General features: G+C 68.6%; 53 protein-coding genes and 1 pseudogene (1 of these 54 only partly in view). 33 read left to right on the top strand and 21 right to left on the bottom strand.

The annotated features are described in order from the left end of the window. From JF781_RS02860 to JF781_RS02850, 3 genes are all read left to right on the top strand, one after another. On the top strand, positions 1 to 405 hold the 3' portion of the coding sequence (locus tag JF781_RS02860; RefSeq protein ID WP_225330349.1) for a hypothetical protein. It extends 696 nt beyond the left edge of the window; 405 of the gene's 1,101 nt are visible here — the last part of the coding sequence; its start codon lies off the left edge, out of view; the stop codon is at positions 403 to 405. Then, positions 399 to 1,964: a hypothetical protein gene (locus JF781_RS02855; RefSeq protein WP_255640908.1), complete on the top strand. Its 1,566-nt coding sequence runs from the start codon at positions 399 to 401 to the stop codon at positions 1,962 to 1,964. Before JF781_RS02860 ends, JF781_RS02855 begins: the two co-directional genes overlap by 7 nt. A gap of 138 nt (positions 1,965 to 2,102) precedes the next feature. Beyond that, a complete protein-coding gene (locus tag JF781_RS02850) occupies positions 2,103 to 3,929 on the top strand; it encodes a phosphoenolpyruvate carboxykinase (GTP) (protein WP_225330348.1) in 1,827 nt (608 codons plus the stop codon). Here the strand turns inward: JF781_RS02850 and JF781_RS02845 are convergent, their stop codons facing one another. Beyond that, positions 3,930 to 5,015: a sensor domain-containing diguanylate cyclase gene (locus tag JF781_RS02845; RefSeq protein WP_225330347.1), complete on the bottom strand. Its 1,086-nt coding sequence runs from the start codon at positions 5,013 to 5,015 to the stop codon at positions 3,930 to 3,932. Positions 5,016 to 5,203: 188 nt separating this feature from the next. On the opposite strand from JF781_RS02845, the gene fadD4 reads away from it, so the two are divergent. Continuing rightward, the gene (fadD4, locus tag JF781_RS02840; RefSeq protein ID WP_225330346.1) at positions 5,204 to 6,733 is read left to right on the top strand and encodes a fatty-acid--CoA ligase FadD4; all 1,530 of its coding nucleotides are present in this window, start codon (positions 5,204 to 5,206) and stop codon (positions 6,731 to 6,733) included. Positions 6,734 to 6,736: 3 nt separating this feature from the next. Then, complete coding sequence (locus tag JF781_RS02835; protein ID WP_225330345.1) at positions 6,737 to 7,678, top strand: enoyl-CoA hydratase/isomerase family protein; 942 nt, start codon at positions 6,737 to 6,739, stop codon at positions 7,676 to 7,678. Positions 7,679 to 7,703: 25 nt separating this feature from the next. Here JF781_RS02835 and JF781_RS02830 read toward each other — a convergent pair whose 3' ends face one another. Next, positions 7,704 to 8,153, bottom strand: a complete 450-nt coding sequence (locus JF781_RS02830) for a CD225/dispanin family protein (RefSeq protein WP_225330344.1) — start codon at positions 8,151 to 8,153, stop codon at positions 7,704 to 7,706. Between the two features lie 83 nt (positions 8,154 to 8,236). Next, entirely contained in the window at positions 8,237 to 9,382 is a 1,146-nt protein-coding gene (locus JF781_RS02825; RefSeq protein WP_225330343.1) for an acyl-CoA dehydrogenase family protein, read from the bottom strand. A 132-nt stretch (positions 9,383 to 9,514) separates the two neighbouring features. Here JF781_RS02825 and JF781_RS02820 point away from each other — a divergent pair, with 132 nt between their 5' ends. Genes JF781_RS02820 through JF781_RS02810 form a run of 3 tightly spaced genes read left to right on the top strand, consistent with a single transcriptional unit; the run spans position 9,515 to position 13,052 of the window. Next, on the top strand, positions 9,515 to 10,531 hold the full coding sequence (locus JF781_RS02820; protein WP_225330342.1) for a MaoC family dehydratase: 1,017 nt from the start codon (positions 9,515 to 9,517) through the stop codon (positions 10,529 to 10,531). Between the two features lie 23 nt (positions 10,532 to 10,554). Beyond that, positions 10,555 to 11,745 (top strand): CoA transferase, encoded by a 1,191-nt coding sequence (locus tag JF781_RS02815; RefSeq protein ID WP_225341138.1) that lies wholly within the window; start codon positions 10,555 to 10,557, stop codon positions 11,743 to 11,745. After that, positions 11,739 to 13,052: an amidohydrolase family protein gene (locus JF781_RS02810; RefSeq protein ID WP_225330254.1), complete on the top strand. Its 1,314-nt coding sequence runs from the start codon at positions 11,739 to 11,741 to the stop codon at positions 13,050 to 13,052. Before JF781_RS02815 ends, JF781_RS02810 begins: the two co-directional genes overlap by 7 nt. Before the next feature lie 7 nt (positions 13,053 to 13,059). On the opposite strand, the gene JF781_RS02805 is transcribed toward JF781_RS02810, so the two are convergent. Next, positions 13,060 to 13,959, bottom strand: coding sequence for an alpha/beta hydrolase (locus JF781_RS02805; RefSeq protein WP_225330255.1), 900 nt, complete (start codon positions 13,957 to 13,959; stop codon positions 13,060 to 13,062). A 153-nt stretch (positions 13,960 to 14,112) separates the two neighbouring features. Here JF781_RS02805 and JF781_RS02800 point away from each other — a divergent pair, with 153 nt between their 5' ends. The 5 genes from JF781_RS02800 (at position 14,113) to JF781_RS02780 (ending at position 19,461) form a co-directional block, all read left to right on the top strand. Next, positions 14,113 to 14,841: an alpha/beta fold hydrolase gene (locus tag JF781_RS02800; RefSeq protein ID WP_225330268.1), complete on the top strand. Its 729-nt coding sequence runs from the start codon at positions 14,113 to 14,115 to the stop codon at positions 14,839 to 14,841. 227 nt (positions 14,842 to 15,068) lie between these two features. Beyond that, a complete protein-coding gene (locus JF781_RS02795; protein WP_225330256.1) occupies positions 15,069 to 15,731 on the top strand; it encodes a class I SAM-dependent methyltransferase in 663 nt (220 codons plus the stop codon). 168 nt (positions 15,732 to 15,899) lie between these two features. Beyond that, positions 15,900 to 17,105, top strand: coding sequence for an alpha/beta hydrolase (locus tag JF781_RS02790; RefSeq protein ID WP_225330257.1), 1,206 nt, complete (start codon positions 15,900 to 15,902; stop codon positions 17,103 to 17,105). Positions 17,106 to 17,149: 44 nt separating this feature from the next. After that, positions 17,150 to 18,559 carry a wax ester/triacylglycerol synthase family O-acyltransferase gene (locus JF781_RS02785; protein WP_225330258.1) on the top strand — a complete coding sequence of 470 codons (1,410 nt, stop codon included), beginning with the start codon at positions 17,150 to 17,152 and terminating at the stop codon, positions 18,557 to 18,559. A gap of 83 nt (positions 18,560 to 18,642) precedes the next feature. Next, a complete protein-coding gene (locus JF781_RS02780) occupies positions 18,643 to 19,461 on the top strand; it encodes a crotonase/enoyl-CoA hydratase family protein (RefSeq protein ID WP_225330269.1) in 819 nt (272 codons plus the stop codon). On the opposite strand, the gene JF781_RS02775 is transcribed toward JF781_RS02780, so the two are convergent. Further along, on the bottom strand, positions 19,458 to 20,048 hold the full coding sequence (locus tag JF781_RS02775) for a TetR/AcrR family transcriptional regulator (RefSeq protein WP_225330259.1): 591 nt from the start codon (positions 20,046 to 20,048) through the stop codon (positions 19,458 to 19,460). The genes JF781_RS02780 and JF781_RS02775 overlap by 4 nt on opposite strands. Before the next feature lie 98 nt (positions 20,049 to 20,146). Here JF781_RS02775 and JF781_RS02770 point away from each other — a divergent pair, with 98 nt between their 5' ends. From JF781_RS02770 to JF781_RS02760, 3 genes are all read left to right on the top strand, one after another. Beyond that, positions 20,147 to 20,689: an isoprenylcysteine carboxylmethyltransferase family protein gene (locus JF781_RS02770; protein ID WP_225330260.1), complete on the top strand. Its 543-nt coding sequence runs from the start codon at positions 20,147 to 20,149 to the stop codon at positions 20,687 to 20,689. Between the two features lie 210 nt (positions 20,690 to 20,899). Continuing rightward, entirely contained in the window at positions 20,900 to 22,414 is a 1,515-nt protein-coding gene (locus JF781_RS02765; RefSeq protein ID WP_225330261.1) for a class I adenylate-forming enzyme family protein, read from the top strand. 20 nt (positions 22,415 to 22,434) lie between these two features. After that, a complete protein-coding gene (locus tag JF781_RS02760) occupies positions 22,435 to 22,731 on the top strand; it encodes a hypothetical protein (protein WP_225330262.1) in 297 nt (98 codons plus the stop codon). A 5-nt stretch (positions 22,732 to 22,736) separates the two neighbouring features. Here the strand turns inward: JF781_RS02760 and JF781_RS02755 are convergent, their stop codons facing one another. The 4 genes from JF781_RS02755 to JF781_RS02745 form a co-directional block, all read right to left on the bottom strand. Then, positions 22,737 to 23,324, bottom strand: a complete 588-nt coding sequence (locus JF781_RS02755; RefSeq protein WP_225330270.1) for a TetR/AcrR family transcriptional regulator — start codon at positions 23,322 to 23,324, stop codon at positions 22,737 to 22,739. 89 nt (positions 23,325 to 23,413) lie between these two features. Beyond that, positions 23,414 to 23,545, bottom strand: coding sequence for a hypothetical protein (locus tag JF781_RS28390; protein WP_014381414.1), 132 nt, complete (start codon positions 23,543 to 23,545; stop codon positions 23,414 to 23,416). A 293-nt stretch (positions 23,546 to 23,838) separates the two neighbouring features. Beyond that, on the bottom strand, positions 23,839 to 25,308 hold the full coding sequence (locus tag JF781_RS02750; RefSeq protein WP_225330263.1) for an aldehyde dehydrogenase: 1,470 nt from the start codon (positions 25,306 to 25,308) through the stop codon (positions 23,839 to 23,841). 106 nt (positions 25,309 to 25,414) lie between these two features. Beyond that, positions 25,415 to 26,179 carry a class I SAM-dependent methyltransferase gene (locus JF781_RS02745; protein ID WP_225330264.1) on the bottom strand — a complete coding sequence of 255 codons (765 nt, stop codon included), beginning with the start codon at positions 26,177 to 26,179 and terminating at the stop codon, positions 25,415 to 25,417. A gap of 115 nt (positions 26,180 to 26,294) precedes the next feature. On the opposite strand from JF781_RS02745, the gene JF781_RS02740 reads away from it, so the two are divergent. From JF781_RS02740 to JF781_RS02730, 3 genes are read left to right on the top strand one after another with little or no spacing between them, the layout of a single operon-like run. After that, the gene (locus tag JF781_RS02740) at positions 26,295 to 27,524 is read left to right on the top strand and encodes a TerC family protein (RefSeq protein ID WP_225330265.1); all 1,230 of its coding nucleotides are present in this window, start codon (positions 26,295 to 26,297) and stop codon (positions 27,522 to 27,524) included. Positions 27,525 to 27,565: 41 nt separating this feature from the next. After that, positions 27,566 to 28,177, top strand: a complete 612-nt coding sequence (locus tag JF781_RS02735; RefSeq protein WP_225330266.1) for a DedA family protein — start codon at positions 27,566 to 27,568, stop codon at positions 28,175 to 28,177. Between the two features lie 47 nt (positions 28,178 to 28,224). Beyond that, on the top strand, positions 28,225 to 29,391 hold the full coding sequence (locus JF781_RS02730) for a glycosyltransferase family 4 protein (RefSeq protein WP_225330267.1): 1,167 nt from the start codon (positions 28,225 to 28,227) through the stop codon (positions 29,389 to 29,391). On the opposite strand, the gene JF781_RS02725 is transcribed toward JF781_RS02730, so the two are convergent. Together JF781_RS02725 and JF781_RS02720 are read right to left on the bottom strand one after the other, a co-directional pair. Continuing rightward, positions 29,371 to 31,080, bottom strand: a complete 1,710-nt coding sequence (locus JF781_RS02725) for a hypothetical protein (protein ID WP_225341141.1) — start codon at positions 31,078 to 31,080, stop codon at positions 29,371 to 29,373. The genes JF781_RS02730 and JF781_RS02725 overlap by 21 nt on opposite strands. A gap of 21 nt (positions 31,081 to 31,101) precedes the next feature. Then, complete coding sequence (locus tag JF781_RS02720) at positions 31,102 to 32,409, bottom strand: DUF3068 domain-containing protein (protein ID WP_225330644.1); 1,308 nt, start codon at positions 32,407 to 32,409, stop codon at positions 31,102 to 31,104. Between the two features lie 181 nt (positions 32,410 to 32,590). Here JF781_RS02720 and JF781_RS02715 point away from each other — a divergent pair, with 181 nt between their 5' ends. Then, positions 32,591 to 33,763: an acyltransferase gene (locus tag JF781_RS02715; protein WP_225329832.1), complete on the top strand. Its 1,173-nt coding sequence runs from the start codon at positions 32,591 to 32,593 to the stop codon at positions 33,761 to 33,763. A 112-nt stretch (positions 33,764 to 33,875) separates the two neighbouring features. Beyond that, entirely contained in the window at positions 33,876 to 34,319 is a 444-nt protein-coding gene (locus tag JF781_RS02710) for a hypothetical protein (protein WP_225329830.1), read from the top strand. A gap of 95 nt (positions 34,320 to 34,414) precedes the next feature. Here the strand turns inward: JF781_RS02710 and JF781_RS02705 are convergent, their stop codons facing one another. Beyond that, positions 34,415 to 35,437, bottom strand: coding sequence for an acetylserotonin O-methyltransferase (locus JF781_RS02705; protein ID WP_225329829.1), 1,023 nt, complete (start codon positions 35,435 to 35,437; stop codon positions 34,415 to 34,417). 334 nt (positions 35,438 to 35,771) lie between these two features. Continuing rightward, complete coding sequence (locus tag JF781_RS02700) at positions 35,772 to 36,962, bottom strand: Lrp/AsnC family transcriptional regulator (RefSeq protein WP_225341137.1); 1,191 nt, start codon at positions 36,960 to 36,962, stop codon at positions 35,772 to 35,774. Here JF781_RS02700 and JF781_RS02695 point away from each other — a divergent pair. Beyond that, positions 36,882 to 37,627, top strand: a pseudogene (locus JF781_RS02695) (SDR family oxidoreductase). The gene JF781_RS02700 and the pseudogene JF781_RS02695 overlap by 81 nt on opposite strands. A 13-nt stretch (positions 37,628 to 37,640) precedes the next feature. Next, a complete protein-coding gene (locus JF781_RS02690; protein ID WP_225329827.1) occupies positions 37,641 to 38,501 on the top strand; it encodes an LLM class flavin-dependent oxidoreductase in 861 nt (286 codons plus the stop codon). A gap of 199 nt (positions 38,502 to 38,700) precedes the next feature. Here JF781_RS02690 and JF781_RS02685 read toward each other — a convergent pair whose 3' ends face one another. Genes JF781_RS02685 through JF781_RS02675 form a run of 3 tightly spaced genes read right to left on the bottom strand, consistent with a single transcriptional unit; the run spans position 38,701 to position 41,688 of the window. Then, on the bottom strand, positions 38,701 to 39,177 hold the full coding sequence (locus JF781_RS02685; RefSeq protein ID WP_225329826.1) for a YbjN domain-containing protein: 477 nt from the start codon (positions 39,175 to 39,177) through the stop codon (positions 38,701 to 38,703). Positions 39,178 to 39,233: 56 nt separating this feature from the next. Next, entirely contained in the window at positions 39,234 to 40,715 is a 1,482-nt protein-coding gene (locus tag JF781_RS02680; protein ID WP_225329825.1) for an AMP-binding protein, read from the bottom strand. Next, positions 40,708 to 41,688 carry a phosphotriesterase-related protein gene (locus JF781_RS02675; protein ID WP_225329824.1) on the bottom strand — a complete coding sequence of 327 codons (981 nt, stop codon included), beginning with the start codon at positions 41,686 to 41,688 and terminating at the stop codon, positions 40,708 to 40,710. The genes JF781_RS02680 and JF781_RS02675 overlap by 8 nt, the downstream gene beginning before the upstream one ends. Before the next feature lie 171 nt (positions 41,689 to 41,859). On the opposite strand from JF781_RS02675, the gene JF781_RS02670 reads away from it, so the two are divergent. The 5 genes from JF781_RS02670 to JF781_RS02650 all read left to right on the top strand — a co-directional run bounded on the left by JF781_RS02670 (position 41,860) and on the right by JF781_RS02650 (position 48,157). Then, positions 41,860 to 42,795: a DUF5996 family protein gene (locus JF781_RS02670; RefSeq protein WP_225329823.1), complete on the top strand. Its 936-nt coding sequence runs from the start codon at positions 41,860 to 41,862 to the stop codon at positions 42,793 to 42,795. Then, positions 42,792 to 44,651, top strand: coding sequence for a glycoside hydrolase family 15 protein (locus JF781_RS02665; protein WP_225329822.1), 1,860 nt, complete (start codon positions 42,792 to 42,794; stop codon positions 44,649 to 44,651). Before JF781_RS02670 ends, JF781_RS02665 begins: the two co-directional genes overlap by 4 nt. 104 nt (positions 44,652 to 44,755) lie before the next feature. Beyond that, on the top strand, positions 44,756 to 46,465 hold the full coding sequence (locus tag JF781_RS02660) for an acyl-CoA dehydrogenase (protein WP_225329821.1): 1,710 nt from the start codon (positions 44,756 to 44,758) through the stop codon (positions 46,463 to 46,465). A gap of 64 nt (positions 46,466 to 46,529) precedes the next feature. Beyond that, positions 46,530 to 47,225: a TetR/AcrR family transcriptional regulator gene (locus tag JF781_RS02655; protein ID WP_225329831.1), complete on the top strand. Its 696-nt coding sequence runs from the start codon at positions 46,530 to 46,532 to the stop codon at positions 47,223 to 47,225. Continuing rightward, complete coding sequence (locus JF781_RS02650) at positions 47,222 to 48,157, top strand: R2-like ligand-binding oxidase (protein WP_225329820.1); 936 nt, start codon at positions 47,222 to 47,224, stop codon at positions 48,155 to 48,157. The genes JF781_RS02655 and JF781_RS02650 overlap by 4 nt, the downstream gene beginning before the upstream one ends. Positions 48,158 to 48,253: 96 nt before the next feature. Here the strand turns inward: JF781_RS02650 and JF781_RS02645 are convergent, their stop codons facing one another. Then, the gene (locus JF781_RS02645) at positions 48,254 to 49,630 is read right to left on the bottom strand and encodes an NADP-dependent succinic semialdehyde dehydrogenase (RefSeq protein WP_225329819.1); all 1,377 of its coding nucleotides are present in this window, start codon (positions 49,628 to 49,630) and stop codon (positions 48,254 to 48,256) included. Between the two features lie 81 nt (positions 49,631 to 49,711). Between JF781_RS02645 and JF781_RS02640 the strand changes: the two genes are divergently transcribed. Continuing rightward, a complete protein-coding gene (locus JF781_RS02640; protein ID WP_225329818.1) occupies positions 49,712 to 51,358 on the top strand; it encodes an acetolactate synthase large subunit in 1,647 nt (548 codons plus the stop codon). A 53-nt stretch (positions 51,359 to 51,411) separates the two neighbouring features. Continuing rightward, complete coding sequence (locus JF781_RS02635; protein WP_225329817.1) at positions 51,412 to 51,885, top strand: DUF309 domain-containing protein; 474 nt, start codon at positions 51,412 to 51,414, stop codon at positions 51,883 to 51,885. Between the two features lie 49 nt (positions 51,886 to 51,934). Here the strand turns inward: JF781_RS02635 and JF781_RS02630 are convergent, their stop codons facing one another. Both JF781_RS02630 and JF781_RS02625 read right to left on the bottom strand, forming a co-directional pair. Beyond that, complete coding sequence (locus tag JF781_RS02630; RefSeq protein WP_225329816.1) at positions 51,935 to 52,210, bottom strand: UsfY protein; 276 nt, start codon at positions 52,208 to 52,210, stop codon at positions 51,935 to 51,937. Between the two features lie 16 nt (positions 52,211 to 52,226). Next, positions 52,227 to 52,631 (bottom strand): hypothetical protein, encoded by a 405-nt coding sequence (locus tag JF781_RS02625; RefSeq protein ID WP_225329815.1) that lies wholly within the window; start codon positions 52,629 to 52,631, stop codon positions 52,227 to 52,229. Positions 52,632 to 52,831: 200 nt separating this feature from the next. On the opposite strand from JF781_RS02625, the gene JF781_RS02620 reads away from it, so the two are divergent. Further along, positions 52,832 to 53,536 (top strand): metalloregulator ArsR/SmtB family transcription factor, encoded by a 705-nt coding sequence (locus JF781_RS02620; protein WP_225329814.1) that lies wholly within the window; start codon positions 52,832 to 52,834, stop codon positions 53,534 to 53,536. A gap of 45 nt (positions 53,537 to 53,581) precedes the next feature. On the opposite strand, the gene JF781_RS02615 is transcribed toward JF781_RS02620, so the two are convergent. Together JF781_RS02615 and JF781_RS02610 are read right to left on the bottom strand one after the other, a co-directional pair. Beyond that, positions 53,582 to 54,139, bottom strand: coding sequence for a DUF488 family protein (locus JF781_RS02615; protein WP_225329813.1), 558 nt, complete (start codon positions 54,137 to 54,139; stop codon positions 53,582 to 53,584). A gap of 18 nt (positions 54,140 to 54,157) precedes the next feature. Further along, positions 54,158 to 54,370, bottom strand: coding sequence for a DUF2945 domain-containing protein (locus JF781_RS02610; RefSeq protein ID WP_225329812.1), 213 nt, complete (start codon positions 54,368 to 54,370; stop codon positions 54,158 to 54,160). Between the two features lie 88 nt (positions 54,371 to 54,458). Between JF781_RS02610 and JF781_RS02605 the strand changes: the two genes are divergently transcribed. Both JF781_RS02605 and JF781_RS02600 read left to right on the top strand, forming a co-directional pair. After that, positions 54,459 to 55,370 (top strand): LysR family transcriptional regulator, encoded by a 912-nt coding sequence (locus tag JF781_RS02605; RefSeq protein WP_225329811.1) that lies wholly within the window; start codon positions 54,459 to 54,461, stop codon positions 55,368 to 55,370. Between the two features lie 109 nt (positions 55,371 to 55,479). Continuing rightward, positions 55,480 to 56,634 carry an NAD-dependent formate dehydrogenase gene (locus JF781_RS02600; protein WP_225329810.1) on the top strand — a complete coding sequence of 385 codons (1,155 nt, stop codon included), beginning with the start codon at positions 55,480 to 55,482 and terminating at the stop codon, positions 56,632 to 56,634. Positions 56,635 to 56,715: the final 81 nt, after the last annotated feature.

Raw genomic sequence — 56,715 nt, 5'->3', positions numbered from 1 at the left:
CGGATGAGCGGCGTCGACGCCGTCCTGGCCAAGGTCGGCGCGCTCGGCGCCGAGGTGCGCTACCAGCGGGTGCTCGGGGCCGTCGCGGAATTGGAGGCGCTGGCCGCCGGCGGGGGCGAGCTCGGCGAGCGGATCGGCGGGTTCCTGTCCCGCGACGACACGGTGGTCGCCCGGATGGCGGCCGCGGTGGATCTGGCCGAGGCGGCCGGGCTGGACCCGGGCGGCCCCGAGTCGGCCGGCGTGGACCGCGACCCGTCCGCGCACCTGCCGCGCGCCGTGCGGTGGCAGCGCTACAGCCGCGCCTCGGCGAGTGAGCTGCACCGCGCCTGCGGCGCGGACATCGCCCGCGGATCGCTGCGGCTGTGGTCGCAGGCCTGCGCGTCACTGCCGGGGGAATCCTGGTGAGCGGCGAGGGCAACGATCCCGTCGCACGGGTGGACGCGTTGGTGGCCGCGGCGGCGCCGGATCTGGATCCGCCGGCCGTTCAGCGCTGTGACGTGGTGCTGGTGACCGGCCCGTGGATGGCCGGGGTGAGCGCGGTGGCCACGGCGCTGCAAGGGCGCCTTCCGCAGCACAAGTTCGTGGAGTCGACCGACCTGGGGCCCGGCGAGGTGCCGATGGCGGTGGTGTTCGTCGTGTCCGCGGCGGCCCATCTGACGGCCTCCGACTGCGCACTGCTGGACGCCGCGACCGAGCACACCGACGCGGTGGTCGGGGTGGTGTCCAAGATCGACGTGCATCGCAACTGGCGTGAGGTCGTCGCCGCCAACCGCGACGCGCTGGCCGCGCACGCGCCGCGCTTCGGCCGGGTGACGTGGGTGGGCGCGGCGGCCCTGCCCGACGTCGGTGAGCCGGACGTCGACGACCTGGTCGGCGCCGTCGCGGCGCAACTCGACGACCCCGACCTCGCCCGGCGAAACAGGTTGCGGGCGTGGGAATCTCGCCTACAAACGGTCAAGCGGCGGTTCGACCGCGACGTCGAGGGATCGGGTCGCCGCGCGCGGGTCGAGGCGCTGCGCGAAGAACGCAGCACGGCGTTGCAGCAGCGGCGGCAGGCGAAGAGCGAACGCACCATCACGCTGCGCGGTCAGATCCAGCAGGCTCGGGTGCAGTTGTCGCACTCCGCGCGTAACCAGTGCGCGACGGCGCGCACCGAGCTGCAGGAGCACGCGGCGGGATTGTCGCGGGGCGACATGTCCGGGTTCGAGGCGCACACGCGCGCCCGCCTCGACGAGGTGGTGGCCGAGGTCAACGACGGCACGGACGCGCAGCTGGCCGACGTCGCGCAGGTGGTGGGCGTGCCGATGGACCTGCCGTCGGTCGAGAAGCTCCCGCAGGTGGATGTCGCGGCGCCGCCGCTGAAGTCGCGGCGGCAGGAAACCTGGCTGATGATCCTGCTGGGTGTCGGCTTCGGGCTGGGGGTGGCGCTCACGCTGAGCCGGCTGATGAGCGGCGTGGTCTCGCGGCTCAACCCCGGGCTCGCCGTCGTCGCGGCCGTGGCGTGCGTGGCGATCTCGGTGGCGCTCACCTTTCTGGTGATCAACCTGCGCGGGCTGCTGCACGACCGGGCGCTGCTGGACCGCTGGGCGGGCGACGCGACGTCGTCGCTGCGGTCGGTGGTCGAGGAACTGGTCGCCACCCGGGTGCTGGTCGCCGAGTCGGTGCTGAGCAAAGCGTTGCTGGCCCACGACGAGGCCGAGAACGCGCAGGCGTCGGCCGCCGTCGGCGTCATCGACACCGAACTGCGCGAGCACGCGCTGGCCGCCGCGCGGGCTGCGGCCGCGCGGGATCGGGAGATGCCGGCGGTCGCCGCGGCGCTGCGGGCGGTGCGTGCAGAACTCGGAGAACCGGGTATACAACCGGCTGAAAGTCCTGCCGAAGATGCCGGTGGTGACGAAACCGAAAAACCCGCTTCGAGGAGCGAAGATGGCGACCCGTCGGGAGCTTCTGAATCGTTGTTGTGAGAAGGCTTATACCTGCCCGAGACTTCCCCGACAAGTTCCTCACGATAACCTGTAGTTAACGCCACCAAGTCCTTAATTATGTGGGCGACGGCATACCGAGCACACGAGCCCGATACGCAACGAATCCAGGAGAGTTCGATGACCTCAGCGACCATTCCCGGTTTGGACACAGCACCCACGAATCACCAGGGCCTGCTGTCATGGGTGCAGGAGGTTGCCGAGCTCACCCAGCCCGACCGGGTGGTGTTCGCTGACGGCTCCGACGAGGAGTTCAACCGGCTGGCCGGGCAACTGGTCGAGGCCGGCACCCTGAAGAAGCTCAACGAGAAGAAGCACCCCAACTCCTACCTGGCGCTGTCCGACCCGTCCGACGTGGCGCGGGTGGAATCGCGGACATTCATCTGCACCGAGCAGGAGAGCGGCGCCGGGCCGACCAACAACTGGATGGACCCGTCCGAGATGCGGTCCATCATGACCGACCTGTACCGGGGCTGCATGCGTGGCCGGACCATGTGGGTGGTGCCGTTCTGCATGGGTCCGCTGGGCGCCGACGACCCGAAGCTGGGTGTGGAGATCACCGACTCCGAGTACGTCGTCATCTCGATGAAGGTGATGACCCGGATGGGCAAGGCCGCGCTGGAGAAGATGGGCGACGACGGGTTCTTCGTCAAGGCGCTGCACTCGGTGGGGGCGCCCCTGGACGAAGGCCAACAGGACGTGCCGTGGCCGTGCAACGACACCAAGTACATCACCCACTTCCCGGAGACCCGCGAGATCATGAGCTACGGCTCGGGCTACGGCGGTAACGCGCTGCTGGGCAAGAAGTGCTACTCGCTGCGGATCGCCTCGGCCATGGCCCACGACGAGGGCTGGCTCGCCGAGCACATGCTGATCCTCAAGCTCATCTCCCCGGAGAACAAGGCGTACTACTTCGCCGCGGCGTTCCCGTCGGCGTGCGGCAAGACCAACCTGGCGATGCTGCAGCCGACCATCCCGGGCTGGCGCGCCGAGACGCTCGGCGACGACATCGCCTGGATGCGGTTCGGCAAGGACGGCCGGCTGTACGCGGTCAACCCCGAGTTCGGTTTCTTCGGCGTCGCGCCGGGCACCAACTGGAAGTCCAACCCCAACGCCATGCGCACCATCGAGGCCGGCAACACCGTCTTCACCAACGTCGCGCTCACCGACGACAACGACGTGTGGTGGGAGGGCCTGGAGGGCGACCCGCAGCACCTGGTCGACTGGAAGGGCCGCGACTGGACGCCCGACTCCGACGAGAAGGCCGCCCACCCGAACTCGCGCTACTGCACGCCGATGTCGCAGTGCCCGATCCTGGCGCCGGAGTGGGACGACCCGCAGGGCGTGCCGATCTCGGGCATCCTGTTCGGCGCCCGCCGCAAGACGACCGTCCCGCTGGTGACGCAGGCGCGCGACTGGCAGCACGGCGTGTTCATGGGCGCCACCATGGGTAGCGAGCAGACCGCCGCCGCCGAGGGCAAGGTGGGCACCGTCCGCCGCGACCCGATGGCCATGCTGCCGTTCCTGGGGTACCACGTCGGTGACTACTTCCAGCACTGGCTCGACCTGGGCAAGAACGCCGACGAGTCCAAGATGCCGAAGGTGTTCTTCGTCAACTGGTTCCGTCGCGGCGAGGACGGCGGCTTCCTGTGGCCGGGCTTCGGCGAGAACAGCCGGGTGCTCAAGTGGATCGTCGACCGCATCGAGCACAAGGCCGGCGGCCAGGACACCCCGATCGGCATCGTGCCGAAGGCCGAGGACCTCGACCTGGACGGGCTCGACGCCAGCAGCGACGAGGTGGCCCAGGCGCTGGCGGTCAACGCCGCCGAGTGGCGCGAGGAACTGCCGCAGATCGAGGAGTGGTTCGAGTTCGTCGGCGAGAAGCTGCCGACCGGCGTCCGCGACGAGTTCGAGGCGCTCAAGCAGCGGCTGTCCGAAGCGGGCTGATCAGCCCGCCAGCCGCGAATTGGGGCTGGCCTTCTTCTGCGCGTACATCAGCTTGTCGGCGCGGGCGAGCAGTTCGCCCACGTTCGCGCCGTCGGAAACCGGCGCCCGCACGAAGCCGATGCTGGCCGAGAGACGGTAGGGCCGGTCGATGGTCGCGTTGAAATTCTCGAACGCGAGCGCGAGCCGCTCTTCGAGCGACGGGGTGTCGCCGGCGCTTTCGGTGACCATCACACAGAATTCGTCGCCGCCGATGCGGGCGAGGATGTCGGACTCGCGCCGGATGGTTCGCAGCACCCGGGCGACATCCTTGATGAGGCGGTCGCCCGTGTCGTGGCCGAGCTCGTCGTTGACTTTCTTGAGCCCGTCGACGTCGAGGAACGCGAGCACGCAGTTGTGGCCGAGGTGGTGCGACCCGCGAAGTTTCTGCTCGGCCAGTAGGTAGAAGCCCCGTCGATTGTTCAACCCGGTCAGCTCGTCGGTGACCGACAGCCGGCGGATCTCCTCGTTGGCGTCCTCGAGCGCGGCGGTGCGGTCGCGCACCCGCCGTTCCAGCTCGGAGTAGACCTGCACGTTCTCCATCGCGATCGACGTCGAATCCGCCAAAGCCTGCAGCAGGTGGACCTCTTGGTCGGACGGGTGATGCGGGTTGGCCCAGTAGTTGCCGATCGCGCCGATCGGTTCGAGCTTGCGGATCGGCACCATGACCAGGCTCTTGACGAAGGTGGGGCGGTACAGGGCGTGCGGGATGCGCGGGTCGCCGTAGATGTCGGGGATCACGGCCGCGTCGCGGTTGAGCATCGCCCAGCCGCTGATGCAGGACCTGATGGGGAAGCGGCTGCCCTTCCACAGCGGGGCGATCGCGTCCTCGTCGGCGTAATAGCAGCTGTCGTTGTCGCGGAGCACGAACGTCGCGCCGTCGCAGCCGGTGAGCTCGCGCGCCGAGGAGCGGACGATGCGCTGCAGGTCGGGCAGGCTACGCGCCAGCGACAGCTCCTGAATGGCGTGCACGAGCCGCTCCATGCCGTCGACATAGTCGGAAACGGCGAAAGTGGATGCGGCAGGCTCCGATTCTTGCCCGGCGGTCATGCGCACCTCCGTGCGACAGTGGCGCATCCCGCCGCGTTGCTCACCAAGGTCGGGTACCAGGGCCCACGGCGGTCTACTTGACTGCATTATGGCTGTCGACGCGCGCCGCGCGCCGGGATTGACGCAGAAAGTCCCGGGCCCACCCACCACTTAACACCCGTCAAGTTTGGCGGCGGTACAGTCTGCGCATGCAGATCCGCCCGTATCTCGGCGCCGACAAACCTGCTGTCATCCTGTACCCGTCCGGGACGGTCATCACCTTCGATGACCTCGAGGCCCGCGCCAATCGCCTGGCGCACCGGTTCCGCCAGGCGGGTCTGCGCGAGGGTGACACGGTCGCCATCCTGATGGAGAACAACGAGCACATCCACGCGGTGATGTGGGCCGCTCGCCGCAGCGGTTTGTACTACGTGCCCATCAACACCCACCTGACCGCGGCGGAGGCCGCCTACATCGTCGACAACAGCGCCGCCAAGGCGATCATCGGCTCGGCCGCGCTGCGCGAGACCTGCGCCGGCCTCGCCGAGCACCTGCCGCGCGGGCTGCCGGAACTGTTGCTGATCGCCGCCGAGAACGAAGACGATGGCCTGCCGGGCTGGGAGTGTTACCCGGAATGCGTTGCCGGCCAACCTGATACCCCGATCGACGACGAAATCGAGGGCGACCTGCTGCAGTACTCGTCGGGGACCACCGGCCGGCCCAAGGGCATCAAGCGCGAGTTGCCGCACGTCCCCCCGGCCGAGGCGCCCGGCATGATGTCGGCGCTGGTCGGTTTCTGGATGACGCCCGATTCGGTCTACCTCAGCCCCGCGCCGCTGTACCACACGGCGCCCTCGGTGTGGTCGATGAGCGCGCAGGCGGGCGGCATCACCACCGTGGTCATGGAGAAGTTCGACGCGCAAGGCTGCCTGGATGCCATCCAGCGTCACCGGGTCACCCACGGCCAGTTTGTGCCGGCGATGTTCACCCGGATGCTGAAACTGCCTGAGAACGTTCGTCATTCGTATGACCTGGGCAGTCTGCAGCGGGTGATGCACGCGGCGGCGCCGTGCCCGGTGGAGATCAAGAAGCAGATGATCGACTGGTGGGGGCCGATCATCGACGAGTATTACGCCTCCTCGGAGGCGCACGGGTCCACGCTGATCACCGCTGAGGATTGGCTGGCGCACCCGGGTTCGGTCGGCAAGCCCATGGGTGGTGCGGTGCACATCCTCGACGAGAACGGCAACGAGCTGCCGCCCGGGCAGGCCGGCGAGATCTACTTCGAGGGTGGGTATTCGTTCGAATACCTCAACGACCCAACGAAAACCGCGTCGTCGCGCTCCAAGCACGGCTGGGCCACCGTCGGCGACATCGGCTATCTCGACGACGAGGGTTACCTGTACCTGACCGACCGGCGCCACCACATGATCATCTCCGGCGGGGTGAACATCTACCCGCAGGAAGCCGAGAACCTTCTGGTCACCCACCCCAAGGTGATGGACGCGGCGGTGTTCGGTGTTCCCGACGACGAGATGGGCCAGCGCGTCATGGCGGTCGTGCAGACCGTCGACCCCGCGGATGCCACCGACGCGTTCGGCGACGAGCTGCTCGGCTGGCTGCGGGATCGCCTGGCGCACTACAAATGTCCGCGATCGATCGCCTTCGAAGCGCAGCTGCCGCGCACCGACACCGGCAAGCTCTACAAGAACGGGCTGATCGAGAAGTACTCGGTGTGACCGATGCTCCGGGTGGTCGACCTGTCGAGCGCGCCGCAGGGCGGCCCGGGCTCGCCGCCCGGCGTGATCGTCGCCGTCGGCTCGGCCGCCGACGTCGCGCGGTCCGGATCCTGGCTTGACGCAGCGACTTTCACCCTGACCGAGGACGCCTGCGCCGACCGCCGGGTCGTCACGGTCGATTCCGTGCCCGATGCGCTGGGTGAGCTGACCGAACGCTGCGAGCGATGGCCGCACGCCAGCGGGATCTGTGACGACGTGTTGCGCGCGGTGGACCCCGGCGGCCCGACGCTGGCCGGGGTGGTGACCGAGTCGCTGGGGTATTCGACGCTGCAGTCCGGCCCGGAGTTCGCGCGGTGGCTGCAGGAGCGCGGGCCGGTCCGCATGCCCGACATCGCCGACCCGGTGCGGGCGCACCGCGACGGCGACATCGTGCGCATCGCCTTCAACCGGCCGCAACGCCACAACGCGTTCTCCACGGATGCGCGCGCCGCGCTGTTGGAGGCGCTGACCGTCGCGCAGCTGGATCCCTCGGTGACCGGCATCGTGTTGAGCGGCAACGGTCCATCGTTCTGCAGCGGTGGAGACCTCGCCGAATTCGGCACCTTCGCCGATCCGGCGAGCGCCCACCTGGCCCGCACCCGGCACAGCCCGGCCCTGGCGCTCGACGCGCTGACCGCGCGGCTGGGCCGGGGGTGCCGGGCCGAGGTGCACGGCCGCGTGATGGGCAGCGGGCTGGAGATGGCCGCGTTCTGCGGGTGGGTCACCACCCGCGGCGACGCGGTGTTCGGGCTACCCGAATTGGCGCTCGGGCTGATCCCCGGCGCCGGCGGCACCGTCAGCGTCACCCGCCGGATCGGGCGTTGGCGCACAGCGTATCTCGTGCTGTCCGGCCACACCGTCGACGCCGAGACCGCGCTGGCCTGGGGGTTGGTGGACGAGACCTAGCAACCTCGACGCGGCCCGTTTGACGTCAGAAGCCCGAATACGTGGTCGTGGTCGTCGAGGGCAAATGGGAGACGACAAGCACCCCGGCGACGACGTAGATGAGCACGAAGATCACCGCGGCGACGACGCCCACGATGGCGCCGATGATGGCCCACTTCTTGGCGTTGTTGGCGGCCTCCTGCGCCTCGGCGTAGCGGCCCTGCGCCCACAGCCCGGAGACCTTGTTGGAGTACACAATCGAGACGATCCCCAACGGCAAACAGCACAGCACCGTGCACAGGATCGCCCAGACCAGATAGTTCTCCGGTTCCGGCTGGCCCTGCCAGCCCGGCTGCGGCGCCGGCCATCCCGCGGGCGGCTGGCCCGGCCACGCCGGCGGCTGCTGCGGCGGATACCCCGGCGGCTGGCCCTGCCATTCCGGTTGTTGACCCGGCCATTCTGGCGAACCGCCGGGCGGCGCGGGAGGATAACTCATGGCGGCTGCCTTTCCCTTGGTTCGAAGTCAGGCAAATATACTCCCAAACGTCGTTCTGCGGCCGCGCGATTGACGAGCCCGGGTCAGATCCCGCCCCGCGTCACCAGTTGCCGGGCGATCACATTGCGTTGGATCTCGTTGGTGCCTTCGCCGACGATCATCAGCGGCGCGTCCCGGAAGTAGCGTTCCACGTCGTATTCGGTGGAATAGCCGTAGCCGCCGTGGATTCGCACCGCGTTCAGCGCGATCTCCATCGCCACCTCGGACGCGAACAGTTTCGCCATCCCGGCTTCCATGTCGCAGCGTTCACCGCTGTCGTAGCGCTCGGCGGCGTAACGGGTGAGCTGGCGCGCCGCGGTGAGTTTGGTCGCCATGTCGGCCAGGTAATTGCCCACCGACTGGTGCTGCCAGATCGGCCGCCCGAAGCTTTCCCGCTGCTGGGCGTAGGCCAGCGCATCCTCGAGCGCGGCCGTGGCCACGCCCAGGGCGCGGGCGGCCACCTGGATGCGCCCCGTTTCGAGCCCCTTCATCATCTGTGAAAAGCCTTCGCCCGCAACGCCACCCAGTATCGCCGTTTGCGGCACCCGGAAATCGTCGAAGGACAGCTCGCAGGACTCCACGCCCTTGTAGCCCAGCTTGGGCAGATCCCGCGACACCGTCAGGCCCGGCCCGTGCTCGACGAGCACGATCGAGATGCCGGTGTGGCGCGGCGTGGCGTTCGGGTCGGTCTTGCACAACAGGGCGATCAGCCCGGAGCGGCGGGCGTTGCTGATCCAGGTCTTGGACCCGTTGATCACCAGAGCGCCGGCGCCGTCGCTGCGCGCGGTGGTCGCCATGTTCTGCAGGTCGGAGCCGCCGCCGGGCTCGGTCAACGCCATGGTGGCGCGCACCTCCCCACTGGCCATCCGCGGCAGGTAGGACCGCTTCTGCTCCTCGGTGCCGAACAGCGTCAGCAGCTTGGCGACCACCGTGTGCCCGCCCATCGCGCCGGCCAGGCTCATCCAGCCACGCGCCAATTCTTCGGTGACCCGCACGTAGCACGGCATCGACACCGGCGAACCGCCGTACTCCTCGGGCACGGCCAGCCCGTAGATGCCGATCCGCTTCATCTGCTCGATCCACGCCTCGGGATAGGCATTGGCGTGTTCGGCCTCGCGCACGCTCGGCTTGACCTCGCGGTCGATGAACGCCCGCACCGTGGCGACCAGCATGTCCTCTTCGTCATTCACCTGTCAGCACCTCAACGATTCGCGCCGAACGTCGACTTGGTCGGCAAAACCTCAAGAATCGGCACGACAAGTCGACGTTGGGGCCTGATCCGGATTGACCCTCGATTCCACAGCCTGCCAGCATGTGGCGTTGTGACTAGTGACGGGTATGCGCGGATTCGCGAGGGTGGACCGTACTTCGACGACCTCTCGGTGGGGCAGGTGTTCGACTGGGCGCCGTCGATGACGCTGTCGTCCGGCTTGGCGGGCGCGCACCAGGCGATCGTCGGGGACAGGCTGCGCCTGGCGCTCGACGCCGATCTGTCTGGGGCCGTGACGGGGCTGCCCGCGCCGCTGGCGCACCCGGCGCTGGTGTGCGACGTGGCGATCGGCCAGTCGACGCTGGCGACGCAGCGGGTCAAGGCCAACCTGTTCTATCGCGGCCTGGTGTTTCACCGGTTCCCGGTCATCGGCGATTCCCTCTATACCCGCACCGAAGTGGTTGGGCTGCGGGCCAATTCACCCAAGCCGGGCCGCGCCCCAACGGGCTTGGCGGCGCTGCGGATGATCACGATCGACCAGGCCGACCAATTGGTGCTCGACTTCTACCGCTGCGGCATGCTGCCCGCCAGTCCGGATTTCGATCCCGACAACGCACCGCACGACGACCTGTCCACCATCGGCGCCGACGTGCCCGCCCCGGCCCACGATCCGACCGCCCAGTGGGACGCCGCGGTTTTCCGCACCAAGGTGCCCGGGCCGCACTTCGACCCCGACCAGGCGGGCTCGGTGCTGCACAGCACCGCCGACGTCGTCACCGGCGCCCCCGAACTCGCCCGGCTCACCCTCAATATCGCTGCGACCCACCATGATTCGCGGGCCGGCGGACGCCGGCTGGTGTACGGCGGGCATACCATCGGGCTGGCGCTCGCGCAGGCCTGCAGGCTGCTGCCCAACCTGGTCACCGTGCTGGGCTGGCAGTCGTGCGATCACACCGGCCCCGTGCACGAGGGTGACACGCTCTACAGCGAGCTGCACATCGAATTTGCCGAACCGACCGAGCACGGGGGAGTGCTCGGGCTGCGGTCGCTGGTGTATGCGGTTGGCGAGGCGGAGGAGGGCCCGGACCGGCCGGTGCTGGACTGGCGGTTCCGCGCGCTGCAGTTCTAACGACGATGCGTGCCACGAGCACAATGGGGGGCGTGAGCTCGGCAGCGACCACCTGGGGAAGCAGTGGGCTGGCCTACCTGACGGGCCTGCCCGACGGCCCCGCCGACTTCTCCCGGGCCCGTGTGCTGCCCCGCGCGCAGGAGGTGGCGGCGGCCATCGGCGGCCGCTGGGGCGTGCAGGTCGACGCGGCCGGGCTGCTGACCGGGCGGGCCGCCCTGCGGGGCCTGACCCGCGCCGGCCGGGTGTCGCCCGGCGGCGCCACCCGCCTGCTCGCGGCGCGGGACGGCTGGTGCGCGCTCACCCTCTCGCGCGCCGACGACCTCGCCGCCGTCCCCGCGCTGCTGCAGGCCGACGAGGTGGCCGTCGACCCGTGGCCGCAGCTGCAACGGTGGGTCGCCGCCCGTGTGGTCCCCGAAATCGTCGAGCGGGCGGCGCTGCTCGACATCCCGGCGGCGGGCCTGGGCGAGGTGACGGCCGCGCCGCCCCGCACGCGGCGAATCGGGCCGCCGGCGCCCGCGCGCGCGCCGCGCGGCCTGCTGGTGGCCGACCTGTCGTCGATGTGGGCGGGCCCGCTGTGCGGCCAGCTGCTGGCCCGCGCCGGGGCGACGGTCGTCAAGGTGGAAAGCCCGCGCCGCCCGGACGGCACCCGCGCCGGAGACCAATCCTTTTTCGACTGGATGAACCACGAAAAGCTCTGCTATGGCATCGATTTCGACAGCCAGACCGACGAACTGCGCGAGCTCCTCACCGTCAGCGACGTCGTCATCGAGGGCTCCCGCCCGGCCGGGCTGGCGCGCCGGGGCCTCGGACCGGACGACGTCGCACCGCGGCCGGGCCGAATCTGGTTGCAAATCACCGCCTATGACGGCCGCCGGCCGGGATTCGGGGACGACGCCGCGGTGGGCGGCGGCCTGGTGGGAACCAGCGACGAGGGGCCGGTGTTCTGCGGCGACGCCATCGCCGACCCGCTGACCGGGCTACAGGCCGCCCTGGCGGTGGCCGAGTCCCTGGCGCGTGGCGGGGGCGAGTTGATCCGGCTGTCCATGGCGTCGGTCGCCGCGACCTACGCGGGGCTGCCGACCGGGCCGTCGGTTTCGCCCGCGACGGTGTCCCCGCCGTCGGCTCCGCCGGCGTCCCCACCGGCGTCCGGGCTGGGCGCCGACAACGGGGCGGTGCGCCAACTTGTCGGCCAAAGGCGTTGCCTGTCATGCTGATTCGGCAGGCCACCCTGCTGGATGGGACCGTGACCGACATCCGGGTGGGCACGCAGATCGAGGAGATGGCGCCCTCGGGTGAGGGCCTGACGCCCCGGGCGGGGGAGGGTGTGCTCTACGCGGGCGGCGGAACCGTGCTGCCCGGGCTGCACGACCACCACGTGCACCTGCGCTCGGCGGCTTCGGCGCTCGATTCGTTTTTCGTCGGGCCGCCCGGGGTCAGCAGCGAAGCCGAGCTCACCCAGTTATTGGCGAACGCCACGCCCGGGCCCGACGGGTGGATTCGCGCTGTCGGCTACCACGATTCGGTCGCCGGAGAACTCGACCGGACCGCGCTGGACGCGATGGTCCGCAGCGTTCCCGTGCGCATCCAGCACCGCAGCGGTGCGCTGTGGATCCTCAACTCCGAGGCGCTGGGCCGGGTCGGCCTGGCCGAACACCCCGACGGCCGACTGCGCAGCGCCGACGACGGCTGGTCGCAGGCCCTCGACCGGCGCGAAACCGACCTGGCCGAACTCAGCCGCCGCATCACGGCGACCGGCGTCACCGGCGTCACCGATGCCACCCCCGACCTCAACGCCGACGACAGGGCCTCGCTCTCGGCGGCGCACGGCCGCGGCGAGTTCCGGCCACGGGTCAGCTTCCTGTCCCCGGGCAAGAAGATCCTGCACGACGACCGCCTCGACCTCGACGGCCTCACGGAATGGATTGCCCGGCAGCACAACACGGGGCAACCGGTGGCCGTGCACTGCGTGACCGCCGCCCAGCTGGTGGTGACCATCGCGGCCCTGCGCGCGGCCGGTGGCCACCCGCGGGACCGCATCGAACACGCCGCGGTGGTGCCCGACGACAACGTGGCCGATCTCGTCGAGCTCGGGGTCACCGTCGTCACCCAGCCCAACTTCGTCGCCGAGCGCGGCGATCAGTACCTCGCCGAGGTGCCCGCCGCCGAGCACGATCAGCTGTGGCGCGTCGCGGCGCTGCGCGACGCGGGCGTGCCGGTCGCGCTGTCCACCGACATGCCGTTCGGCCATGGCGACCCGTGGACGGCGATGCGCGCCGCGGTGCACCGCACCACACCGAGCGGCGCCGTTCTGGGCGCCGGCGAATGTGTCTCGCCGTCAACGGCTTTGACGATGTTTCTGGGCCGGGCGGATCAGCCGGACCGGGCGCGCGCCGTGCGCACCGGGCAGCCGGGCGACCTGTGCGTGCTCAGTGAGCCGCCGGCGACCGCGCTGGCGGAACTCGACGCCGGCATGGTGGCCGCCACCGTGATCGGCGGCGAGCTGGTGTACTTCGCGATGTGACCGGCGATCAGGACGCCGGTGCGAGTGCCGCGCGCAGGATGTCGCATTGGCTGCCGAAGAACTGTTGCGACACTTGAAGTTTCGGCGCGATCAGGTCGAATCCGTGGAAGGCGCCGGGAACGATCTCGACCTGGCACGGCACCCCGGCGGCCTTGAGTCGTTCGGCGTAGGCCAGGTCCTCGTCGTGGAACAGGTCGTGGGTGCCCACACCGATCCACGCCGGCGGCAGGCCGCTGAGGTCCTCGCGCCGCGCCGGCACGGCGACCTGCGGGTCCGCGTTGCCCAGGTAGGCGTCCCAGCCGAATCGGTTGCTGCGGTTGTCCCAGAGGCGGTAGTTCGCGCTGGGCGCGGTGGCCGAACTGCGGTCGTCGAGCATGGGATAGGTCAGCAGCTGGAACGAGGGGCTCACCTCGGCGCGGTCGCGGGCCAGCAGCGCCAGGGCCGCGGCGAGGCCACCGCCGGCGCTGGCGCCGCCGATGGCAACCCGGTACCGGTCCACCGACGGCAGGCCGGCGAGCCAGCTCAGCGCCGCGTAGCAGTCTTCCAGCGGTGCGGGATACGGATGTTCGGGCGCCAGGCGGTATTCCACCGACGCGACGGTGATGCCGAGGCGCCTGCTGAACCCGCTGCACAACCGGTCGTCCTGCCGGGCGTCGCCGATCACGTATCCGCCGCCATGGATCCACAGCAGCGCGGGCGTCGGCTCGCTGACGCCCGCGGGCCGGAACAACCGGACCCCGGCACCCGACTCCAGGGTGATCACCTCGACGTCGCGGACGGGCTTGCCCAGGCGTGACCGCCAGGCCATCGCTTTCCGCATGACGGGCAGGGTGCGCGGGCCGACGAGTCGCCGAGGGGCGAAGCGGGCGAGTTTTTGCAGGTCAGGATGAACAGCGTCGTTCGTCACCGATCCAGTATCACCGACGGGGAAAATCAAGGGACAGCTATCAGTGATCAGACACCGGGAGGCAGCGTGCCCCAGCTCGCGACGCGATTCGTCGACACGGCCCTCGGGACGCTTCGGGTCCAGGTGAGCGACGGGGCCGGGCCCGCGGTCCTGATGTGGCCCAGCCTGCTGATGACGGGCGAGCTGTGGGCCGGTCAGGCCGAACGCTTCGGCGACAGCCATCGCCTGGTGCTCGTCGACCCGCCCGGCCACGGCGGCAGCACACCGCTGAGGGGGCCGTTCAGCTTTCCCGACTGCGCGCGTTGCGTCGTCGACCTGCTGGACGGGCTCGGCATCGACAGGGCCCACTTCGTCGGCAATTCCTGGGGCGGGATGATCGGCGGCACCTTCGCCGCCCTGCACCCCGACCGGGTCGACCGCGCCGTGCTGATGAATTGCACGGCCTCCAAAGCCGGTGTCGCGCAAAAGGTTCAGTACGCCGCCATGCTGTGGCTGGCGCAAATGCTCGGCGGCATCCGGCCGCCGCTGACGCGCTCGAGCATCCGCGCCTTCCTGGGGCCGACCACGCTGCGCACCCGCCCGGACGTGGTCGAGACCGTACGGACGAACGTGACTGCGGTGAACACCGATTCGGTCCGCTGGGCGGTGCGCAGCGTCGTCTCGGCCCGCCCCGACCAGCACGCCCTGCTGGGGCGCGTCACCGCGCCGGTGCTGGTGGTCGCCGGCGCGGAGGACGCCACCTTCCCGGTGGCCGAAACCCGGGCCATGGCCGAGTCGATCCCCACCGCGTCCTTCGCCGTGCTGGACGGGGTCGCGCACCTCGCGGCGCTGGAGCACCCCGCCCGGGTCAACGCGCTGCTGGAGTCGTTTCTGTTCGGGTGACGCGACACATTTATCGAACCGAAACACGCGCTGCCACGTAGCCCTAATGGGTCCGCGCAGGGCCCACAACGCTGTGGATTAACCGGGCCGCGATCGGGGTATCGGTGCAATGCTGGCGAACGTGCTTGCCGTCAGCTTGTTGGGGTTGTCGGCTCGTGTTCGCAACGTCCCGCCTGGGGCCGAGCGTCTGCAGGCCGCCCGATCGGCCGCGACGCGAGGGGCGAGACATGCTGGGGCAGCTTTACGATCGGGCGCTCGGCGGGGAGCGATGTTGGATCCGTCATGACGACGGCGAACTGCGGCCGCTGCCGGCGCACCGCTGGCTGGGTGTGCGATGTCCCCCGAACGGCTCCGGCGTAGCCGATGACGCCGTCGACGAGGTTTTCGACGAAGCCGTCACGCAGATGTGCACCGGGCCGACTATCGAGCTGGGCTGCGGTCCGGGGCGGTTGGTGGCGAGGCTGATCCAGCGGGGCATCCCCGCGCTCGGCATCGACCGGTCCGCGACCGCGATCCAGCTGGCGGGTCGCGGCGGTGCGCCGGCCCTGTTGGGGGACGTGTTCGAGGAGCTGCCCGGAACGGGCTTGTGGCAGACGGTCCTACTGGTCGACGGCAACGTCGGCCTGGGCGGGGACCCGCTGCGCATTCTCGGGCGCGCATTCGAGCTGTTGGCCCGCGGCGGGCGGTGCATCGCCGAATTCGAAGCCGAGACCATCGGCATCCGGTCGCGCTGGGTCCGCCTCGAGTCGTCGTGCGAGGTCGGGCCCTGGTTTCGCTGGGCCACCGTCGGGGTGGACAGCGCCGCGGCGCTGGCCGCGCAGGTGGGGCTGACGCTGACCGGCGTCCGCCTGATCGGCGACCGGGTGATCGCCAGCCTGGCGGCGGTCTGAGCGTGTCGCGCGCAGCTAAATCCGCCGCGCGCAGCGAACCGCCAAATGCATTCCAGACAGGGTCAATAACCCATTCAGCGACCCCGCCGGGCAAAGCGAAATCGCAACCATAGCCGGTTCTACGTAAACATCAGTTTCGCCGACCTACCCGGGGGTACAGTTCCCGACATGACGGCGAACCGACCTGGCATCACACCGTGGGTGAAATGGTTGCTGCGGGCCGGGCCCGCCGACTATGCGCTGGCGCTGAGCGAGGCCGGGGCCTCGCTGCCGGTGGTCGGCAAACACCTCGAGCCGCTGGCCGCGATGACCGCCATGGGCGTCTGGGGTGCCAGGCACGCGCCGGCGGCGATTTCCGCGGCGACCAAGGACTGGTTCACCCCGGGGATCAACGACGCGCGGCGCCGGGACCGGGAGAGCACGCAGCAGGTCTCCCTCGCTGCGCTGCGGGGCGTCGTGTCGGCGGCGGATCTCGAAATGGATTGGCCGGCGGCCGAACGGACCCCGCCGATCTGGGAGGGCCTGCGGCAGCGCCGCCACCTGTATCGCCGCGGCGTCCACTACGGGGACCACCCCGCGCAGGTCCTCGACGTCTGGCGTCGCGCCGACTTGCCCGCCCAGCCCGCGCCGGTCCTGATCTTCCTGCCCGGCGGCGCCTGGGTGCATGGCAAGTGCATGGGTCAGGGGTCCGCGCTGATGTCACGGCTGGCCGAGCAGGGGTGGGTGTGCCTGGCGGTCGACTACCGCGTCGCGCCGCACCACCGCTGGCCGCGCCACATCGTCGACGTCAAAACCGCCATCGCGTGGGCGCGCGCCAACGTCGACAAGTTCGGCGGTGACCGCAATTTCGTTGCGATAGCGGGGTGTTCGGCCGGCGGCCACCTGTGCGCGCTGGCCGGCCTGACCGCCGATGACCCTCAATATCAGGCGAAGCTGCCCGAGGGTGCGGATACGTCGGTGGACGCGGTCGTCGGAATCTACGGCCGCTACGACTGGGAGGACCGCTCGACGCCGGAGCGGGAGCGGTTCGTCGACTTCCTGGAGCGGGTGGTGGTCAGAAAATCGATCGCCCGTCACCCCGAGGTTTTCCGGGCCGCCTCGCCGATCGCCCGGGTGCACCGTAATGCGCCGCCCTTCCTGGTGATTCACGGCAGCAAGGACAGCGTCATCCCCGTCGAGCAGGCGCGCAGCTTCGTCGAACGGCTGCGGACGGTGTCGCATTCGACGGTCGGCTACCTGGAGTTGCCCGGCGCGGGCCACGGATACGACCTCATCGACGGCGAGCGCGCCGGCGCGGCCGCGCATGTCGCCTCGCTGTTCCTCAACCAGGTTTATCGCGCCAAGACACGGATCGGGGCAAAAGAGGTTATCTGACCCGGCGCCGCTGAGTATTGTCCCTCTATGGGTAAGGGGTGGCGGTGAAGAGGCTTAGCGGCTGGGACTCGGTGCTGCTGTACAGCGAAACGCCGAACGTGCACATGCACACCATCAAGGCCGCCGTCATCGAACTGGACGCCGATCGGCGTTCCCTGGACGTCGACGCGTTCCGGCAAGTCATCGCCGGCCGGCTGAACAAGCTCGATCCGTTCTGCTACCAGCTCATCGAGGTCCCGCTCAACTTCCACCACCCGATGTGGCGGGAGAACTGCGAGGTCGACCTCGACTATCACATTCGCCCGTGGCAGGTGGCGCCGCCCGGGGGTCGCCGCGAGCTGGACGAGGCCATCGGGCAAATCGCCAGCACCCCGCTCGATCGCAGCCGCCCGCTCTGGGAGATGTACTTCGTGGAAGGGTTGGCCAACAACAGGATTGCGGTGGTCGGCAAAATTCACCACGCGCTCGCCGACGGCGTCGCGTCAGCGAACTTGTTGGCCCGCGGCATGGACCTGCAGCCGTGCCCGGAGGGCGGACCGTACATGTGCGACCCGCCCCCGACCACGCGACAGCTGATGGCCTCGGCGTTCGCCGACCACGTCCGCCACGTCGGGCGGCTGCCGCACACCATCCGCTACACCGCACAGGGTTTGGGCCGGGTGCGCCGCAGCGCGCGCAAATTCTCCCCGGAATTGACGCGACCGTTCGAGCCGCCGCCGACGTTCATGAACCACAAGATCACCCCGGAGCGCCGGTTCGCCACCGCCACACTGGCTCTGGCCGACGTCAAGGAGACCGGCAAGCGGCTCGGGGCGACCATCAACGACATGGTCCTGGCCATGGCGACGGGCGCGTTGCGCACCCTGCTGTTGCGCTACGACGGCAAGGCCGAACCGTTGCTGGCGTCGGTGCCAATGAGTTTCGACTTCTCGCCCGAGCGGATCTCCGGCAATCGTTTCACCGGGGTGCTGGTGGGCCTACCGACCGATTCCGACGATCCGCTCGAGCGGGTGCGGTGCGCCCACGAGAACGCCATCGCCGCCAAGGAAAGCAATCAGCTGATGGGGCCGGAGCTGGTCAGCCGGTGGGCGGCCTACATGCCGCCCGGCCCCACCCAGGCGTTCTTCCGGTGGGCGTCCGGCCGCGACGGCCACAACAGGATCCTGAACCTGAACATCTCCAACGTCCCGGGGCCGCGGGAGCGCGGCCGGGTCGGCGGGGCACTGGTCACCGAGATCTATTCGGTGGGCCCGTTGACGGCCGGCAGCGGGCTCAACATCACCGTCTGGAGTTATGTCGATCAGCTCAACATCTCGGTGCTCGCCGACGGGGCCACGTGCAAGGATCCGCACGAGGTGACCGACGCCATGGTCGACGACTTCATCGAAATACGCAGGGCCGCAGGGTTTTCGGAGAAGCTCACCACCGTCGAAGCCGCGATGGCACCGGCCTGACCGGCCCGGCCCGGTCGGTGACCGCGCCCGGCGGTAACCCGAATCTCGCCGGCACGTTAACGCCGTTCCCGTCGACCGTTACCATCGGTCCGACAAGTCAGCACCGTGACGAACAAGGGAGCACCGTGAGCGAAGAGGCCAACGAACCCGAAGTCCTGGTCGAACAGCGGGACCGGATCCTCATCATCACGATCAATCGGCCGAAGGCCAAGAACGCGGTCAACTCCGCGGTGGCCAACGGCCTGGCCGCCGCCGTCGACCGGCTCGACGGCGAACCCGGCCTGTCGGTGGGCATCCTCACCGGCGCGGGCGGCTCGTTCTGCGCGGGCATGGATCTCAAGGCCTTCGCCCGGGGCGAGCTGCCCATCGTCGAGGGCCGCGGCATGGGCTTCACCGAACGCCCCCCGGTCAAGCCGCTGATCGCGGCGGTCGAGGGCTACGCGCTGGCCGGCGGCACCGAACTGGCGTTGGCGACCGACCTGATCGTGGCCTCGAAGGACTCGGCGTTCGGCATCCCGGAAGTCAAGCGCGGCTTGGTCGCCGGGGGCGGCGGGCTGCTGCGGCTGCCGCAGCGCATCCCCTCCGCGATCGCCATGGAACTGGCGCTGACGGGTGAGAACCTGAGCGCGGAGCGGGCGCACGCGCTGGGGATGGTCAACGTCCTCGCGGACCCCGGGTCGGCGCTGGACGCGGCGATCGAGCTGGCGGAGAAGATCGCGGCGAACGGGCCGCTGGCGGTGGCCGCCACCAAGCAGATCATCGTCGAGTCCCGCGGCTGGAGCCCCGAGACCATGTTCGCCGAGCAGAACAAGCTGCTGGCACCGGTGTTCTCCTCCAACGACGCCAAGGAGGGTGCCATCGCCTTCGCCGAGAAGCGCCCGCCCAAGTGGACGGGCACCTAATCGGTCAGATAGCGCTGCAGCGTCGGCCCCAGCCAGCCGACCAGGTCCTCGACGGTGCTCGACGCGAGTGGCTCTATCTTCAGCTGGTAGCGCGCGAAAGCGAGCCCGGCCAGGTGGCTGGCCACCAGCTCGACCCGTAGCTCGGCATCGGCCACCCCGAATTCCGCCGCGACCCGCTTGGCGATCGGCCCGGCGAGGCTGTCGTGCAACACCTTTCGCGCCTCGGGGTGGATCGCCGCCGAACGCCACATCGTCAGGAACGGCTCGAAGACGGCGCCTTGCTCCCAGTGCTCGAGGAAGCGCCGCACCAGCCTCTCGCCGATCCGTTCGGTCCCCTCGTCGAGCAGCGTGGCCAGCTGGTGCAAGGGGTGCTCGGGACCGGTCAGCGTGGACGCGGTGAACAGGCCTTCCTTGTTGCCGAAAAAGTAGTAGACCATCGCGACGTCCACACCGGCGTCGGCCGCGATCGCGCGGACGGTGGCCCGCTCGTACCCGTCGCGCATGAAGCGTTCGCGCGCGGCGTCGATGATGCGCTGTCTGTTCACTTGACCGGTGCGCCACCGGCCGGCGCGCCGCGCAGCTGGCATGCGCACCACAATACTTCAACAAGCGTTGGCGAATGCCGTCGTGCGGCGTACGTTAGTTCTTGAACGGAGGTTGAAGTATTCGATAGAGGAGGTCTCCCATGGTGACGAGGACGCGGCGACGCCTGTGGTGGCGACACCTGATGTCGGTCCTGCTGTTCCCGGCGACGGTGACGCTCGTGGTGCCGGCCCTGATCGTCGGGCCGACAGGTGTGCGCGCGCCGCACCTGGGTGCGGCGCTGACGATCGGTCTGATCACGCTCGGCTGCATACTGATCGCCGCCGGCTTGGCCCTGATGGTCTGGACCAACGTGCTGTTTGACCGGGTGGGCGAGGGCACGCTCGGGCTGGGCAATGTGATGGGGGAGCCGGTCCATCTGGTGGTGCGAGGTCCCTACCGGCACGTGCGGAACCCGATGATCACCGGCGTGCTGTGCATCCTGCTCGGCGAGGCGGCCATCATCGCGTCGGGCCCGCTATTGCTTTGGTTCGCAACCTTTTTCACGTTCCAGGCGATCGCCATTCGGTTCTGGGAGGAGCCCCATCTCGCCGAGCGCTATGGCGGCGAATACGTGGACTACCGGAGCAACGTGCCGCGCTGGTTCCCGCGGGTCTCGGCCTGGGATCCGCCCGCTCGTTGCTGAGGCCGTCGCGGAGCGCCCGGCACCGATCGCACTCGGGTTTCCCGTCCCACCCCTCACCGACAAGCGCTCAACCGGCCATGTCGTCGGCGCCGAGGGACCCGCCGTGACCAGGGCGCCGGTCGCGCGGGACGCTCGACATCGGGGGGCAACCCGGCTGAGTTACACTGCAGACGAGATTTGTAAAGGGCCGGGAATCCAGAAAGATCGAGGATGAGCATTTCGCTGCTGCTCGAGATGGCCGCATCGGGCGACGCCGAGCGCACGGCGGTGGTGTCCGGAGACCTGCGGCTGACAACACAACAGCTCAGCGATCTCGCCGACGGCGGCGCGGGGGTGATCGCCGGGTCGAATGCCAAGCACGTTGCCTATGTCGGTACCGGCGGCGCGATGCTGCCGGTGCTGATCTTCGCCGCGGCGCGCGCCGGGGTGGCCTTCACCCCGATCAATTACCGGCTCTCCGCCGAGGGCATCCAGGCGCTGATCGAGCGGCTGCCCGAGCCGTTGGTGGTCGTCGACGCCCGGTACCGGGAGATGATCGGTGACGTGTCGGACCGGGTGATGGTGTCCGACGACTTCCTCGAGTCCGCCCGCACGACCGAGCCTGCTGCCGAGTTTCCCGACCCGGACTCCGTCGCGATCGTGCTGTTCACCTCGGGCACCACCTCGCAGCCCAAGGCCGTCGAACTCTCGCACAACAACCTGACCAGTTACGTCACCGGGACGGTGGAGTTCGGGGCGGCCTCCGACACCGACGCCGCCCTGATCTGCGTGCCGCCGTATCACATCGCCGGGGTCAGCGCCGCGCTGTCGAACCTGTATGCCGGCCGAAAAATGGTGTACCTGCCCAATTTCGATGCGCAGGAATGGGTTCGGTTGATCAACGCCGAGCACGTGACCACCGCGACGGTGGTGCCGACCATGCTCGACCGGATCATCACCGTGCTGGACAACGACGGGGCGCCTATCGAGCTGCCGTCGCTGCGCAACCTCGCCTACGGCGGCTCCAAGGTCGGGTTGCCGCTGGTTCGCCGGGCCCTCGAGCTGCTGCCCGGCGTGGGCTTCGTCAACGCGTACGGCCTGACCGAGACCAGCTCGACGATCGCGGTCCTGACTCCCGACGACCATCGCGCGGCGCTGGCGGCGTCGACGGCCGAGGGCGCGCGGCGGCTGGGGTCGGTCGGGCAGGCGGTCGCGGGCATCGAGCTGCAGATCCGCGACGAGGCCGGCAATGTGCTGCCGCCGGGCGAGACCGGTGAGCTGTTCGTGCGGGGCGAGCAGGTTTCGGGCCGCTACACCGGGATCGGCTCGGTGCTCGACGAGAACGGCTGGTTCCCGACCAAGGACATCGCCATGCTCGACGACGAGGGCTACCTGTTCATCGGCGGGCGCAGCGACGACACCATCATCCGCGGCGGTGAGAACATCGCGCCCGCCGAGCTCGAAGAGGTCCTGGTCGAGCACCCCCACGTCCGGGACGTCGCCGTGGTCGGTGTCGAGGATCCGCAGTGGGGCCAGGCGATCGTCGCGGTGGTGGTGCCGGCGCCGGGCGTGGACCCCGACCCCGCGGAACTGCGCGAGTTCGTCCGCAAGAGTTTGCGCGGATCACGCACCCCCGACGAGGTAGTGTTTCGCGACGAGCTGCCCACCACCGCCACCGGCAAGGTGTTGCGGCGGGAGATCATCCAGACCCTCACTCCGATTGCGCGTCGGACGGCCCAGCAGTAAGCGATCAAGGACGGAAATCAATGATCAAGAACGGAACTCGTCTCGCCAGCCAGGTATGCGACACGCAGGTGATCGTCGTCAGAAGCGCGGACAGCCTCGACGACCTGCGGTGTGGCGGTGTGCCGATGGTGCCGGTCGGCGCCGAGCGCTCGGGCGAATTGGACCCGTCGTTCTCCGACGGCACGGTCATGGGCAAGCGCTACGTGGACGAAGCCGGCGCCGAGGTGCTGGTGACCAAGCCGGGCGCCGGGAGCCTGAGCATCGGGCAGACCGCGCTGCACCTCAAAGAGGTCAAGCCGTTACCCGCGAGCGACTGAGAACGTCACTGCGAGTCGTCATGCTTGGCCGGAATTTTGTTCCGGAGGACGAATTCCTTTGCCTTGATCAGGAATTCGAGCTGCTCACCCACTTGGTGTAGCGGGCCCGCGTTGCGGGTGGAGCGGGAGAGCAGGACAGCGCCCTCCAGCGCGGCAATCGACATCACGGCCAGCGACTCGGCGTCGGCGTCGTCAAAGCCGTCGTTGACGAACGCGCGGGTGAGGGCGGTGCACCAGCGGCCCAGGATGGCACCGGCTTCGGTGGACAGCTTGGGACCGTCCTCGTCGGAACAGCCGATCGCCGCCGCCACCACCGGGCAGCCGGCGGTGAAGCCGCCGTCGGTGAGCAGCCGCTCCCAAAATCCGACGAACTCGGCCAACAACGCCCGGGCGCCGCGGCCGGCGGCGTCGTCGATCATGGCGGTGATGGAGTCGCCCGAGTAGCGCAGCGCTTCGGTCAGGATCTGATTGCGCCCGTCGGGAAAGTGGTAGTACACCGAGCCGCGCGGGGCGCCGCTGCGGGCGAGTACCGCGTCGATCGTCACGCCCGCGGCGCCGCGCTCGCGCATCACCTCGGCCGCGCTGGCCAGCATCTTTGTCCGCGTGTCCCCGCGCTTCGGCGGGGCGTGCTGCTTGGTGGCGTCACCGATAGTCGGCACTGTCGTACCTCCCGGGGCTGGCGTCATGCAGCGTGCGAGTGGCGCAGCGCCGGCCAGTGCATATGACGCGGGCTGAAACGGAATGTCCGGCGCCGCAATTCTGGCATCTCGCGGGTGAATTGATAGCCGGCGACGTTGAGCTCAATGATCCACATGGTGTTCTCCCGGCCTGTGTGCGGCCCTTGATTATGCTAAGAACCATATAAGACATCCGTAAATTAAGCAATTTCTCAGGGGTAATGTGACGCACGCCGCACAAATGCGGCGCGTCGGCGCCGTCGTCCGCACTTGCGGTTCCGAAAATCGGCCGAACTTATGCTCTATTGCATACTCGATAGACCGGATGGCTGGCCGGGCCGCCGTGGCGGCCCCCAAACGCCGAACGTGCACTCACGGCGAGAAATCGGCAGATATTTCGCCCTGAGTGCACGTTCGACGCGTGCCAGACCTAGCTTTCGATCGTGTGGCCCATCGGCATCAGCACGCTCTTCTGCTGGGTGAAGTGCTCGACGCCCTCGGGCCCGTTCTCGCGGCCGATGCCGGAGTTCTTGTAGCCCCCGAACGGGCAGCACGGGTCGAACGCATACCAGTTGATCGCGTACGTCCCGGTGCGGATCTTCTCCGACACCTCGATGCCGCGCTGCACGTCGGCGGTCCACACGCTGCCGGCCAGCCCGTACACCGAGTCATTGGCGATCTTGATCGCGTCCTCCTCGGTGTCGTAGGGAATGATGCTCAGCACCGGGCCGAAGATCTCCTCCTGGGCGATCGTCATCTTGTTGTCGACGTCGGCGAACACCGTGGGCTGCACGAAGAAGCCGCTATCCAGGCCCTCGGGACGGCCGCCGCCGCACACCAGCCGGGCGCCCTCCTCGATGCCCTTGGCGATGTAGCCCTCGACCCGGGCCCGCTGCTTCTCCGAGATCAGTGAACCGATCTGGGCGGCCGGGTCCGACGGCAGGCCCACCGGCAACGCCTGCACGAAAGTGCTTACCGCGTCCACGATTTCGTCGTACCGCGAGCGTGGGGCCAGGATGCGGGTCTGGGCCACGCAGGCCTGGCCGGTGTTCATGATTCCCGAGAACACCAGCATCGGGATCGCCGAAGCCAGGTCGACGTCGTCGAGGACGATGGCCGCCGATTTCCCGCCCAGCTCCAGGGTGCACGGCTTGAGCATGTCGGCGGCGCGACGGCCGATCTCCTTGCCGACCGCCGAGCTGCCGGTGAAGGAGAAGATGTCGACGTCCGGGTTGGAGGTCAGCGCCTGTCCGGTCTCGATCCCGCCGGGCACCACCGACAGCACGCCCTCGGGCAGCCCCGCCTCGGCGAAGGCCTCCGCCAAAGCGTTTGCGCTCAGCGGTGTTTCGGCGGCGGGCTTGAGTACCACCGTGCAGCCGGCCAGCAGCGCGGGGCCCAGCTTGTTGACGGCCAAAAACAGCGGCACGTTCCAGGCGACGATCGCGCCCACCACGCCGATCGGCTCGCGGTGAACGATGCTCTGCCCATAGCCGCCGGTGCGGACCTCTTTCCACTTGACCTGGTCGACCGCGGGGCCGGCGAAGAAGTTCAGCGCCCCGATCGAGCTCATCCAGTGCATCGTTTCGACGCCCATCGGCGGCTGGCCGGTCTCGGCCGCCAGCAGCTGGGTGAACAGGTCCTTGCGCTCCTCCATCACCTTGAGCGCGTTGGCGATCACGGCCGCGCGCTCCTTCGGCGGTGTGGTCGGCCAGGGGCCGTTGTCGAACGCGGCGCGGGCCGCGGCGACGGCGGCGTCGACGTCGGCCGCGGCGGCCAGCGGCGTCTTGCCGACGTACTCGCCGGTGGCCGGACAGGTCACCTCGATCACCTCGAAGGTCGACGGTTCCGTCCACTTGCCGCCGATGAAAAGCTTGTCGTATTCGGTCTTAGCGTCGGCCATGTTCCGCCACTCCTCCTGCTTGTTTCAGATCGCACTGCCCTGTCATCGTCGTCGGCGGGCATGGCGCCACCCTACCCAAGCCGGCGCAAAACGAGAACACGTTTCACTATTGGGGTTGCAGGACCAGCACGAGATTGCTCACCAAGAACTCGCGCAGCACCGGCACGCCCGTCAGCCACCACGCCCATCGCGGGTGGTAGCGGGGAAATGCGGCCACGGCGGCGCCGGTGCTCGCGGCCCACGTCAGGCCGTCGGCCGCCGACACCTCGAACAACGACGACCCGTAGTTGTTTTTGGCGGGACGGCCGTGCTTGCGGGCGTAGCGCGCCGCGGCGCGCTCGCCGCCCAGGTAGTGGGTCAGGCCCATCTCGTGGCCGCCGAACGGCCCCAGCCAGACCGTGTAGGACAGCACGGCCAGCCCGCCGGGCCGGGTCACCCGCAGCATCTCGGCGCCGAGTTGCCAGGGCCGCGGCACGTGTTCGGCGACGTTGGACGACAGGCAGATATCCACCGAATCGTCGGCGAACGGCAGCGCCATGCCCGACGCCCGCACGAAGCTTCCCGCCGCCGCGACGGCGGGTCCGCCCGCGTGCATCTCGCCCGGGTCGGGCTCGACCCCGATGTAGCGGACCCCGGCGTCGGCGAAGGCCGCCGCGAAGTAGCCCGGGCCGCCGCCGACGTCGAGCAGCGTGCGGCCGGCGGGGGAGTCCGCGTGGGCCTCCCGCCACAGGTCACTCACCATCGCGGCGGTGTCGGCGGCCAGCGCGCCGTAGAAGCGGGCCGGATCCGACCGCTCGTAGCGAAACTGCGACAGCAGCCGCACCGAGCGGGCCAGCGTCGCCCGGCGCGCGAAGAGGTCGGTCACGGCCACCGGCCAACCCTACGGCCGGGGGCACACATACTGTGGCGGCAAAGAGGGTACGAAAGCGACGACGACGCAGACTCACGATGGCTCATGGCTCCGACGAAGGTGGCTCAGGCAGCGAATGGATGTTCCCGATTGGGTGTGGGCCCTGACCGTCTTGGGCATCGTCGGGCTGCTGGCCTTCGACTTCTTCTTCCATGTGCGCAAGGCGCACGCCCCGACGCTGCGGGAGGCCGCGCTCTGGTCGCTCGCCTACGTCGGCATCGCGCTGCTGTTCGGCGTCGGCCTGCTCGCGTTCGGCGGCCACGAGGAGGGCCCGGAATACTTCGCCGGGTACGTCACCGAGAAGGCGCTCTCGGTCGACAACCTGTTCGTCTTCCTGATGATCATGGCCAGCTTCCGGGTCCCGCGCGAGGATCAGCAGAAGGTGCTGCTGTTCGGGATCGTCTTCTCGCTGATCGCCCGGACCGGCTTCATCTTTCTCGGCGCCACGCTGATCAACACGTTCGCGTGGGTCTTCTACCTGTTCGGGCTGATCCTGCTGGTCGCGGCCGGTGGCGTCCTGCGGCCCGACGAGCGCGAGGAATCCCGCAAGGCCGACAACGTGGTCATCCGGATCGCGAAGAAGGTCCTGCACACCTCCGAGCACTACGACGGCGACAAATTGTTCACGACGGTGGACGGCCGGCGCGCGATGACGCCGATGCTGCTGGTCATGGTCGCCATCGGCGGCACGGACATGTTCTTCGCGCTCGACTCGATCCCGGCGATCTTCGGCCTCACCCAGAACGTCTACATCGTGTTCACCGCCACGGCCTTCTCGCTGCTGGGCCTGCGCCAGCTGTACTTCCTCATCGAGGGCCTGCTGGACCGGCTCGTCTACCTGTCCTATGGCCTCGCGGCGATCCTCGGCTTCATCGGTGTCAAGCTGATCTTGCATGCCCTGCACGAGAACAACGTCCCGTTCATCAACGACGGCGAGCCGGTCTCGCTCGTCGAGATCAGCACCTACCTGTCGCTGGCCGTGATCGTCGGTGTCCTGGTCGTCACCGTCGTCGCCTCGCTACTGAGCCCCATGGGCAAGGCCCGGACGGCGATTGCCGGCGCCCGGCGCCACGCGACGGCCTACCTCGACTCCGAATACACCCACGACGCGGGCGAACGCGAACGCATCTTCCGCAAGCTGCTGGACGAGCGCGATCAGATCCTCGCGCTCGGCCCCAAGTACCGCCAGCTGGTCCGCGACGAGCCCGCGCTGATCGACCTGTTCGACCGCGCGGCCGCCAAGCACGACGAAGCCGTCGGCCGGGGCGAGGCCGAGCCGTTCGTCAGGATGGGCCTGACCTCCTGAGAGCCTGAGCGCCGGCCCGCGCTGTGTAGTGTTGCGCTCTAGTGTTCGACTCCCTGCTTGACGCGCTCGGCCACTCGTGGTGGGCATATCCGCTGATCCTGGCCTCCTGCACTTTCGACGCCATCCTTCCCCTGTTGCCGAGCGAGACGGCGCTGCTCACCGGGGGAATCCTCGCGGCCAACGGCTCGATGCTGCTGGGCTGGGTGATCGCCATGGCGGCCATCGGCGCGTTCGTCGGCGACAACCTCGCGTACGCGATCGGTCACTCGGCCGACGATTTCGCCCGCCGCTGGATCACCCGCGGCGAGAAGGGACAGCGCAGCCTGGACTGGGCACACCGGGAACTGGACCGCCACGGCGGCCCGCTGGTGATCGTGGCCCGGTTCCTGCCCGGGGGCCGCACGGCCACCACCATCGCCTGCGGCGTGCTGGACTTTCCCTATCGCCAGTTCGTGGTGTTCGACGCGATCGGTGCCGTCGTGTGGGCGACGCTCAACACGCTGATCGGCTACATCGGCGGCAACGCCTTCGCCGACAACACGGTCGCGGCGTTCGCGGTGGCGTTCGGCACGGCGCTGGCGCTGGCCGGAGTGATCGAACTGATCCGATGGATCCGCCGCCGGGCCCGCACGCAAGGGCGGGTGCGGCGCTAACGGTCCCGCATGGCGCGCCGGCCGATTCCCATTAGGCTTGACCACTAATGTCTGCTCTGTGCTCGGTCCTGCTGCTGTGCTGGCGCGATACCGGGCACCCGCAGGGCGGCGGCAGCGAAGCCTATCTGCAGCGCATCGGTGCGCAGCTGGCCGCCTCGGGGATCGACGTCACGCTGCGTACCGCCCGCTATCGGGGCGCGGCGCGCCGCGAAGTCGTCGACGGCGTGCGGATCGACCGCGCCGGTGGCCGCTACTCGGTGTACGTCTGGGCGTTGCTGGCGATGGCGGCGGCCCGGCTCGGCGTGGGCCCGCTGCGGAAGGTGCGGCCCGACGTGGTCGTCGACACCCAGAACGGCCTGCCCTTCTTGGCGCGGCTGGTCTACGGCCGTCGCGTGGTGGTGCTGGTACACCACTGCCACCGCCAGCAGTGGCCGGTGGCCGGCCCGGTGCTCGGCCGGCTCGGCTGGTTCGTCGAGTCGACGCTGTCGCCCCGGGTGAACCGGCGCAACCAGTACGTGACGGTGTCGCTGCCCTCCGCGCGCGACCTGGTCACCCTGGGCGTCAACGGCACGCAGATCGCGGTGGTGCGCAACGGCCTGGATCAGGCGCCCGCCCAATCGTTGTCGGGTCCGCGCGCGGCCGCGCCGCGGGTGGTCGTGCTGTCGCGGCTGGTGCCGCACAAGCAGATCGAGGACGCGCTGGAAGCGGTCGCGGCGCTGCTGCCGCGGACACCGGGCCTGCATCTCGACATCGTCGGCGACGGCTGGTGGCGCGAGCGGCTCGTCGAACACGCACAACGGCTCGGCATCTGCGCCGCCGTGACATTCCATGGTCACGTCGACGACGTGACGAAACACCATGTGCTGCAAGGGGCTTGGGTGCACGTGCTGCCCTCGCGCAAGGAGGGCTGGGGGCTGGCGGTCGTCGAGGCGGCCCAGCATGGGGTGCCGACCATCGGGTACCGGTCCTCGGGCGGCCTGTCGGACTCGATCGTCGACGAGGTGACCGGTGTATTGGTCGACACCCACGCCGAGCTGGTGGACCGGCTCGAGGAACTGCTCGCCGATCCGGTGCTGCGCGACCAACTCGGCACCAAGGCGCACACCCGCAGCGGTGAATTCTCCTGGGCGCAAAGCGCCGACGCGATGCGCGGCGTGCTGGACGCGGTGCACTCCGGCCGCACGGTCCACGGCCTAGTCACCGGCCGGGGCTGACCGGGCGCGGCGCCGCCACGCGCCGATCCCCGCGCCCGCGGCGCCCGCGACCAGCAGCGCCAGCCACGCGAGGTGGGCGACGATCGTCGCCGCCCGGCGATCGGCGGGCACCCCGGCGCTCTGCCCGCCGACGCGGTAGAGCGCGATCGCGTCGTCCCGGTAGACCGGCGGCAGCGCGCCGAGGGTGCGCGCGGCCGCCCCCATGTCGCCGGCGCTGTCCGACTCCACCACCAGCCATCCCACGCCCGCCGCCGCCAGCGCCGACGGATCGGGCCCGGTCAACATCAGCTCCTGCACGGCCCGGGCGCGCGCACCCTCGCCCGCGATGGTGGTCCCCGAGATCACCAGGTCGCCGCTGCTCAGCACCTCGGCGCGCAGCCAGCGGGGCAGCGGATCCAGGACCGGCGCGGCGCCCGACCAAAAGAAGAGCCGCATCGTCCCGGCCGGCAACACCGCGACCGCGGCCGGCCGGGCGTTGATCGTCGCGGCGACGGCGGCCCAGCCGCGCGGGTAGTGCACCGGCGACACCTTGCCCCACACGCCCCAGGCCAGGTCGGGCAGCGCCAGCAGCAGCGCCACGCAGCAGACCAGCGCCGTCACCACGTCCGTCGCGAGTGGCACCCACCTGCGCACCGTCACCACCGCGCCGGCGCCCGCCAGGGCGTAGCCGGGCACCGCCAGCGCCACCCACTTCTGCCCGTCGCGCAGCACACCGAACCCGGGCACGGCGTCGACGACCGCGCCCAGCAGGTGTAGACCCGGCCCGGTGGCCAGCGCCGCCGGAACCAGCACCGACACCGCGGCCAGCACGAGCAGCGGGACCGCCACCGGACGGCGGGCGGCCGTCGGCAGGCCCAGCGCCACGATGCCGAGCAGCACCACGGCTGAGGACACCGCGAAAAGCGTGGCGCGCGAAGCGGGTACGGCGTCGCCGTTCCAGATCCCGCCGAGGCTGGCCAGGCTGGCGAGTGTGCCGAGCCCGGGCTCGGCACGCGGCGCGAACGCCTCGACCCCCAGCCGGTTCGCCGCCGAGTGAGCGGTCAGCGACGCACCCAGCACCGACGCGACCAGCCACGGCAGCGCCGCCACCAGGGCGGCGCCCACCGCCACCGCGGCGCACCACCGGCGCGGCCGGCCGGTACCGGGAACCAGCGCGCAGACCAGCGCCACCGTCGCGGCCAACAGCAGCCCGGTCGGGGTCAGCCCGGCCAGCGCGGTCCAGAAGGCCAGCCCGAAGAACGAGCCGGATCCCGCGCGCAACGTGAGCATGGCCGTCGCCACCCAGGGCAGGCAGCCGTAGCCGACCAGCAGGCTCCAATGGCCCTGCAGAAGTCGTTCTGCGACATAGGGATTCCAGATCGCCAGGGTGGTGGCGACGAACTGGCCGGGCGCGCCCGCCCCCGGCAGCGCCACGTCGACGAGCCGGGCCGCGCCCCAGCCCGCCAGCCACAGCCCCAACACCAGCAGCGCCTTGACCACGACGCCGCCGTCGACCAGGTGCGAGGCGAGCGCCACCGCGAAATCCTGAGGGGTGGCGCGCGGCGCCGACGTCAATCCCAGGGCGGTATCGGAGAGGTACGACCGCGGCGTCGACACCGCGTCACGCAGCAGCAGGTATCCCGGGGCCAGCAGCGGCCCGACCACCAGCAGCGCCAGGACCAGTGCGTACCCCGGCCGGGTCCAGCGCACGGTCAACGCATCCGCGCCGGGCTATTCGCGGTCGTGCGGGGCGGGCGGATTCGACTCGGTGGGCCGCGCCTCGGTGGTGGGCTCGTCCGGGCCGGACGGTCGGGCGGCCCCGGGCGAGCCGGGCGGGTCTGCGCCGGACTCCTCGCGCAGATCGGGACGCTGGGTGGGCAGCTTCTCGGTCTCGGCCTCGGCGCCGGGCACCGGTTCCTCGAGGCCGCTGCGGCCGAAGAAGTCCTGGTCACCCCGATCCAACCCGGGGTCGGTGAGCGCGCTCTCGCTGCGCAGGCTGAAGGAGGCCAGCAGCCCCCCACCGACCAGCGCGATCAGGCCGACCGCGGTGAACGTGATCGGCAGCACCCGCGACCACAGCGCCAGCCGGTCGCGCTCGTCGCGGGCGGCGTTGACCTGGGATTCGACGGTGTCCTCGTTCGAGGTGACCTTGTAGTCGGCCAGCGTGAGCTCCGGCTTGAGCGGGTCCCGGGCGAAGTAGTGGTCGGCGTGCTCGGCCTGCTTGACGATGGTGCCCGACACCGGGTCCACCCAGAACGTGCGCTGCGCCGCGTAGTAGCGGGTCATGGTGATCTGTTCGTTCGGGTCGGCGCCCTGGACGCCCCACATCGACGCCGACGTGGTCTGCTTGGCGTCCTCGTTGCCGGCCAGCAGCGACGGGTACGCGACCGGGGCCACCAGCTTGCCGTCGCCGTTGTAGCCGATGTTCTGGGTGAACTTGTAGGTGGTCAGCCCGTTGACGTCTTCCTCGGTGTCGTAGTTGACGTCGAACGGCTTCTGCGCGATCGGATCGAAATAGGGATAGGTCTTCTTCTCGGTGTGGAACGGGAACCGGTACGACAGCCCGTCGTGCCGCAGCGGCATCGCCGTGGGCGGGTTCTCGTCGTTGACGGCGCGCGGCTTCTGGACCGAACCGCCGGTGTGGGTGTCGTCGGAGACGGCCAGCGCGGTCTTGCGGTTGAGCGTGACGGTGTCGACGAGCGCCAGCAGCAGCCCGCTGTCCTTCTGCTTGTCCGTGCGCCGCAACGAACTTCCGACCTGCAGCGTGACCACGTCGGCGTTGGCGGGCGATTCGACGCTGATCTGCTGCTGGGAGACCAGCGGCACGTTCTGGTTGACGACGACGTGGTCGGTGGACAGCGATGCGGAGTCCAGCGCCGTCCCGGTGCCGTCACCGACCAGCGTGGCGTCGAGGTCCAGGGGGACCTTGGTGATCCTGCTGGTGGTGTACGTCGACAACAGCAGCGCGGCGATCAGCAGGGCGGCTCCGAGTCCGATGATCCCGCATGCGGCGAACCGCAACATGACTGCTCGGTTCACGTCGCTGTGCCCTCCTCATGATCCCTTGGTTTTCTCAGCCGCGACCCGACCCGAGCGAGCAGCCGGGCAAACTCGTTTGACCCTAACAGCAGAATGTAAGGCGGCGGCTTACGAACCTGATGCTCGTGCGGGCGGTCCTTCGGGTGTACCCATTCGTCGGGCAACCCAGCACAGGCACACTGTGGTGGTGAGCGGCGACCAGCGGGTGGGTGGGGTGCGCAGCTTCCTGCCGGCGGTGGAGGGCATGCGTGCCTGCGCGGCGATGGGCGTGGTGGTCACCCACGTCGCCTTCCAGACCGGGCACTCCAGCGGCGCCTCCGGCCGGCTGTTCGGCCGTTTCGACCTCGCCGTCGCGGTGTTCTTCGCGCTGTCGGGTTTCCTGTTGTGGCGCGGGCACGCCGGGGCGGCAAGGGATCTGGGTGACCGTCCCCGCACCGGTCACTATCTGCGGTCCAGGGTCGTGCGCATCATGCCCGCGTATGTGGTGGCGGTCGTGGTGATTCTGACCCTGTTGCCCGACGCCGACCACGCCAGCCTGACGGTGTGGCTGGCCAACCTGACGCTCACCCAGATCTATGTGCCGCTCACGCTGACCGGCGGGCTGACCCAGATGTGGAGCCTTTCCGTGGAGGTCAGCTTCTATCTGGCGTTGCCGGTTCTCGCGCTGCTGGCCCGCCGCCTTCCGGTGCGCGCGCGGGTGCCGGCGATCGCCGGGCTGGGGGCGCTGAGCTGGGCGTGGGGCTGGGTGCCGGGCCTCGCGGCCGAGGGCGTCAACCCGCTCAACTGGCCGCCGGCGTTCTTCTCCTGGTTCGCGGCGGGCATGCTGCTGGCCGAGTGGGTGCACAGCGGCGTCGGGTTCCCGCACCGCATCGCCCGCCACCGGCTGGTGATGGCCGTCGTCGCGGCGGCGGCCTACTTGGTCGCGGCGTCGCCGCTGGCCGGGCCGGAAGGCCTGGTGCCCGGCACGCCCGCCCAGTTCGCGGTGAAGACGGCGATGGGCGCGCTGGTCGCCTTCGCGTTGGTCGCGCCGCTGGTGCTGGACCGGCCGGACACGCCGCACCGGATCTTGGGGACGACCGCCATGGTCACCCTGGGCCGCTGGTCCTACGGCCTGTTCATCTGGCACCTGGCCGCGCTGGCCATGGTGTTCCCGGTCGTCGGGACGTTCCCGTTCACCGGCAACATGCCGACGGTGTTGGTGCTGACGTTGATCTTCGGGTTTGCGATCGCCGCGGTCAGCTACGCGTTGGTCGAGTCGCCCTGCCGAGAAGCCTTGCGGCGCTGGGAGAAACGCGAAAGGCCGGCCGAAGCGGCCCAGGCCGTCGACGCGGAGGCGGACGCGATCGCGCCCTAGCCGGTGCGGTCCATCCACTGTTCCAGCGCCTACGCGAACGGGTGGAGCGTCGCTGCCCTGTGGCGTCGAGGATCAGGGTCACCGGCGGTAGCATGCTGATACGTTCGTCCGGGTGCACACAAGATTCGAATTCGACTTCGTGACAACGGCAACGCCCAATGAGGTCATCGAACTGATGACCGATTTCTCGCCCAACCGGCCGCACCGCTGGCCGGCATTGTCGGCCAAGGCGTTCGAGGTGTATCACGTCGGCGAGACCGAGGCCGACGTCCGCGAGGGCCAAGACTTTCCGAAGGTGTCGGCCAGATGGCATTACGACTGGGCGAAGCCGAATTCAGTCACACTGACGGTCGTCGAAGGCGATGCGCAGGCGCCGGGCAGCTTCATGACGCTCGAAGCCACGCCCAGGCCCGAGGGTGGCAGTTCCGTGCATGGCGTGTGGGAACAGACCTCAACGAATCTGACCGGCATGATCGCTGTAGCGATGATGCGGTTCGTCGGACCGCGCTTGCTGTCGTCGTACTACAAGAAGGTCTACGACGGGTTGGCGGCCTGACGTCCATCAGCGACCACGTAAACGTCTGCTGGTGTGAATGCTGCACTCACACAACAGGACTGTCGCACAATGAGTTTGCTATTGGCATGACAAAACTAGGTGGGCACGGCTTCGATGACGCAGAGCGGGCCTGCCGTCTGCACCACGCGCTGCAGCCGGAAGCCTCCCCGCCGGAGTAGGTCGGTCCACGGCTTGAGGCCGCGTTCCAGTGCGCCCGCCAGCACCAGCATCTCCAAATCGGCGTAGTGGCCGAGGAATTCGCGGTCGTGATCGGGGACGACCATCTCCAGCAGCAGCAGCTTCGCGCCCGGAGGCGCCGCGGCTTTGATGGTGCCGAGGATCGCGATGGCCTTGTCATCGGGCCAGTCGTGGATGACGTTCTTCATCACATAGGCGTCAGCGGCCGGCACGCTTTCGAAGAACGACCCGCCCGTCACGGTGACTCGCTCGGCGACACCGTGCGCGGCTAACACAGGCGGCGCTCCCTCGACTGCCTCCGGGAGGTCGAACAGCACGCCGCGCGCACCGGGGGCGGCGGCGAGAATCGACGAGAGCAACCGACCGTGGCCGCCACCGATATCGGCGATGACACCGAATGGGGTGAAGTCGTAGGCGGCGACCACCGCCGCCTCCAGCACCGACGACGTGGAGGTCATGGCGTTGTTGAAGATCTCCGCGAACTCGGGGTCGTCACGGAGATAGTCGAAGAAGTCCTTTCCGAACACCTTCGGCGGGTTCGGCTCTCCGGTGCGCACCGCGTCGGCCAGCCGCGTCCAGTTCGCCCGGTGCTGGGGCGAGCCGAAAAGCAGGGCGGCCCCACGCGTCGAGATCGGCGAATCGGTGCGCAACGTATCGGCCAGCGCGTTGAGTGCGAAACGGCCGTCGCGGCACCTGCGGAACACGCCGCGGCTGATCAGCAACCGCATCAGCCGCGCCACGCTGTCCGGGTCGGCCCCGATGCGGCCCGCCAGCTCCTCCTTGGTCAACGGGCCCGCAGCCAGCGCGTCGGCGATACCCAGTTGCGCGGACGCCGAGATGGCCTGCGACAGAAAGGCTCCGAAGATGAGATCGATGACCGTGATCGGGGGAGGCGCCAGCCGCTGGTGTAGCCGCCCCACGTGATGACGGACTCGTTCGACCGCGCGAGCCACCCGGGCGGGCGGCAATTTCGGGGTTGATGTCGGTGACTTTGGCGGCATCGTTCTCCAATACCCGGTGATTACAGGATTCGAAGGAACAAGTATTCCTTCTCGAGGATTTTCGCGCGCTCGATCTGCTCGCATCCCAGAAACCCAGGGGCCGGTGACAATTTCTGGTCTATTGCAAACGACCGGTCGCGATGGACCCTCGAGCAAGAGACCGATCCGCGCGTTGACCTCACCACCTAGTTGCAACGAGCGTCTGCCGCAATCGCAGGCACTGAGTTCCGTTGGTGCGGATCGAATCCCCAACTCAGCGTGTCGTGCGGCCGGGAAGGGGATTGATGAGCCGTCCGTGCGCCACGAGTGATCCGTGCTGCTTGAGGCGCTGCGTGCGGATGTTGACCTCGTAACCCATGACCTCCTCGATCTGTCCGAGTTGCTCGCTGAGGTACCGATAGAGGTCTTGGGCGTCTCGGCAAATGGCAATGGCCATCAGGTTTTTGGATCCACTCGTGGCGCCCGCGAAGGCGATCTGGTCATGCGCGGCGATACGCTCGCCGACGCGGTGCAGATCCTTGGGCGCCAACGTCAGCCACAGCATGGCGCTGAGCTGGTGGCCGAGCCGCTCGGGTAACACGTCGACGTCGTAGAGCAATGCTCCGGATGCTTCCAGCGCCGCGATCCGCCGGCTCACTCGTGCCACCGACCAGCCAGTCCGTGCGGCGAGCTTCGCCTGCGGTGCCCGGCCGTCCTCGGCGAGCGCCTCCAGGATCGGGCGATCCTCGGCGGAGGGCAGGGAACGTTGATCGCTGCGCGGCTGATCGGTGCGCTCGGCCAAGATCTGTTCAGCTTGCTGATCGGAAAGTCTGCGGCCGTAGCCGGTCCACCGCGCCGTGGCGGGTTGCCCGAACGAATGAAGCAGCAGATCGATGCTGATGTCGATGATCGAGGCGGTTCGCGGCAGTAGCTGCAGCAGAACATCCTCGCGGCTGTCGCCGAGCGGTGCGCGCACGACGCACACCAAATCGGTCCATCCCGCCAGCACGTTGGCGTGAGAGACGTCCGGGCGGCGCACCAGCGCGTCGGCCAGCTGTGGTATCCGGTCGGGCGCGGACCGCAACCGGCACACCCAGCTCGCTTCGCGGTCTACCCAGCGGTTTTCCAGCCCGACAACGCGAACCACGCCGTTGCGGCGCAGTCGGTGATAGCGCCGGGCAACCGTTTGCTCAGAGGCCCCGACCACGGCGGCGATGCGCCGAAAAGACACGCGGGGCGCAAGCTGCAGGGCATCAAGAATCTGTGCGTCCAAATCGTCTCTCACGACGAGAAGTATCCGTCCTGGCTGGCACAGATGAGGATTTCTCAACGATATCGGCAGAACAGACGATGTTCCGGGGCCGGCGCTGCCAGCCTGGAGCCCATGAACCTGACGGACAACACGATGCTGATCACCGGCGGCGGCAGCGGAATCGGTCGCGGGCTGGCCGAGGCTCTGCATCAAGCGGGCAATCAGGTCGTGATCGCCGGGCGCCGCGGCGACTCGCTGCGGGCCGTCGCCGACGCCAACCCGGGCGTCGACTACTCCTTGATCTGGCCAGTCCCGACAGCATCGCGCGGTTGGCCGCCGAACTTGCCGATCGCCACCCCGGGCTCAACGTCCTGGTCAACAACGCGGGCGTCATGCACGCCGAGGACCTGCTGGCCGGCGAGGCAAACCTGGCCGAGATCGCCGCAACCACGGTGGCGGTCAACCTGCTCGGACCGATGCGGCTCACCGCGGCGCTACTACCCAGACTGCTCGGGCAACCGAATCCCGCCATCGTCAACGTCACGTCCGCCCTGGCATTCGTGCCCAAAGCGGCCGCACCGACTTACTCGGCAACCAAAGCCGGTCTGCACGCCTACACCGAGTCGCTGCGCCGGCAATTGCGCGGAACCCCGGTTCAGGTGATCGAGATCATCCCGCCGCAAGTCGACACCGACATGCTGGCCGGCCAAAACCGCAGTGCTACTGCGATGACATTGGATTCCTTTGTCGCCGAAGCAGTTTCGCTGTTGCGCAGTGAACCCGACGCTGCCGAGATCGTCGTCGACGCCGCTAAGCAGGTGCGCTGCGCCGCCCACGACGGCCGCTACGACGACGTCTTCGACGCCGTAAACCCCTAGAGGAGTACTGAACATGCAGATAACAATCGGACTGCCCAGCCATATCGCCCACGCGCCCGGTCATTTGACCGCACAGTGGGCCCGCCACGCCGAGGAGCGCGGCTTCGGCGGGGTGGCCGCGATCGACCGGTTGGTCTACGAAAGCCAGGACTCGATCGTCGCGCTCTCAGTGGCCGCGGGCGCGACCTCCCAGATCGACTTGTTGACCAATGTGCTGCTCGCCCCGCTGTATCCCGCGGCGCTGTTGGCCAAACAAGTCACGTCTCTCGCCGATGCCTCCGGAGGCCGACTCACCCTCGGCCTGGGTATCGGGAGCAGGCCCGACGACTACACGGCTGCCGGCGTGGACTATCGACGCCGCGGGCGCATTCTCGACGAGACCGTGGCAGTGTTGCGCGACGCGTGTGGGGCCAAGGCCGTGACGGGGGACAGGGCACTCAGCGCAGCACAGGTGCGCGTTCCGATCCTGTTCGGCGGACGGGTAGACGCGACGATCCGCCGTGCGGCGACGATCGGTGACGGCTGGTCCGCCGGAGCGCTGCGCGATTACCCCAACCAGTCCGTGCTCGCCGACCGGGTGCGCGCGGCGTGGGCAGAGGCGGGGCGGGTTGGCCGCCCGCGGTTGCAGGCCAGTGTCAACTTCGCCCTCGGAGACGCCGGCACCGTCGCAGCCGGCCGTGCCCACCTGCAGAACTACTACGGCTTCAAACCCGAGTACGCCGCGCTCAACGTCGCTGACATGCTCACCTCCGGCGACGAGGCGGCCGAGACCGTGCGCGCCTACCGCAACCTGGGCTTCGACGGCCTGGTGTTCCACCCCTGCGTCGCCGATATCGCGCAGGTCGACCGCCTTGCAGAAGCGGTGCTGCGATGACCGTTGTTGATACACAGGGCATTTCGCTCTACCACCAGACACATGGGGATCCGGCCGACCCGCCCGTACTGCTGCTGTCCGGGCTCCGGATTCATCCAACGCCACCGATAGCTCTGAAACACACCCGATCCGCACGTCTGGACAATTTTCCCGCAGGCGTCTCCGCCGCTGCTGTCACCGCCTCACGCGATCGCGTGTCCTAGCCGGTGCGGTCCATCCACTCTTCGAGCGCGTCCGCGGACGGCAGGCGGACAGTCTGCTCGATCTTGGCGAACAGATCCGCCCCGTACTCGACGGCGGATTTGACGAGGTGACCCAGCGCTTCGAAGTGGATGCCGTCACTGAGCAGGTAGGCGTTCTCGCCGACGACGCTGACGTGGTCGGGCCGCGCGGTCTCGCGCACAAACGCCTTGGGCCAGTGGGTGTCCCGGTTCCAGTCGTTGACCAGTTCCATCAGGCGCGGGCGTTCGCCGGCCGGGTAGTACGCCGCGGGGCTGATGGAGATCTCCAACAGGTCGCGCCGTAAACCGTTGATCCGCAGGATCACGTGCAACTTGCCGCGCTCGTAGCTGGAGAGCACCAGGAACTCCTCGCCGTCGTCGCTGCGGAAAAATCGCAGCCCGCGCGACGTGAGGTAGCGCTCGATCAGCTCGGTGCACAATGGCTCGATCTGCATGACGTCACGATGGCGCCTGGGGCTTGGAGAATTCTTGGCGCGCGAACGGTGGCGGGTCAGCCGGCCTCGGCGGTCTCCAGCCGCTGCAGGATCTGGTCCCGCACCGCCGACCGGCGGGCCTTGCCGGCGTCGTCGCGCAGCGGGGTGTCGACGAATTCGACGAAGTCGGGGGCGGGCGGCACCTTGTAAGCGGCCAGGTGTCCGCGCAGGAACGCCTGCACGCCAGCGGAATCCAGTGCGGCGCCGCCGGCCGTGTGCACCAGGGCGTAGGGCACCTGGCCCAGATCCCCGTGCGGGACGCCGACGACCAGACAGGACAACACGTCCGGGTGCGCCGACAGCGCGTTCTCGATCTCGGCGGGGTAGACATTGCGGCCGCCGACGGTGAACATGTCGACCCGCCGGTCCGACAGGTACAGGAAGCCGTCGTCGTCGAAGTAGCCGAGGTCGCCCAGCGAGTCCCAGCCGTCGCGGCTTTTCGCCGTGGCACCGACGTAGCGGTAGGTGGGCGCGCTGTCGGGCCCGGGCCGCATGTAGATTTCGCCGACCACGCCGGGCGGGCACGGGTTGCCGTCGTCGTCGAGCACCTTCATCTCCCCGGCGACCACCACGCCCACCGAACCGCGATGCGCCAGCCACTGGTCGCCGGAGATGAAGGTCAGCGCCTGTAATTCGGTGCCGCCGTAGAGTTCCCAGACCTTTTCCGCGCCCAGCAGGTCGATCCACGCCTGCTTGATGGCCGGCGGGCACGGCGCCCCCAGGTGCCAGAACCGCCGCAGCGACGAGAGGTCATAGGAGCCGGGGTCGGCGTGATAGACCGGCAGCGTCCGCTGCATGATCGTCGGCACCGTGGTCAGGAACGTGACGCGGTGATCGGTGATCAGCCGGAGGAACTTAACCGGGTCGAACCGGCTCATCAGCACCAGGTGATGGCGCATCAGCAGCGCGATGGTGGCGGTGGTGAAGCCGGTGTTGTGGCTCAGCGGCACCGGCACCAACGTGGTGTCGCCCTCCTGCGCGCCCAGCGGGTAGCCGATCAGCGGGGGTATGCGGCTGTCGCCGCCGGATTCGATCAACTTGGGGCGCCCGGTGCTGCCCCCGGATCCCATCGCCTTCCACACCGGTGACACCGCTTCCGGCAGCGGGCCGTCCGACAACGCAGCGTCTGGGGTGAAACCAATTGGAACGCTGGGGAATTCGTGATGCTCACGCCCGACCAACAGGGCCGGCCGCCGCAATTCGAGCAGGCCCGCCAACTCGGCGGCCGGCGGGCGCGCGGACAGCGGCTGCGGGACCGCGCCCAGCTTCCAGCAGGCCACGGCGGCCTGGATCCACTCGACCGAGTTCGGCAGCACCATGGTCACGTAGTCGCCGACACCCACGCCGCGCTCGGCGTAGGCCCGGGCCAACCGATTCGTCGAGCGGTCGAGCTCGGCGCGGGTCAGGGTCAGGCCGTCGCAGGTGACGGCCGGCTCGTCGGGAGCGAGTTGGGCAAGCTGCGAAATCTGGGTGCCGATCGGCGGGACCGGCTCACTCATAACCGCCCTGACGCTCGAAGATGCGGCGCGGGTTGTCGACCAGCATGGTGTGCAGCTGCTCGTCGGTGACGCCGCGCTCCTTGAGCGCGGGGATGACGTCGTTGTGGATGTGCAGGTAATGCCAGTTCGGGGCCATCTGCGGCACCAGCTCTTCGGGGAGCGCGTCGAAGTAGCAGTTGGCGTCGTGGGAGAGCACCATCCTGTCGGCGTGCCCGCGCTCGCACATTTCCGCCACGATCCTGACCCGCTCCTCGAACGGCGAGATCACGTCGAGGCCGAACCGGTCCATGCCCAAATACGATCCGGCGGCGATGAGCTCTTCGAGGTAGCCGATGTCGGTGCTGTCGCCGGAATGCCCGATGACCACCCGGGTCAGGTCGACGCCCTCCTCCTCGAAGATGCGTTGCTGCTCGAGGCCGCGCCGCAGGCCGGCATGGGTGTGCGTGGAGATCGGCACCCCGGTCCGTTTGTGCGCCTGGGCGACGGCGCGCAGCACCCGCTCGACGCCGGGGGTGATGCCGGGCTCGTCGGTGGCGCACTTGAGGATTCCGGCCTTGATGCCGGTGTCGGCGATACCCTGCTCGATGTCGCGGACGAACATCTCGGTCATGATCTCGGGGCCGCCCAGCATCCCGCCCGGGCCCTCGTAGTGGAACCGGAAGGGCACGTCGTTGTAGGTGTAAAGCCCGGTCGCCACAACGATATTCAGCTCGGTCGCCGCCGCGACCCGGGCGATCCGCGGGATGTAGCGGCCCAGGCCGATCACGGTGAGGTCGACGATGGTGTCCACGCCGCGGGACTTGAGCTCGTTGAGCCTGTCGATGGCGTCGGCCACCCGCCGTTCCTCGTCACCCCAGGCTTCGGGATAGTTCTCGGCGATCTCGGTGGTCATGATGAAGACGTGCTCATGCATGAGCGTGACGCCCAGGTCGCCGGTATCGATCGATCCACGTGCGGTATTCAGTCGCGACACGCATCCGATGCTAGAGCTCCAGCGACCCGAATTCGACGAGTTCGAGGACGTTACGTTTGCGCATCTTTCGTACACCGGGCCGTACCAGTGGGTATGGCGCGTCTCCCGTTCTGGTAGCGGGGCCGCCGCGGCGGGTACCCGCGGACTGAGCCGTTTACGAGAGGAGCCGACATGGACGCCGCGACCGGGACCGATCGGTGGCCGTCGCTACGGGTCGACGACTGGACGCCAACCCGCGAAACGCTGCACATGTGGACGCAGATCGTCGGCAAGATCCGCATGGTCCGCATGCCGATGGTCAACCACTGGTGGCAGGTAACGCTGTACGTGAGCCCGCGTGGATTGACCACGGGCGCGATACCCCACGAAACCGGGGTGTTCGATATGGAATTCGACGTCATCGACAGCGTGCTGCGGATCCGTCACAGCGACGGGCGGCAAGGATCCGTGCCGTTGACGGCCAAACCGGTGGCGGAGTTCTACGACGAAACCATGTCGGCCTTGGACGATTTGGGGGTCGCGACACGCATCAACGCCAGCCCCAACGAGGTGGATCCGGCCATCCGGTTCGCCGACGACTATCAGCACGCATCCTATGACCCCGACGCCGCGCGTCGGTTTCGGCAGCAGCTCCTGCAGGCGAACCGGGTGATCAGTCAGTTCCGCGCGTCGTTCGTCGGCAAGGTGAGCCCTGTGCATTTCTTTTGGGGGGCAATGGATCTGGCATGCACCCGATTTTCCGGGAGGCCGGCACCCAAACACCCCGGCGGCGCACCCAACTGCGGCGACTGGGTGATGGTCGAGGGTTATTCACACGAGTTGAGCAGCTGTGGCTTCTGGCCCGGCGGCGGCGAGGAAGGCGCCTTCTATTCCGACGCCTACCCGCAACCGGACGGCTTCGCCGATTACCCGATCGCGCCTGCGGCGGCGCACTTCAGTGAAGACCACGGAGAATTCGTCTTGCCCTACGAGGCGGTGCGCACCGCCGAGGACCCCGACGGTGATTTACTGCGGTTCCTGCAAACGACTTACGCGGCCGCCGCGGACCTCGGCCGCTGGGATCGCGGTGCCTTGGAGGGCGATCCCGACCGGTGGCAGAGCCCGTGAGCACCACGCCGATCGCGGACTATGCGCTGCTCTCGGATCGTCATACCGCCGCGCTGGTCAGTCGCGGCGGATCGGTCGACTGGCTGTGCATGCCGCGGTTTGACTCACCATCGGTGTTCGGGCGACTGCTCGACGATGACGCCGGGTGTTTCGTGGTGGGGCCGGCCGACCCGAACGCCGAGACCAGCCGTCGCTACCTGGACACCACGATGGTGTTGGAGACGACTTTCACCACTGCCGGCGGCACTCTGGTGCTGCGCGATGCCCTGGCGACCGGCGCCGCGAGCGACCCCCATCGACTAGGCGCCGCGGCGCCCCGAATGCTGGTGCGCTCCTTGGTCTGCACGGCGGGCGAGGTCGAGGTGGCCGTCGAGTTCGCGCCGCGCCCGGAGTACGGAGTGGTCACGCCGCTGATGTCGTCGGCCGAGGGCGGGGTCATGGTGCGCGGCGGCGCCGACGTCCTGCGCCTGTGCTGCCCGACGCCGCTCGACGCCGCCGACTCGGCTGTGTCCGGACGGTTCCTGCTGCATGAAGGTGAGCGGACCGCCCTCGGCCTCCTGCACCGCACCACCTCTGAGCCGCTCCCGGAACCCGTCTCGGCGGGCGACCTCGAGGGGGCGCTCGAGGCGACGATCGACGCGTGGCGGTCGTGGTCGCAGACCCACCAGAGCTACGACGGGCCGTGGAGCGACCTCGTGCACCACAGTGGACGGGTCCTGCAGGCGCTGACCTATCAGCCGACCTGGGCGGTCGTGGCCGCGCCGACCACCTCACTTCCGGAAGAGGTTGGGGGGCAACGCAACTGGGATTACCGCTATGCCTGGGTCCGCGATGCCAGCCTCACTCTGGAGGCACTGTGGGTAGCCGCCTGTCCCGACGAAGCGGAGGAGTTCTTCGACTACCTCGCGGTCAGCTCTGCAGGGCAACTACGTGCGGACGAACAATTGCAGATCATGTTCGGCGTCGGCGGCGAACACGACCTGTCCGAACGCGAGCTCGGTCATCTCAGCGGCTGGCGCGACAGCCGCCCGGTGCGAGTGGGCAACGACGCGTGGAAACAACGGCAAATCGACGTCTATGGCGAGCTGCTCGGCGCGGCGCACCGGCTCATCGAGCAGCTCGATCCGGACAGCCCGCGGGCCACCAGCGGGCGGGACTTCCTCATCGCCTGCGCCGACGCCGCGGCGCGGCGATGGACAGAACCCGATTCGGGGATCTGGGAGGTGCGTGGCTCTCCGCAACACTTCCTCTATTCCAAGCTGATGTGCTGGGTCGCGCTCGACCGGGCCATCGCCATGGCCGAGCGCCTCCGTGCCGGCGACCGGGTGGAGGGCTGGCAAAAGACCGCCGACGAGATCCGCGAGCAGATCCTCGCTCGAGGGTGGAGCGACGACGTCAATTCGTTTACCCAAGCGTTCGGCAGCGACCGCCTCGACGCTTCGGCGCTGATGATTCCGCTGGTCGGTTTCCTCCCCGCGGACGACCCGCGCGTACTGGCCACCATCGACACCATCGCCGACCGGCTCACCGACTCCCGCGGCTTGGTCTACCGCTACCGCACCGACCTTGACACCAACGCCGACGGTCTCACCGGGCGTGAAGGCACCTTTCTGCTGTGCACATTCTGGTTGGCGCAGGCCTTGGCGGCCGCGGGCCAAATCGACCGGGCGCGTGAGGTATTCGAGCGTGCCGCGGGCTTTCGCAATGACGTCGGGCTGCTTGCCGAAGAGGTCGATCCCGCCAGCGGCGAGTTGCTGGGCAACTTCCCGCAGGCGTTCAGTCATATCGGGTTGGTGAACGCGGCCTGGGACATCGCCCAGGCGGAAACGGCGGCTTCAACACCCCCTGAGGCGTGAGGGCCCGCCGGCTCGGGCGCGGGCAGGCGCACAAGTCCCCCGGCGGCCGCGGGTTTGCAGTACCGTCACCCTCGTCTGCGTCGAGAACCGCTGGGAGTCCCGCCATGTTGCTCAATCCCAATCACCTGCAACGCCAGTACCCGGACCGCCGCTCGGCAGAGATCATGGCGGCGACGGTGGATTTCTTCGAGTCCCGGGGCAAGGCCCGGTTGAAGTCCGACGACCACGAACGGGTCTGGTACTCCGAGTATTTGGATCACATCGGCCGGGAGCGCATCTTCGCGTCGCTGCTGACGCCGTCGGCCTACGGCGCCCCCGATTGCCGCTGGGACACCTACCGGATCAGTGCGTTCGCCGAGATCGTCGGCTTCTACGGGCTGAACTACTGGTACCCGTTCCAGGTCACCGCGCTGGGCCTGGGCCCGATCTGGATGAGCGCCAACTCCGACGCCAAGCGCAAGGCCGCGGGGTTGCTCGAGGCCGGTGAGGTGTTCGCGTTCGGCTTGTCGGAGCAGACGCACGGCGCCGACGTCTACCAGACCGACATGAACCTGACGCCCTCGGACGGGGGCTGGGTCGCCAATGGGGAGAAGTACTACATCGGCAACGCCAACGTGGCCCGGATGGTTTCCACGTTCGGCAAGTTCGCCGGCGCGTCGAAGAACGACGCCGAGTACGTGTTCTTCGCCGCCGACTCCCAGCACGAGCGCTATCACCTGATCAAGAACGTGGTGAACTCGCAGAACTACGTCGCCAACTACGCGCTGCGCGACTACCCGGTGACCGAGGCCGACATCCTGCACCGCGGCCCCGAGGCCTTCCACGCCGCGCTGAACACCGTCAACGTCTGCAAGTACAACCTCGGCTGGGGCGCGGTCGGCATGTGTACCCACGCGATGTACGAGGCGGTCACCCACGCGTCCAACCGCATCCTGTACGGCACCGTCGTCACCGACTTCACCCACGTGCGACGGCTGCTCACCGACGCCTACGCGCGGCTGGTCGCGATGCGGCTGGTCGCCACCCGGGCCTGCGACTACATGCGCAGCGCCTCGGCCACCGACCGCCGCTACCTGCTCTACAGCCCGCTGACCAAGGCGAAGATCACCAGCGAGGGCGAGCGCGTCATCACCGCGCTGTGGGACGTGATCGCCGCCAAGGGCGTGGAGAAGGACACCATCTTCGAGGCCATGGCCCGCGAGATCGGCCTGCTGCCCCGGCTGGAGGGCACCGTCCACATCAACATCGGGCTGCTGGGCAAGTTCATGCCCAACTTCCTGTTCGCCCCCAACGACGCGCTGCCGTTGATCGGCCGCCGCGACGACGCGGCCGACGACACCTTCCTGTTCGCGCAGGGGGCGACCGGCGGCCTGGGCAAGGTGCGCTTCCACGACTGGCGCGCGCCGTTCGAGAGCTTCGGTCACCTGCCCAACGTCGCGCTGCTGCGCGCACAGATCGACGTAATGGCCGAGATGCTGGCCAGCGCCACCCCGGATGCGGTGCAGCAGAAGGACATCGACTTCGCGTTCGCCGTCGGCCAATTGTTCGCCACGGTGCCCTACGCGCAGCTCATCCTCGAGGAGGCCGGGCTGTCGGGCGTCGACGAGGGACTGCTCGACGAGATCTTCGCCGTGCTGGTCCGCGACTTCAACGCCTACGCCGTGGAGCTGAGCGACAAGCCCGCGACGACGGACGCGCAGGCGCGCTACGCGCTGCGGATGATCCGCCGCCCGGTGCACGACCCCGCGCGCTACGACCAGATTTGGAAGGAGCACGTCCTTCCGCTCAGCGGCGCCTACCGGATGCGCCCCTAGGCCCCTTGACTGTGACATTTCTCACAGTAGGATGACCAGTGGTCATTCGATCGAGGAGGCGCCATTGCCGACGGTCACCTGGGCGCGCGTCGACCCGGCTCGACGCGCCGCGATCATCGAGGCCGCGGAGGCGGAATTCGGGGCGCACGGCTTCTCCCGCGGCAGCCTCAACGTCATCGCGCGCCGCGCGGGGGTCGCCAAGGGCAGCCTTTTCCAGTACTTCGCCGACAAGCGCGACCTGTACGCGTTCATCGCCGACATCGCCAGCCAGCGGGTGCGGGCCTACATGGAAGGCCGCATCCGCGAACTCGACCCGAGCCGGCCGTTCTTCGAGTTCCTGACCGACTGGCTCGACGCCTGGGTGGCCTACTTCGCCGACCACCCGCACGAGCGCGCGCTGCACGCCGCGGCGACCCTGGAAGTCGACACCGAGGCCCGCGTCAGCGTGCAGAACGTCATCCACCGCCACTACCTGGAAGTGATGCGCCCGCTGGTCCGCGACGCGCACGTACGCGGCGACCTGCGCGTCGAGTCGGACACCGACGCGCTGTTGTCGTTGCTGCTGTTGATCTTTCCGCACCTGGCGCTGGCGCCCTACATGCGCGGGTTGGATCCGATCCTCGGCCTCGACGAGCCCACCCCCGAGCAGCCGGCGCTGGCGGTGCGCCGTCTCGTCGCGGTGCTGGCGGCCGCGTTCGCGGCCGCGCCAAAAACCCCGCCGGTCGGCTCCGCCCCGAAACGATCTGAGGAGGTCACATGAATCGCACCCGAATCGCCTCGATGGCCGAGGGCGGCCTCAACTGGGATAGCTTGCCGCTCAAGCTGTTTGCGGGAGGCAACGCGAAATTCTGGAATCCGGCCGACATCGACTTCTCCCGCGACCGCGAGGACTGGGAACGGCTCACCGACGACGAACGCAGCTATGCGACCCGGCTGTGCGCCGAGTTCATCGCCGGCGAGGAATCGGTGACCCAGGACATCCAGCCGTTCATGGCCGCGATGCGCGCCGAAGGCCGGCTGGGCGACGAGATGTATCTGACGCAGTTCGCCTTCGAGGAAGCCAAGCACGTCGCGGTGTTCCGCATGTGGCTCGACGCCGTCGGCGTCACCGAGGACCTGCACTACTTCCTCGACGACGTCCCGACCTACCGGACGATCTTCTACGAGGAGCTGCCCGAGTGCCTGAACGCGCTGACGCTCGATCCGTCGCCGGCCGCCCAGGTGCGGGCGTCGGTCACCTACAACCACATGGTCGAAGGCATGCTGGCGCTGACCGGCTACTTCGGCTGGCACAAGATCTGCGTGGAGCGCGGCATCCTGCCCGGCATGCAGGAGCTGGTGCGGCGCATCGGCGACGACGAGCGCCGCCACATGGCGTGGGGCACCTTCACCTGCCGTCGCCACGTGGCCGCCGACGACGCCAACTGGGGCGTCTTCGAAACGCGCATGAACGAACTGATGCCGCTCGGGCTGCGGCTGATCGAGGAGGGCTTCGCGCTCTACGACCCGATGCCCTTCGGCCTGTCGGTGGACGAGTTCATGGCCTACGCCTCCGACAAGGGGATGCGACGGTTCGGCACCATCTCCAGCGCCCGCGGCCGGCCGCTCGCCGAGATCGACCTGGACTACTCGCCGCTGCAGCTCGAGGACACGTTCGCCGACGAGGACGAGAAGGCGCTGGCCAGTGTCTAGTACTCGCCTGCGCGAGCGGACGCAGAATCGCAGGCCGAAGGCCGAGTTTGTGCGATTCTGCGTCTGCTCGGCAAGCCAGCGGCGTCCGGGCCTCGCCTAGCCGACCCAGACGGTCTTGGCGTTGACGAACGCGCGGATGCCCAGGCCCGCGAGCTCGCGTCCGTAGCCGGATCGTTTGACGCCGCCGAAGCCCAGCTCGGGGTAGGACACCGTCATCCCGTTGATGAAGACCTGGCCGGCCTCGATGTCGTCGATGAAGCGCTGCTGCTCGGCCTCGTCGTTGGTCCAGGCGTTGGATCCCAGGCCGAACGTGGTGGCGTTGGCGATCTCGATGGCCTCGTCGATGTCGGCCGCCCGGTACATCGACGCGACGGGGCCGAACACCTCTTCGGTGTAGAGGGCCATGTCCTTGGTGATGTCGGTGACCACCGTCGGCGGGTAGAACCAGCCCGGCCCGTCGATGGGCTTGCCGCCGAGGCGGATGGTGGCGCCCGCGGCGGCGGCGTCGTCGACCTGCTTGGCGATCTCGTCGCGGCCCGACTCGGTGGCCAGCGGGCCCACGTCGGTGTCGGGGTCGGTCGGGTCGCCGACGGTGAGCGCCTGCATGCGCTCGGTGAACTTGTCGACGAACTTGTCGTAGATGTCGGTGTGGACGATGAACCGCTTTGCGGCGATGCAGGATTGGCCGTTGTTCTGCACCCGGGCGGTGACCGCGGTCTTGGCGGCCTCGTCCAGGTCCGCCGAGGGCATCACGATGAACGGGTCGCTGCCGCCGAGCTCGAGCACCGTCGGTTTGATCTCGTCGCCGGCGATGGCCGCCACCGACTGGCCGGCCGGCTCGCTACCGGTCAGGGTGGCCGCCGCGACGCGCGGATCGCGCAGGATGCGCTCGACGGCGCTGGAGGAGACCAACAGGGTCTGGAAGCAGCCCTCGGGGAAGCCGCCGCGGGTGATGACGTCGGAAAGGTACAGCGCGCTCTGCGGGACGTTGGAGGCGTGCTTGAGGATCCCGACGTTGCCGGCCATCAGCGCCGGCGCGGCGAACCGCACGGCCTGCCAGAGCGGGAAGTTCCACGGCATCACGGCCAGCACCACGCCGAGCGGTTGATAACGGATGTAGGCCTTCTTCGCGCCCACCGCCTCGGCGTCGGCCGGCTCGTCGGCGAGCAGCTGCTCGGCGTGCTCGGCGTAGTAGCGAAACCCCTTGGCGCACTTCAACACCTCGGCCTTGGCCGATTTCAGGGTTTTACCCATCTCCAGCGTCATCATGGCGGCGACTTCGTCGGCTTCGGCTTCCAGCAGGTCGGCGGTGGCGTTTGCCCACCCGGCGCGCTGGGCAAACGTGGTGTTGTGGCGGTAGTCGAGGAAGCGTTCGTAGGCACGGGCGATCGCGGCATCGACTTCTTGGTCGGTGGCCGGGGTGAAGGTCTTCACCGTCTCGCCGGTGGCCGGGTTAATGGTGGCGATGGGCACGCTGGCCCTCCTTCATCGGATGAGTAGCTGAAAAGTCCAACATCTAGCCTGCCACTATCGTTCCCCTAAGGGAGGTGTCGGATGAGCAAAGCCGCTGAGCTGATCGTCAAGTGCCTGGAAAACGAGGGTGTTTCCGTTGTGTTCGGGGTGCCCGGCGAGGAGAACATCCGCTTCGTGCAGGCGCTGGCGTCCTCCAGCATCCGCTACGTGCTCACCCGGCACGAGCAGGCCGCGTCCTTCATGGCCGAGATGTATGGGCGGGTCACCGGCCGGGCGGCGGTGGTGTCGGCCACCCTCGGGCCCGGCGCGATCAACATGCAGCTCGGTGTCGCCGACGCCACCACCAACAGCACCCCGCTGGTCGCCATCTCCGCACAGGTGGGCCACGACCGGGAGTTCAAGGAGTCGCACCAGTACGTCGACCTGGTGTCGATGTACGCCCCGATCACCCGGTGGGCGGCGGGCATCCCGACCCCGCGCGCCATCCCCGAGATGGTGCGTAAGGCGTTCAAGCTGTCCGAGTCCGAACGTCCGGCCGCCGTCTATCTCGCGGTTCCCGAGCACATCGACGCCGACGAGAAGGATTACGACCTGGGGCCGTTGCCGCGCAACGTCGTGCGCCCCGACGCTCCGGCGCCCCGCCAGGTGGAGCGCGCCGTCGCAATCCTGCGCAACGCCAAGCGCCCGGTGGTGCTGGCCGGGCACGGCGCCGCGCGCGCCGACGCCACCAAAGCCCTGGTGCGCTTCTCCGACGAGTTCGGCATCCAGGTGGCCAACACCTTCCACGGCAAGGGCGTCATGCCCGACGACCACCACAACAGCATCGGCACGCTGGGCTTCATGCGGCACGACTACGTCAACTTCGGGTTCGACAACGCCGACGTCGTCATCGCCGTCGGCTACGAGTTGCAGGAATTCGACCCGGTCCGGATCAACCCGCAGGGCGACAAGAAGATCATCCACATTCACCGGTTCCCCGCCGAGGTCGACGCGCACTACTCGGTCGACGTGGGGATCATCGGGGACATCAGCGATTCGCTGAACGCGCTCACCGACGCGCTCTCCGGTCACACCTTCAGCCATGCCGCCGACGTGCCCGGGTCGGGGCTGCTCGCGGAGGAATTCGCCCGGGGGCAACAGGATTCGCGCTACCCGCTGGCGCCGGCGCGGGTGGTCGCCGACACCCGGGCGGCGCTGGGCCGCAGCGACGTCGTCCTGGTCGACACCGGCGCCACCAAGATGTGGATGGCCCGGCTCTACCCGACGTACGAGAAGAACACCTGCCTGATCTCGAATGGCTTGTCCACCATGAGCTTCGCCCTCCCGGGGGCGCTGGGTGTCAAGCTGGCACAGCCGGAGTCCAAGGTGTTGGCCGTCGTCGGCGATGGCGCCTTCTTGATGAACTCGCAGGAGATCGAGACGGCCGTCCGGGAGCGGATACCGCTGGTGGTGCTGATCTGGGAGGACGGCGGGTACGGCCTCATCGAATGGAAGATGGATCTCGAACTCGGGGCGCACTACTACGTGAAATTCAACAACCCGGACGTGGTGAAGTACGCGGAAAGCTTCGGCGCCAAGGGATATCGGATCTCTCATGCCGACGAGCTGCTGCCGACGTTGCGCGCCGCGCTCGACGACGAGGGCGTCTCGTTGATCAGCTGCCCGGTCGACTACTCGGAGAACCTGCGGCTGACCGACCGGCTCGGCGAGCTGGACGAAACCCTGTAATCCTCAAAACCATTGCGCGATCTGACCGCCGAGCCGCTTGAGATGATGGATAGATGACCGAGCGTGATCGCGACGAATCGGGTCGGCCACGAAGCGCCCGACCGCGCGACGCCCTGGGCCGGCCACTTCCGCCGGGCAGCGAAGGCGTACCGCGCGTTCCGGACGACCTGGTGCTGGCGCCGGCCGAGACGCTCGCCTATGCCCAGGATCTACTGGACCGAGGCCTGGCATTCAACGCTCACGAGGTGCTCGAGGCCGCCTGGAAGAACGGTCCGGCCGACGAGCAGGCACTGTGGCAAGGCCTGACTCAGCTCGCGGTGGGGATCACCCACGCCCAGCGGGGCAACCGCAAGGGTGCGACCACGTTGCTTCGCCGCGCTTCCGCCCATCTTGCGCAGGGGGATCGGCCGGCGCCGCACGCCATTGATGCCGCCGGGCTGGTGGACTTCGCCGACGCGCTGATCGCCGACCTTGCCGCCGGGGTGGATATCGCCCCGGCGCGGCTGCGGCCCCGCCTGGTGGTTTGAAATATCCACTATTCCAACAGGATCGGCGCCCGGTTTTAGCGCGTCCCCTTTACCAGTCTCGCTGATCCTCCAAGAGGGCGACCCGGCGAAGTTCCACCACGAACCACAAGGTAGCGGCGACGGTGGCGAGTAGCGCGATGATCGCCATCGTGGTGAGCCATTCGTAATGGTGGTAGGCGGCGACCGCCAAGCTCGCGATAATGCCGGACAATGCCACGCCCAGCAGAATGAACCCGGGCCAAAAGAAGTTGTCTTTCATGGTGAGCCCGGCGCGAGGATGTGCGGTCCGGTGTCGATCCGTCGGATCGTGGTGTGTGTCTCCCATGGCTCCCTTTCGTCGGTCAATTCCCTAGTGACTCGGCGACTTTGGGGGAGCCGATATCACGCGGAAGGTAGACGTCGAACAGCAGGATCGCGCCGATCGTCGTCACGAGCCAGACCATGACCGTCGCGGCGAGCCAGGACGCGCCGCCGTAGATGCGCAGTCCGTGCGTCGACACCGATGCAAGGCTCATCGCGCACAGGGTCAGGGTCAGGCCGGTGCATCCCAGCAGCAGCGACGCATATCCACGAGGCAGTTTCAAGATCTTCACCGACAGGGTGGTCTGCGTGATCGAGAAAAACACCACGGCGACGATGAGGCCCGATGCCGTCAGCACGACGTGAGGAACAGTCCTGGCCGCCAACGCCAAACCGACTGTCCACGTGGCCGACCGCGCGGCGGTTCGGAGCACGAAGTGCTTCACGACACCGAAGGCTTTCCTAGGGCGATATCGCATCGTGGCCGGCGATGCGCGCGGGTAGCCTGATCGTCACAGTGTTTGATGCGGGCGGCGCTGGTGGGCAAGGTGACCATGGCGGCTCCTGAAAACTAACAGATAAGTAATTAAACTTTAGAAACCATTGGCTGTAACGTCAAGGCTGTTGTGATCGAGAAGTAGGCGCGATGGACCAACTGCAACGCGATGCCGCCGGGATCGGCGCCCTCGCCGACCCGGTGCGCTACGAGCTGTATCAGTTTGTGTGTTCGCAGCCCGGACCGGTGAGCCGTGATCAGGCGGCCGAAGTGGTGGGAATTGCCCGGCATCAGGCGAAGTTTCATCTGGACCGGCTGACGGCCGAGGGCCTGCTGGAATGTGACTACGCCCGGTTGACGGGCCGGACCGGTCCCGGAGCGGGGCGCACCTCCAAGCTGTATCGACGTGTCCGCCGCGACATCGCCGTCAGTTTGCCGCAACGTCAGTACGAGTTGGCCGGCCGGCTGATGGGGCAGGCCATCGTCCAATCCCAGCAGAGCGGGGCGCCCGTCGTGGAGGTGTTGCACCGCAACGCCCACGACTACGGCCGCAGCATCGCGGATCGCGCGCTGCGCGCCGCCCGACGGCCGCCGGCCGGCGCGCGCGCGGCGCTCAAGTTTGTGGCACGGTTGTTGCGAGAGTATGGCTATGAACCGGGTCACGACGACGACGGCGTGTATCTGGTCAACTGCCCATTCCATGCGCTGGCTCAGGAACAGACCGAATTGGCCTGCGGCATGAATCACGCGCTGATCAACGGGATGGTGGACGCGATGACCCCGCATTGCCTGGATGCCCGGCTGCAACCGACCCCGGGCCGGTGTTGTGTCGTGGTCGCGCCAAGCGCTGACTAGCTCACGACGTTGCGGGGTGCCAAACCCGTTGTGTCAGTGCGCCGTTCAGGAACTGGCGGCGTCCGCCGGGTACGTCACGCGGTTGTGCTCGTCGACGACGGGTGTGGCGCCCCATTGGCCGAGCCGATGCTGGCGCGGGGCGGATCCGCTGATGAGGTGCCATACCGTCCAGCCTTGGGCGACAAGGCTGTTCGCGATCAATTGTCGATGGCATCGCCACGGCATGGGCTCGCCGCACATGATCGCCAGCCGGTTAGCGCGGGCGAGGGTGACCAGTTCGGCGAGGCCGCGCTGGTATTCGTCGGTGAGGGTGTAGTCGGCGTAGTTCTTGAAGCTCGCGTTTTCCCAGCCCGCGTTGATGGCGGGATCGACGCTTTGCCGACGGCGCCGCCCCCCGAGCTCGGGAAGGTGGAGGTAGCCGATGCCGGCGTCGTGGAGCCAGCGCGACATCTCCGCACTTCCGAACTGGGGGTTGCGGCGCGAGCCGGGCTGGGCGCGCACGTCGACGAGCAGGTCGATGCAGGCGTCATCCAGGGGTTCCAAGAAGGTCTGCACCGGGCACGTCCAGTGTCCGATGGTCCAGATCTCGCCCTCGTCGCTCATGATTGCGTCGCGCTCGTCCTAGTCGATCTTCTCCAGGGCGTCGCCCTTGTGCATCGCGACGTAGTCGGTTTTGTCGCTTCTGATCTCGTATTGCGGGTCATCTTTCGTGCAGTGCCGCTTGTGGCCTTTGTACTCGGTGTCGCTGGTGTGCTTCTTGACGATGATGCCGCTGACGTGACCCGCTTCCGAGTTCCATCGGACGTGGTCGCCGACCTCGAAGTGTTTCGCCACCGTGCGCCTCCTTTGCGTGCGTTGCGGTTGGTTCCGTGGGTTCCCCCACCACTGCGACGAGTAACCGTCCACGTGGTCGAATGGGCGCATGCTGTTTCGTCAGCTGGAGTACTTCGTCGCGCTCGCGCAAGAGCGCCACTTCGCGCGCGCCGCGCGGGCGTGCTACGTATCGCAGCCCGCGCTGTCGGAGGCCATCCGCAAGCTCGAATCCGAACTCAACGTCCCGCTGGTGCGGCGGGGGCAGCGGTTCGAAGGCCTCACCCCCGAGGGCGAACGGCTGGTGCCCTGGGCGCGGCGCATCCTCGCGGACCGCGACGCGCTCAAGCGGGAGGTGACCGCGTTGCAGGCCGGGCTGACCGGCGAGCTGCGGCTCGGGGTGGTCCCGGCGGCCTCGACCACCGTTGCGCTGCTTACGGATCCGTTCTGTGCCACGCATCCGCTGGTGCGGGTCCGGCTCGAGGTCAATCTGCGTTCGGCCGGCATTGTGGAACGGGTCCGCAAGTTCGAATTGGACGCCGGCATCCTGTATCCGGATCAACAGGACACGGCCGACCTGCTGGTCACCCCGCTCTACCACGAACAGCCGGTGCTCATCGCCGCCGCGGACCTGCTGGGCGGCGAATCGGACACCATCGCGTGGTCGGACGCCGTGCAGCTGCCGCTGTGTCTGCTGACCCAGGGCATGCGTGGGCGCCGGGTCATCGACGACGCGTTGGCCACCCACGACCTCCAGGTGACGCCGCAGCTGGAAACCGACTCCGTGGCAGCGTTATTCGCGCACGTGCGCACGGGCCGGTGGGCGAGCATCGTGCCGCAACCGTGGATTCACACCCTGGGCGTCCCCGCCGGCGCACAAGTGCTGCGGCTGCGGCGGCCCTCGGTCACCTCGCTGATCGCGCTGGTCACCAACCGGGCCGAGCCGGGCTCGTTGCTGGCCCGCGCGCTGCGACGGACCGCGCGCGAGGCCCGCATCGGCGCCACGCTCTCCGAGCAGCCCTAGCCGCCGCCTCCGTTGATCGGCGTCGCCTATCAGCCGGTCGGAATCGCGTCTTGGACAGCCCGTGGCCGCGCCGAGAGACTGGGGTTGATCGCCAGTTAAGGAGAATTCAATGGCCAAGTGTGTGATGGTGCTCTACCCCGACCCCGTCGACGGATACCCGCCGGCCTACGCGCGGGACAGCATCCCGACGATCCACGGCTACCCCGACGGCAGCACCGTGCCGACCCCGTCGAAGATCGACTTCACCCCCGGTGAGCTCCTCGGCTGCGTGTCGGGCGCCCTCGGCCTGCGCAAGTTCTTCGAAGACGCGGGGCACGAACTGGTGGTGACATCGGACAAGGACGGTCCCGACTCGGAGTTCGAACGCGCATTGCCCGACGCCGAAATCGTGATCTCGCAACCATTTTGGCCCGCCTACCTGACCAAGGAGCGCATTGCCAAGGCGCCCAAGCTCAAGCTGGCGTTGACCGCCGGCATCGGCTCGGACCACGTGGACCTGGATGCGGCGAAGGAGCGCGGCATCACCGTGGCCGAGGTGACCTACAGCAACAGCATCAGCGTCGCCGAGCACGCGGTGATGCAGATCCTGGCGCTGGTACGCAATTTCGTCCCGTCACACCGGTGGGCCGCCGAAGGCGGCTGGAACATCGCCGATTGCGTCGAGCGTGCCTATGACCTCGAGGGCATGGACGTGGGCGTGATCGCCGCCGGACGGATCGGGCGTGCGGTGCTGCGCCGACTGGCGCCGTTCGACGTCAACCTGCACTACACCGACACCCGCCGGCTGGCGCCGGACGTCGAGAAGGAACTGAACGTGACGTTCCATCCGACGGTGCAGGAGCTGGTGCGGGCGGTCGACGTGGTCTCGATCCACTCGCCGCTGTACGCGGACACCCGCGCGATGTTCGACGAGAAGCTGATCTCGACGATGCGGCGCGGCTCCTACATCGTCAACACCGCCCGCGCCGAGGAGACCGTCCCGGAAGCGATCGCCGACGCGCTGCGCAGCGGGCAGCTCGGGGGCTACGCCGGCGACGTGTGGTTTCCGCAGCCCCCACCGGCCGACCATCCGTGGCGGACGATGCCGAATAACGCGATGACGCCGCATGTTTCGGGGACAACCCTGTCGGCGCAGGCGCGCTACGCGGCCGGCACCCGGGAGATCCTGGAAAGCTGGTTCGCCGGCACGCCCATCCGTCCGGAGTACCTGATCGTCGAGGGCGGCAAGCTCGCGGGCACCGGGGCGCTGTCCTACCAGAAGTAGTCGCGGGCATCTGCAGTTGGCGCTCAGCCCCCGCCTTTGCCCTTGCTTTCTTCGAGTTGTCCTGGGCAGTAGGCTTTGGCC

Origin of the sequence: Mycobacterium sp. WUMAC-067, from assembly GCF_020217485.1 — a bacterium.
In the GTDB taxonomy this organism is placed as follows: Bacteria; Actinomycetota; Actinomycetes; order Mycobacteriales; family Mycobacteriaceae; genus Mycobacterium.
The sequence above is the reverse complement of the archived record's forward strand: the minus strand, read 5'-3'. Positions and strand labels throughout refer to the sequence as shown.

What these genes read in the sequence shown, in the direction of transcription:
- JF781_RS02640 (WP_225329818.1), top strand. Translation starts at nt 49,712, where the DNA reads ATGAGCAAAGCCGCTGAGCTGATCGTCAAGTGCCTGGAAAACGAGGGT.
- JF781_RS02795 (WP_225330256.1), top strand. Translation starts at nt 15,069, where the DNA reads ATGCTGGGGCAGCTTTACGATCGGGCGCTCGGCGGGGAGCGATGTTGG.
- JF781_RS02850 (WP_225330348.1), top strand. Translation starts at nt 2,103, where the DNA reads ATGACCTCAGCGACCATTCCCGGTTTGGACACAGCACCCACGAATCAC.
- JF781_RS02620 (WP_225329814.1), top strand. Translation starts at nt 52,832, where the DNA reads ATGGACCAACTGCAACGCGATGCCGCCGGGATCGGCGCCCTCGCCGAC.
- JF781_RS02830 (WP_225330344.1), bottom strand. Translation starts at nt 8,153, where the DNA reads ATGAGTTATCCTCCCGCGCCGCCCGGCGGTTCGCCAGAATGGCCGGGT.
- JF781_RS02630 (WP_225329816.1), bottom strand. Translation starts at nt 52,210, where the DNA reads ATGGGAGACACACACCACGATCCGACGGATCGACACCGGACCGCACAT.
- JF781_RS28390 (WP_014381414.1), bottom strand. Translation starts at nt 23,545, where the DNA reads ATGTGGATCATTGAGCTCAACGTCGCCGGCTATCAATTCACCCGCGAG.
- JF781_RS02835 (WP_225330345.1), top strand. Translation starts at nt 6,737, where the DNA reads ATGCTCCGGGTGGTCGACCTGTCGAGCGCGCCGCAGGGCGGCCCGGGC.
- JF781_RS02670 (WP_225329823.1), top strand. Translation starts at nt 41,860, where the DNA reads ATGGACGCCGCGACCGGGACCGATCGGTGGCCGTCGCTACGGGTCGAC.
- JF781_RS02600 (WP_225329810.1), top strand. Translation starts at nt 55,480, where the DNA reads ATGGCCAAGTGTGTGATGGTGCTCTACCCCGACCCCGTCGACGGATAC.
- JF781_RS02760 (WP_225330262.1), top strand. Translation starts at nt 22,435, where the DNA reads ATGATCAAGAACGGAACTCGTCTCGCCAGCCAGGTATGCGACACGCAG.
- JF781_RS02685 (WP_225329826.1), bottom strand. Translation starts at nt 39,177, where the DNA reads ATGCAGATCGAGCCATTGTGCACCGAGCTGATCGAGCGCTACCTCACG.
- JF781_RS02740 (WP_225330265.1), top strand. Translation starts at nt 26,295, where the DNA reads ATGGATGTTCCCGATTGGGTGTGGGCCCTGACCGTCTTGGGCATCGTC.
- JF781_RS02815 (WP_225341138.1), top strand. Translation starts at nt 10,555, where the DNA reads ATGGGGGGCGTGAGCTCGGCAGCGACCACCTGGGGAAGCAGTGGGCTG.
- JF781_RS02755 (WP_225330270.1), bottom strand. Translation starts at nt 23,324, where the DNA reads ATGCTGGCCAGCGCGGCCGAGGTGATGCGCGAGCGCGGCGCCGCGGGC.
- JF781_RS02800 (WP_225330268.1), top strand. Translation starts at nt 14,113, where the DNA reads ATGTGGCCCAGCCTGCTGATGACGGGCGAGCTGTGGGCCGGTCAGGCC.
- JF781_RS02660 (WP_225329821.1), top strand. Translation starts at nt 44,756, where the DNA reads ATGTTGCTCAATCCCAATCACCTGCAACGCCAGTACCCGGACCGCCGC.
- JF781_RS02730 (WP_225330267.1), top strand. Translation starts at nt 28,225, where the DNA reads ATGTCTGCTCTGTGCTCGGTCCTGCTGCTGTGCTGGCGCGATACCGGG.
- JF781_RS02690 (WP_225329827.1), top strand. Translation starts at nt 37,641, where the DNA reads ATGCAGATAACAATCGGACTGCCCAGCCATATCGCCCACGCGCCCGGT.
- JF781_RS02605 (WP_225329811.1), top strand. Translation starts at nt 54,459, where the DNA reads ATGCTGTTTCGTCAGCTGGAGTACTTCGTCGCGCTCGCGCAAGAGCGC.
- JF781_RS02750 (WP_225330263.1), bottom strand. Translation starts at nt 25,308, where the DNA reads ATGGCCGACGCTAAGACCGAATACGACAAGCTTTTCATCGGCGGCAAG.
- JF781_RS02650 (WP_225329820.1), top strand. Translation starts at nt 47,222, where the DNA reads ATGAATCGCACCCGAATCGCCTCGATGGCCGAGGGCGGCCTCAACTGG.
- JF781_RS02775 (WP_225330259.1), bottom strand. Translation starts at nt 20,048, where the DNA reads ATGCCAGCTGCGCGGCGCGCCGGCCGGTGGCGCACCGGTCAAGTGAAC.
- fadD4 (WP_225330346.1), top strand. Translation starts at nt 5,204, where the DNA reads ATGCAGATCCGCCCGTATCTCGGCGCCGACAAACCTGCTGTCATCCTG.
- JF781_RS02615 (WP_225329813.1), bottom strand. Translation starts at nt 54,139, where the DNA reads ATGAGCGACGAGGGCGAGATCTGGACCATCGGACACTGGACGTGCCCG.
- JF781_RS02845 (WP_225330347.1), bottom strand. Translation starts at nt 5,015, where the DNA reads ATGACCGCCGGGCAAGAATCGGAGCCTGCCGCATCCACTTTCGCCGTT.
- JF781_RS02790 (WP_225330257.1), top strand. Translation starts at nt 15,900, where the DNA reads ATGACGGCGAACCGACCTGGCATCACACCGTGGGTGAAATGGTTGCTG.
- JF781_RS02770 (WP_225330260.1), top strand. Translation starts at nt 20,147, where the DNA reads ATGGTGACGAGGACGCGGCGACGCCTGTGGTGGCGACACCTGATGTCG.
- JF781_RS02765 (WP_225330261.1), top strand. Translation starts at nt 20,900, where the DNA reads ATGAGCATTTCGCTGCTGCTCGAGATGGCCGCATCGGGCGACGCCGAG.
- JF781_RS02680 (WP_225329825.1), bottom strand. Translation starts at nt 40,715, where the DNA reads ATGAGTGAGCCGGTCCCGCCGATCGGCACCCAGATTTCGCAGCTTGCC.
- JF781_RS02635 (WP_225329817.1), top strand. Translation starts at nt 51,412, where the DNA reads ATGACCGAGCGTGATCGCGACGAATCGGGTCGGCCACGAAGCGCCCGA.
- JF781_RS02810 (WP_225330254.1), top strand. Translation starts at nt 11,739, where the DNA reads ATGCTGATTCGGCAGGCCACCCTGCTGGATGGGACCGTGACCGACATC.